This is a genomic window from Ruegeria sp. CDSC052, from assembly GCF_059610685.1.
In genome coordinates this window covers 1-56281 of sequence record NZ_JBXWOB010000012.1, presented here as the reverse complement: position 1 = coordinate 56281, position 56281 = coordinate 1, and the positions used below count along the sequence as shown (strand labels likewise).

The 56281-nt window shown below is 57.3% G+C and carries 56 protein-coding genes and 1 pseudogene (1 of these 57 cut by a window edge); 26 read left to right on the top strand and 31 right to left on the bottom strand.

Features of this window, described 5'->3' with window-relative positions; genetic code table 11:
* A protein-coding gene (locus AC2FIM_RS16485; protein WP_282022153.1) for a hypothetical protein crosses the window boundary here: on the bottom strand, positions 1-357 show its 5' end (the start). 405 nt of this gene lie to the left of the window's left edge; 357 of the gene's 762 nt are visible here — the first part of the coding sequence; it begins with the start codon at positions 355-357; its stop codon lies off the left edge, out of view.
* A gap of 141 nt (positions 358-498) precedes the next feature.
* On the opposite strand from AC2FIM_RS16485, the gene AC2FIM_RS16480 reads away from it, so the two are divergent.
* The 3 genes from AC2FIM_RS16480 (at position 499) to msrA (ending at position 2922) form a co-directional block, all read left to right on the top strand.
* Positions 499-1725 (top strand): argininosuccinate synthase, encoded by a 1227-nt coding sequence (locus AC2FIM_RS16480; protein WP_142637390.1) that lies wholly within the window; start codon positions 499-501, stop codon positions 1723-1725.
* A 147-nt stretch (positions 1726-1872) separates the two neighbouring features.
* Positions 1873-2154 (top strand): SCP2 sterol-binding domain-containing protein, encoded by a 282-nt coding sequence (locus tag AC2FIM_RS16475; RefSeq protein ID WP_271950602.1) that lies wholly within the window; start codon positions 1873-1875, stop codon positions 2152-2154.
* Between the two features lie 96 nt (positions 2155-2250).
* The gene (gene msrA / locus AC2FIM_RS16470) at positions 2251-2922 is read left to right on the top strand and encodes a peptide-methionine (S)-S-oxide reductase MsrA (RefSeq protein ID WP_496678658.1); all 672 of its coding nucleotides are present in this window, start codon (positions 2251-2253) and stop codon (positions 2920-2922) included.
* Here the strand turns inward: msrA and AC2FIM_RS16465 are convergent.
* Positions 2919-3788: a ribokinase gene (locus tag AC2FIM_RS16465; protein WP_496732174.1), complete on the bottom strand. Its 870-nt coding sequence runs from the start codon at positions 3786-3788 to the stop codon at positions 2919-2921. The genes msrA and AC2FIM_RS16465 overlap by 4 nt on opposite strands.
* Positions 3789-3791: 3 nt before the next feature.
* The gene (locus AC2FIM_RS16460) at positions 3792-6047 is read right to left on the bottom strand and encodes an NADP-dependent malic enzyme (RefSeq protein WP_142637398.1); all 2256 of its coding nucleotides are present in this window, start codon (positions 6045-6047) and stop codon (positions 3792-3794) included.
* A gap of 160 nt (positions 6048-6207) precedes the next feature.
* On the opposite strand from AC2FIM_RS16460, the gene mutS reads away from it, so the two are divergent.
* Complete coding sequence (gene mutS / locus AC2FIM_RS16455) at positions 6208-8820, top strand: DNA mismatch repair protein MutS (protein WP_496678697.1); 2613 nt, start codon at positions 6208-6210, stop codon at positions 8818-8820.
* Positions 8821-8852: 32 nt separating this feature from the next.
* Here the strand turns inward: mutS and AC2FIM_RS16450 are convergent, their stop codons facing one another.
* Both AC2FIM_RS16450 and hrcA read right to left on the bottom strand, forming a co-directional pair.
* The gene (locus AC2FIM_RS16450; RefSeq protein WP_142637400.1) at positions 8853-9416 is read right to left on the bottom strand and encodes a nucleotide exchange factor GrpE; all 564 of its coding nucleotides are present in this window, start codon (positions 9414-9416) and stop codon (positions 8853-8855) included.
* A gap of 10 nt (positions 9417-9426) precedes the next feature.
* Positions 9427-10491 carry a heat-inducible transcriptional repressor HrcA gene (gene hrcA / locus AC2FIM_RS16445; protein ID WP_271950608.1) on the bottom strand — a complete coding sequence of 355 codons (1065 nt, stop codon included), beginning with the start codon at positions 10489-10491 and terminating at the stop codon, positions 9427-9429.
* Between the two features lie 112 nt (positions 10492-10603).
* On the opposite strand from hrcA, the gene rph reads away from it, so the two are divergent.
* Genes rph through AC2FIM_RS16425 form a run of 4 tightly spaced genes read left to right on the top strand, consistent with a single transcriptional unit; the run spans position 10604 to position 13429 of the window.
* A complete protein-coding gene (rph, locus tag AC2FIM_RS16440; RefSeq protein ID WP_271950610.1) occupies positions 10604-11317 on the top strand; it encodes a ribonuclease PH in 714 nt (237 codons plus the stop codon).
* Positions 11314-11928: an RdgB/HAM1 family non-canonical purine NTP pyrophosphatase gene (rdgB, locus tag AC2FIM_RS16435; RefSeq protein WP_496678655.1), complete on the top strand. Its 615-nt coding sequence runs from the start codon at positions 11314-11316 to the stop codon at positions 11926-11928. Before rph ends, rdgB begins: the two co-directional genes overlap by 4 nt.
* The gene (gene hemW / locus AC2FIM_RS16430) at positions 11918-13072 is read left to right on the top strand and encodes a radical SAM family heme chaperone HemW (protein WP_496732172.1); all 1155 of its coding nucleotides are present in this window, start codon (positions 11918-11920) and stop codon (positions 13070-13072) included. The genes rdgB and hemW overlap by 11 nt, the downstream gene beginning before the upstream one ends.
* A gap of 3 nt (positions 13073-13075) precedes the next feature.
* Positions 13076-13429, top strand: a complete 354-nt coding sequence (locus AC2FIM_RS16425; RefSeq protein WP_142637410.1) for a YbaN family protein — start codon at positions 13076-13078, stop codon at positions 13427-13429.
* On the opposite strand, the gene AC2FIM_RS16420 is transcribed toward AC2FIM_RS16425, so the two are convergent.
* From AC2FIM_RS16420 to AC2FIM_RS16390, 7 genes are all read right to left on the bottom strand, one after another.
* Positions 13419-14315 carry a ParB/RepB/Spo0J family partition protein gene (locus AC2FIM_RS16420; RefSeq protein WP_142637412.1) on the bottom strand — a complete coding sequence of 299 codons (897 nt, stop codon included), beginning with the start codon at positions 14313-14315 and terminating at the stop codon, positions 13419-13421. The genes AC2FIM_RS16425 and AC2FIM_RS16420 overlap by 11 nt on opposite strands.
* A 19-nt stretch (positions 14316-14334) precedes the next feature.
* Positions 14335-15138 (bottom strand): ParA family protein, encoded by an 804-nt coding sequence (locus AC2FIM_RS16415; RefSeq protein ID WP_142637414.1) that lies wholly within the window; start codon positions 15136-15138, stop codon positions 14335-14337.
* A complete protein-coding gene (gene rsmG / locus AC2FIM_RS16410; RefSeq protein ID WP_496678651.1) occupies positions 15131-15745 on the bottom strand; it encodes a 16S rRNA (guanine(527)-N(7))-methyltransferase RsmG in 615 nt (204 codons plus the stop codon). The genes AC2FIM_RS16415 and rsmG overlap by 8 nt, the downstream gene beginning before the upstream one ends.
* Positions 15742-17610, bottom strand: coding sequence for a tRNA uridine-5-carboxymethylaminomethyl(34) synthesis enzyme MnmG (mnmG, locus tag AC2FIM_RS16405; RefSeq protein ID WP_281973387.1), 1869 nt, complete (start codon positions 17608-17610; stop codon positions 15742-15744). The genes rsmG and mnmG overlap by 4 nt, the downstream gene beginning before the upstream one ends.
* Before the next feature lie 12 nt (positions 17611-17622).
* The gene (gene mnmE / locus AC2FIM_RS16400; protein ID WP_281973386.1) at positions 17623-18909 is read right to left on the bottom strand and encodes a tRNA uridine-5-carboxymethylaminomethyl(34) synthesis GTPase MnmE; all 1287 of its coding nucleotides are present in this window, start codon (positions 18907-18909) and stop codon (positions 17623-17625) included.
* A 31-nt stretch (positions 18910-18940) separates the two neighbouring features.
* Positions 18941-20212, bottom strand: coding sequence for a transcription termination factor Rho (rho, locus tag AC2FIM_RS16395; RefSeq protein ID WP_142637421.1), 1272 nt, complete (start codon positions 20210-20212; stop codon positions 18941-18943).
* Positions 20213-20336: 124 nt separating this feature from the next.
* A complete protein-coding gene (locus AC2FIM_RS16390; RefSeq protein WP_271950620.1) occupies positions 20337-20786 on the bottom strand; it encodes a CopD family protein in 450 nt (149 codons plus the stop codon).
* A 404-nt stretch (positions 20787-21190) separates the two neighbouring features.
* On the opposite strand from AC2FIM_RS16390, the gene AC2FIM_RS16385 reads away from it, so the two are divergent.
* From AC2FIM_RS16385 to dnaQ, 4 genes are read left to right on the top strand one after another with little or no spacing between them, the layout of a single operon-like run.
* Positions 21191-21790 carry a Maf family protein gene (locus tag AC2FIM_RS16385; protein WP_142637605.1) on the top strand — a complete coding sequence of 200 codons (600 nt, stop codon included), beginning with the start codon at positions 21191-21193 and terminating at the stop codon, positions 21788-21790.
* Positions 21787-22620: a shikimate dehydrogenase gene (locus AC2FIM_RS16380; RefSeq protein WP_271950622.1), complete on the top strand. Its 834-nt coding sequence runs from the start codon at positions 21787-21789 to the stop codon at positions 22618-22620. The genes AC2FIM_RS16385 and AC2FIM_RS16380 overlap by 4 nt, the downstream gene beginning before the upstream one ends.
* Positions 22617-23210: a dephospho-CoA kinase gene (gene coaE, locus AC2FIM_RS16375; RefSeq protein ID WP_271950624.1), complete on the top strand. Its 594-nt coding sequence runs from the start codon at positions 22617-22619 to the stop codon at positions 23208-23210. Before AC2FIM_RS16380 ends, coaE begins: the two co-directional genes overlap by 4 nt.
* Positions 23203-23925 carry a DNA polymerase III subunit epsilon gene (dnaQ, locus tag AC2FIM_RS16370; RefSeq protein ID WP_496678647.1) on the top strand — a complete coding sequence of 241 codons (723 nt, stop codon included), beginning with the start codon at positions 23203-23205 and terminating at the stop codon, positions 23923-23925. The genes coaE and dnaQ overlap by 8 nt, the downstream gene beginning before the upstream one ends.
* Before the next feature lie 26 nt (positions 23926-23951).
* Here dnaQ and secB read toward each other — a convergent pair whose 3' ends face one another.
* Both secB and AC2FIM_RS16360 read right to left on the bottom strand, forming a co-directional pair.
* Complete coding sequence (gene secB / locus AC2FIM_RS16365) at positions 23952-24449, bottom strand: protein-export chaperone SecB (RefSeq protein ID WP_142637430.1); 498 nt, start codon at positions 24447-24449, stop codon at positions 23952-23954.
* Positions 24450-24503: 54 nt separating this feature from the next.
* Complete coding sequence (locus tag AC2FIM_RS16360; protein WP_142637432.1) at positions 24504-25004, bottom strand: FxsA family protein; 501 nt, start codon at positions 25002-25004, stop codon at positions 24504-24506.
* 108 nt (positions 25005-25112) lie between these two features.
* Here AC2FIM_RS16360 and AC2FIM_RS16355 point away from each other — a divergent pair, with 108 nt between their 5' ends.
* The 3 genes from AC2FIM_RS16355 to AC2FIM_RS16345 are packed head-to-tail and all read left to right on the top strand — an operon-like array spanning position 25113 to position 27390.
* Positions 25113-25772 (top strand): Tim44/TimA family putative adaptor protein, encoded by a 660-nt coding sequence (locus tag AC2FIM_RS16355; protein ID WP_496678644.1) that lies wholly within the window; start codon positions 25113-25115, stop codon positions 25770-25772.
* The gene (gene mltA, locus AC2FIM_RS16350; protein WP_271950628.1) at positions 25769-26803 is read left to right on the top strand and encodes a murein transglycosylase A; all 1035 of its coding nucleotides are present in this window, start codon (positions 25769-25771) and stop codon (positions 26801-26803) included. Before AC2FIM_RS16355 ends, mltA begins: the two co-directional genes overlap by 4 nt.
* Positions 26803-27390, top strand: coding sequence for a Smr/MutS family protein (locus AC2FIM_RS16345; RefSeq protein ID WP_271950630.1), 588 nt, complete (start codon positions 26803-26805; stop codon positions 27388-27390). Before mltA ends, AC2FIM_RS16345 begins: the two co-directional genes overlap by 1 nt.
* Here the strand turns inward: AC2FIM_RS16345 and AC2FIM_RS16340 are convergent.
* The 3 genes from AC2FIM_RS16340 to hslU all read right to left on the bottom strand — a co-directional run bounded on the left by AC2FIM_RS16340 (position 27387) and on the right by hslU (position 31103).
* Positions 27387-28604 carry an MFS transporter gene (locus AC2FIM_RS16340; RefSeq protein WP_271950632.1) on the bottom strand — a complete coding sequence of 406 codons (1218 nt, stop codon included), beginning with the start codon at positions 28602-28604 and terminating at the stop codon, positions 27387-27389. The two genes, AC2FIM_RS16345 and AC2FIM_RS16340, sit on opposite strands and share 4 nt — an antisense overlap.
* Positions 28604-29698: an alpha/beta hydrolase gene (locus tag AC2FIM_RS16335; RefSeq protein WP_142637442.1), complete on the bottom strand. Its 1095-nt coding sequence runs from the start codon at positions 29696-29698 to the stop codon at positions 28604-28606. Before AC2FIM_RS16335 ends, AC2FIM_RS16340 begins: the two co-directional genes overlap by 1 nt.
* Positions 29699-29795: 97 nt before the next feature.
* Positions 29796-31103 (bottom strand): ATP-dependent protease ATPase subunit HslU, encoded by a 1308-nt coding sequence (hslU, locus tag AC2FIM_RS16330; RefSeq protein WP_142637444.1) that lies wholly within the window; start codon positions 31101-31103, stop codon positions 29796-29798.
* A gap of 180 nt (positions 31104-31283) precedes the next feature.
* On the opposite strand from hslU, the gene AC2FIM_RS16325 reads away from it, so the two are divergent.
* Positions 31284-32525, top strand: coding sequence for an MFS transporter (locus AC2FIM_RS16325; RefSeq protein WP_496678640.1), 1242 nt, complete (start codon positions 31284-31286; stop codon positions 32523-32525).
* A 14-nt stretch (positions 32526-32539) separates the two neighbouring features.
* Here the strand turns inward: AC2FIM_RS16325 and hslV are convergent, their stop codons facing one another.
* Positions 32540-33091 carry an ATP-dependent protease subunit HslV gene (gene hslV / locus AC2FIM_RS16320; RefSeq protein ID WP_271950638.1) on the bottom strand — a complete coding sequence of 184 codons (552 nt, stop codon included), beginning with the start codon at positions 33089-33091 and terminating at the stop codon, positions 32540-32542.
* A 198-nt stretch (positions 33092-33289) separates the two neighbouring features.
* Between hslV and AC2FIM_RS16315 the strand changes: the two genes are divergently transcribed.
* A complete protein-coding gene (locus AC2FIM_RS16315) occupies positions 33290-33484 on the top strand; it encodes a DUF1127 domain-containing protein (protein ID WP_142637449.1) in 195 nt (64 codons plus the stop codon).
* 166 nt (positions 33485-33650) lie between these two features.
* Here AC2FIM_RS16315 and trxA read toward each other — a convergent pair whose 3' ends face one another.
* From trxA to regB, 8 genes are all read right to left on the bottom strand, one after another.
* Positions 33651-33971 (bottom strand): thioredoxin, encoded by a 321-nt coding sequence (trxA, locus tag AC2FIM_RS16310; protein ID WP_271950641.1) that lies wholly within the window; start codon positions 33969-33971, stop codon positions 33651-33653.
* A gap of 60 nt (positions 33972-34031) precedes the next feature.
* Positions 34032-37391: a double-strand break repair helicase AddA gene (gene addA, locus AC2FIM_RS16305; RefSeq protein ID WP_496678637.1), complete on the bottom strand. Its 3360-nt coding sequence runs from the start codon at positions 37389-37391 to the stop codon at positions 34032-34034.
* The gene (addB, locus tag AC2FIM_RS16300) at positions 37388-40315 is read right to left on the bottom strand and encodes a double-strand break repair protein AddB (protein ID WP_496678695.1); all 2928 of its coding nucleotides are present in this window, start codon (positions 40313-40315) and stop codon (positions 37388-37390) included. The genes addA and addB overlap by 4 nt, the downstream gene beginning before the upstream one ends.
* Positions 40308-40994 (bottom strand): nucleotidyltransferase family protein, encoded by a 687-nt coding sequence (locus tag AC2FIM_RS16295; RefSeq protein ID WP_271950645.1) that lies wholly within the window; start codon positions 40992-40994, stop codon positions 40308-40310. The genes addB and AC2FIM_RS16295 overlap by 8 nt, the downstream gene beginning before the upstream one ends.
* Positions 40991-41995: an aminoglycoside phosphotransferase family protein gene (locus AC2FIM_RS16290; RefSeq protein WP_496678635.1), complete on the bottom strand. Its 1005-nt coding sequence runs from the start codon at positions 41993-41995 to the stop codon at positions 40991-40993. The genes AC2FIM_RS16295 and AC2FIM_RS16290 overlap by 4 nt, the downstream gene beginning before the upstream one ends.
* Positions 41992-42465, bottom strand: coding sequence for a tRNA (adenosine(37)-N6)-threonylcarbamoyltransferase complex ATPase subunit type 1 TsaE (gene tsaE, locus AC2FIM_RS16285; protein WP_271950649.1), 474 nt, complete (start codon positions 42463-42465; stop codon positions 41992-41994). The genes AC2FIM_RS16290 and tsaE overlap by 4 nt, the downstream gene beginning before the upstream one ends.
* Positions 42466-42506: 41 nt before the next feature.
* Positions 42507-44012: a PAS-domain containing protein gene (locus AC2FIM_RS16280; protein WP_271950651.1), complete on the bottom strand. Its 1506-nt coding sequence runs from the start codon at positions 44010-44012 to the stop codon at positions 42507-42509.
* Positions 44013-44075: 63 nt separating this feature from the next.
* Positions 44076-45470, bottom strand: coding sequence for a sensor histidine kinase RegB (gene regB, locus AC2FIM_RS16275; protein WP_142637465.1), 1395 nt, complete (start codon positions 45468-45470; stop codon positions 44076-44078).
* Between the two features lie 92 nt (positions 45471-45562).
* Here regB and AC2FIM_RS16270 point away from each other — a divergent pair, with 92 nt between their 5' ends.
* The 3 genes from AC2FIM_RS16270 (at position 45563) to AC2FIM_RS16260 (ending at position 48258) form a co-directional block, all read left to right on the top strand.
* Positions 45563-46183 (top strand): SCO family protein, encoded by a 621-nt coding sequence (locus AC2FIM_RS16270; RefSeq protein WP_142637468.1) that lies wholly within the window; start codon positions 45563-45565, stop codon positions 46181-46183.
* An 86-nt stretch (positions 46184-46269) separates the two neighbouring features.
* Complete coding sequence (locus tag AC2FIM_RS16265) at positions 46270-46824, top strand: ActR/PrrA/RegA family redox response regulator transcription factor (RefSeq protein WP_142637470.1); 555 nt, start codon at positions 46270-46272, stop codon at positions 46822-46824.
* A 195-nt stretch (positions 46825-47019) separates the two neighbouring features.
* On the top strand, positions 47020-48258 hold the full coding sequence (locus AC2FIM_RS16260; RefSeq protein ID WP_271950657.1) for a CapA family protein: 1239 nt from the start codon (positions 47020-47022) through the stop codon (positions 48256-48258).
* 6 nt (positions 48259-48264) lie between these two features.
* Here AC2FIM_RS16260 and AC2FIM_RS16255 read toward each other — a convergent pair whose 3' ends face one another.
* Positions 48265-48864 carry an HD domain-containing protein gene (locus tag AC2FIM_RS16255; protein ID WP_271950659.1) on the bottom strand — a complete coding sequence of 200 codons (600 nt, stop codon included), beginning with the start codon at positions 48862-48864 and terminating at the stop codon, positions 48265-48267.
* Between the two features lie 204 nt (positions 48865-49068).
* Here AC2FIM_RS16255 and AC2FIM_RS16250 point away from each other — a divergent pair, with 204 nt between their 5' ends.
* The 4 genes from AC2FIM_RS16250 to AC2FIM_RS16235 all read left to right on the top strand — a co-directional run bounded on the left by AC2FIM_RS16250 (position 49069) and on the right by AC2FIM_RS16235 (position 52252).
* Positions 49069-49386: a hypothetical protein gene (locus tag AC2FIM_RS16250; RefSeq protein WP_142637476.1), complete on the top strand. Its 318-nt coding sequence runs from the start codon at positions 49069-49071 to the stop codon at positions 49384-49386.
* A gap of 101 nt (positions 49387-49487) precedes the next feature.
* Entirely contained in the window at positions 49488-50876 is a 1389-nt protein-coding gene (gene ahcY, locus AC2FIM_RS16245; RefSeq protein WP_271950718.1) for an adenosylhomocysteinase, read from the top strand.
* Positions 50877-50889: 13 nt separating this feature from the next.
* Complete coding sequence (locus AC2FIM_RS16240; RefSeq protein ID WP_496678629.1) at positions 50890-51639, top strand: extensin-like domain-containing protein; 750 nt, start codon at positions 50890-50892, stop codon at positions 51637-51639.
* Positions 51640-51910: 271 nt separating this feature from the next.
* Positions 51911-52252 carry a DUF2853 family protein gene (locus tag AC2FIM_RS16235; RefSeq protein ID WP_271950663.1) on the top strand — a complete coding sequence of 114 codons (342 nt, stop codon included), beginning with the start codon at positions 51911-51913 and terminating at the stop codon, positions 52250-52252.
* Positions 52253-52456: 204 nt separating this feature from the next.
* On the opposite strand, the gene AC2FIM_RS16230 is transcribed toward AC2FIM_RS16235, so the two are convergent.
* Genes AC2FIM_RS16230 through tsaD form a run of 4 tightly spaced genes read right to left on the bottom strand, consistent with a single transcriptional unit; the run spans position 52457 to position 55206 of the window.
* Complete coding sequence (locus AC2FIM_RS16230) at positions 52457-52879, bottom strand: EVE domain-containing protein (RefSeq protein ID WP_271950664.1); 423 nt, start codon at positions 52877-52879, stop codon at positions 52457-52459.
* Positions 52879-53148: a YciI family protein gene (locus AC2FIM_RS16225; protein WP_142637484.1), complete on the bottom strand. Its 270-nt coding sequence runs from the start codon at positions 53146-53148 to the stop codon at positions 52879-52881. The genes AC2FIM_RS16230 and AC2FIM_RS16225 overlap by 1 nt, the downstream gene beginning before the upstream one ends.
* Before the next feature lies 1 nt (position 53149).
* Entirely contained in the window at positions 53150-54112 is a 963-nt protein-coding gene (locus AC2FIM_RS16220) for an NAD(P)H-dependent glycerol-3-phosphate dehydrogenase (RefSeq protein ID WP_142637486.1), read from the bottom strand.
* Positions 54109-55206, bottom strand: a complete 1098-nt coding sequence (tsaD, locus tag AC2FIM_RS16215; protein WP_271950666.1) for a tRNA (adenosine(37)-N6)-threonylcarbamoyltransferase complex transferase subunit TsaD — start codon at positions 55204-55206, stop codon at positions 54109-54111. The genes AC2FIM_RS16220 and tsaD overlap by 4 nt, the downstream gene beginning before the upstream one ends.
* A 97-nt stretch (positions 55207-55303) precedes the next feature.
* Here tsaD and AC2FIM_RS16210 point away from each other — a divergent pair, with 97 nt between their 5' ends.
* Together AC2FIM_RS16210 and AC2FIM_RS16205 are read left to right on the top strand one after the other, a co-directional pair.
* The gene (locus AC2FIM_RS16210) at positions 55304-56017 is read left to right on the top strand and encodes a uroporphyrinogen-III synthase (protein WP_271950668.1); all 714 of its coding nucleotides are present in this window, start codon (positions 55304-55306) and stop codon (positions 56015-56017) included.
* A gap of 54 nt (positions 56018-56071) precedes the next feature.
* Positions 56072-56281, top strand: a pseudogene (locus AC2FIM_RS16205) (hypothetical protein); the annotation flags it as partial.

Below are 56281 nucleotides of genomic sequence, written 5' to 3'. Positions count from 1 at the left end.
CAGAAGAACCCGCCCGAAATAGGCCAGAATTCTATCGAACCGGAAGGTTGGGAATATACCTCTTGGATATTCCTCAAGCAGGACAAAGCGGTGCCACGACACCACAATCCAGAACATCGTCACAAATATCACGACCATAAAGCCCACCAGGAAGCCAATCGCCGATCCGCTCGAAACGCCTGCAGGCAACTCTCCGGTGGTTGTATTGAGTTGATCCAGCGGAACGTCCAATACAAAAAACAGGGCGACAATCACCGCTGTCGCAACCAAAGATGGCCCGAACGTAATCTGCAAAACCTGTTTGAGATTCCCAATAACCATCCGCACCGAATGTGCAAAAATCTGCCAACCCAACATCTGAAATCTATCCCTTCAACCAATCCTTGTTTTCTTTCCTTCTGTTTCACCCCAAATCCCGACCTGCGTCAACGCAGATAACTTGCCCCCGCGTTCAAAACCCGCTAGGGGCCAGTCGTTCTACGCATAAAGGGAAGTCAGATGTCCGCGCCCAAGAAAGTTGTTCTGGCCTATTCCGGTGGCCTTGATACCTCGATCATCCTGAAATGGTTGCAGACCGAGTATGGTTGTGAGGTCGTAACCTTCACCGCCGATCTGGGTCAGGGCGAGGAGTTGGAGCCCGCCCGCAAGAAGGCCGAGCTGCTGGGGATCAAGCCCGAAAACATCTATATTGAGGACATCCGCGAGGAATTCGTCCGCGATTTCGTCTTTCCGATGTTCCGCGCGAATGCGCAGTATGAGGGCCTGTACCTGCTGGGCACCTCGATTGCGCGCCCGTTGATCTCGAAACGTCTGGTCGAGATTGCCGAGGCGACCGGAGCGGATGCCGTATCGCATGGCGCGACCGGCAAGGGCAACGATCAGGTACGGTTCGAACTGGCGGCTTACGCGCTGAATCCCGATATCAAGGTCATCGCCCCCTGGCGCGAGTGGGACTTGTCCAGCCGCACCAAACTGCTGGAATTTGCCGAGGCGAACCAGATTCCGATCGCCAAGGACAAGCGGGGCGAGGCGCCGTTCTCGGTTGATGCCAACCTGCTGCACACCTCATCCGAGGGCAAGGTTCTGGAAGACCCCGCCGATATGGCGCCCGATTACGTCTATCAGCGCACGGTCCACCCCGAGGACGCGCCGAATAAACCAGAATTCATCGAGATCGGGTTCGAAAAAGGTGACGCGGTCAGCATCAATGGCGAGGCGATGAGCCCCGCGACCATCCTGACCAAGCTGAACGAATATGGCGGCAAGCACGGCATTGGCCGTCTGGACCTGGTTGAAGGCCGGTTCGTGGGCATGAAATCCCGCGGTATCTATGAAACACCGGGCGGCACAATCCTGTTGGAAGCGCACCGTGGCATCGAATCCATCACCATGGATCGGGGCGCGATGCATCTGAAGGACCAGCTGATGCCTCAATATGCAGAGCTGATCTATAACGGCTTCTGGTACTCGCCCGAGCGCGAGATGCTGCAGGCCGCGATCGACAAATCTCAGGATCATGTCACCGGCACCGTGCGCGTGAAGCTGTACAAAGGTCTGGCATCGACCGTGGGCCGCTGGTCGGAACACTCGCTGTATTCCGAGGCGCACGTGACCTTCGAAGAGGATGCTGGTGCCTACGATCAGAAAGACGCTGCGGGATTCATCCAACTGAACGCCCTGCGCTTGAAACTTCTGGCAGCACGCGACAAACGCCTGTCGAAGTAAGACAGCAGAGATATTGAACTGAAGACCCGGCAGCCCCTCAGGATGCCGGGTTTTTTATGCGCCCATTTTTGCCACCTCCCGTCAGGTCACTCTTGCTCCACCGCAGGATATGTCTTTACCCAAGTCACAACACTGAAAGGATGGGGCATGTTGCAGGATATCGCAGAAGGTATTCAGAGCGGTCTGAATGGCAAAAACTTCGATGGGTCGTTGAAATTCGATTGCGGTGATGCCGGTGTGATTGTTCTGGCCGACAATCAGGCGACGACGCAGGATCAGGACACGGATTGCACCATTCGTATCTCACAAGAGAACCTAAGCAAGCTGCTGACCGGCAAGCTGAACCCGATGACCGGTATTGCTATGGGCAAGCTCAAGATCTCGGGCAATATGGGTGTGGCGATGAAACTGGGGCAGTTGCTGGGCTAAGGCGATAAACTCGTCTCACCAGCGCGTGAGAACAGATGTCAGCGCGTTGCGCCCGGGGGTTTCCCAAGGCAGTCTGATCATGGAAGGAGACCCACCATGATCCGAACCACATACATTGACGCTGTCAAACCTTGGCTTCTGTTTGCGCTGATCCTCATCGTCGCAATGCTGCGCGCCGCGCCTGCACCGGCTGCCGGAACCGAGACGCTGACCGTGGCCGGGGGGTGTTTCTGGTGCGTTGAATCCGATTTCGAATCCGTGCCGGGCGTGGTTCAGGCGGTCTCGGGCTATACCGGGGGCGCAACGGCGGACCCGACCTATGGCGAGGTAACCAAAGGCGGCACCGGCCATTATGAGGCTGTTCAGATCACCTTTGATCCGGACCGTGTTTCCCGTGAAACCTTGCTGAGCCTGTTTTTCCGCTCGGTCGATCCCACGGATGCGGGCGGCCAGTTCTGCGACCGGGGCGAGAGTTACCGGACCGCGGTATTTGTCTCTAACACAGGCGAAAAGGCGTTAGCCGAGGCTGCAAAATCCAAAGCACAGAACGTCCTGCGTCAAACGATTGTCACCCCGATCCTGCAACAGGACCGGTTTTACCCGGCCGAAGCCTATCATCAGGATTACTATAAGGGCGAAAAACTGGTCTTTACGCGGTTCGGTCCCAAACGCCAGCGCAACGCCTATAAGGCCTATCGCAAAGCATGCGGTCGCGACGCCCGCGTCAAACAGCTGTGGGGCAGTGACGCGCCCTTTGCCGGGTCTTAATCAAAGCGCGCTTCGCGCACTTCTTTCAGATCAGGAATGACATCCGCCGTACCGTGCCGTGTCACCATCAACGCGGCAGCCCGGTTTGCCTGCAATATTGCCTGCTCCATCGGCATGCCACGATCCATTCCTGCCAGAACGTAACCTGTGAACGTATCGCCCGCACCAGTTGTGTCCACCGCCTGAACCTTGTGAGCCAAAAAATCCGAGGTCGTCTCCTTATGATGATATCGCGCGCCCTTTGATCCGAGGGTCACAATGACATGCTCTATCCCCAACTCGGACAGGCCCTGCCCGGTTGCCTGCCGCAGCTGCTCGGCCTCGACCTCATTTAGGATCAGGAAATCCAGATACGGAAGAACCGCCCGCACTGCATCGGCTTGAAAAGGGGCCGCCGCGTAACAGACAGTCAGCCCCATTTCGCGGCCCATTTTTGCGGCTTCGACCTGCAAGTTGGTTTCGTTTTGCGTCACAATCAGATCACCCTGATCCGCCGATGACAGCGCCTGGCCCAGTTGATCTGACGTAATTGCATGATTTGCGCCTTGAAACAGGATGATATTGTTTTCACCCTCGGCGTCTACGGCGATAATGGCGTGCCCGGTAGGATCTGAAACCTCGGCAATCCACCGGGTATCGACGCCATATTCGGTCAGCCTGTCACGCGCCCAGCACCCGTCGGGCCCTATGGCCCCAATATGCGCCACCCGCGCGCCGGCCCGCGCGCCGGCGACGGACATATTCGCGCCCTTGCCGCCCAGAAACCGATCCAAACGGTTGGCCGAAAGCGTCTCACCCGCGCACGGCAGGTGTGGCACATCATAAATCATGTCTGCGTTGATCGAGCCTAGATTCCAGATTGTCATGGCTTAACCAATATCGCAGGAGGCCAGAATGGCCATGTTCAGAATGTCATTGGCCGTCGATATGGTCGAACAGATCTGAATCGGCTTGTCGATGCCCGATAAGATCGGGCCGATCACCGTGGCCCCACCCATTTCCTGCATCAACTTGGTCGAGATCGAGGCCGAATGCCGTGCCGGGACAATCAGGATATTCGCCGGCCCGGTCAGGCGCTGGAACGGATAGTTTGCCTGCTGGTCGACATTCAGCGCCACGTCCACCGTCATTTCACCTTCGTATTCGAAATCTACGCCACGCTGATCCAGAACGGCAGGAGCGCGGTGCATCTTTTCGGCCCGCTCCGACACCGGGTAGCCAAACGTCGAAAAGCTGACAAAGGCAACGCGCGGCTCCAGCCCCATATGGCGGGCAACGGCTGCTGAGCGCTCGGCGATATTGGCCAGATCGTTTTCGTCCGGCCATTCATGGACTAAAGTGTCGCCGATCAGCACGATCCGCCCCTTGTGCAACAACGCCGTCACACCGGCCGCGCCACGGGCCGCATCTGCATCAAACACATGGTTGATCCGATCCAGCACATGCGCCGATTTACGCGTCGCGCCCGAGACCAAACCGTCGCCATGCCCATGCGCCAGCATCAGCGATGAAAACACATGCCGGTCGCGCGCGGCAAGTCGATGAATATCCTTTCGATCAAAGCCTTTACGCTGCAGGCGATCGTACAAAAAATCAGAATAGGTATCGAGATGCGCAGTGTTGGCGGCATTCACGACCTCCAGCTCACGCACAGCATCGCCCAGCCCGGCCTCTTCCAGCTTTTGCTTGACGTCATCCGGGCGGCCTACGACCAGCGCTTTACCAAAGCCCGAGCGTTGATACATCACCGCAGCCCGCAGCACACGCGGATCGTCGCCCTCGGCAAAGATCATTCGGCTTTGCGCCTGACGGGCCCGCGCGTTCAGGCCGCGCAGAATGCTGGCGGTCGGATCCATGCGGGATTTCAGGCTCAGCTCATACGCGTCCATGTCGATAATCGGGCGCCGCGCCGCGCCGGTATCCATCCCGGCCCGCGCAACGGCGGGCGGAATGCGGTGAATCAGGCGCGGATCGAAAGGTGTCGGGATAATATAATCGCGCCCAAAGGTCAGCGACTTACCATAGGCCATCGCGACCTCATCAGGGACATCTTCGCGCGCGAGGTTGGCCAGGGCGTGGGCACAGGCAATTTTCATCTCGTCATTGATGGCGCGGGCGTGGATATCCAGCGCACCGCGGAACAGGTAGGGAAAGCCCAACACGTTGTTGACCTGGTTCGGATAATCGCTGCGCCCTGTGGCGACGATGGCATCAACGCGCACTTCGTGGGCCTCTTCCGGCGTAATTTCCGGATCGGGGTTTGCCATCGCAAAAATCACCGGGTTATCGGCCATGCTGGCGACCATATCCTGCGTCACAGCCCCTTTGACCGACACGCCCAGAAAGACGTCTGCGCCTTTCATGGCGTCTTCCAGCGTACGCAGATCTGTGGTGATCGCATGGGCCGATTTCCACTGGTTCATGCCCTCGGTCCGGCCCTGATAGATCACGCCTTTGGTGTCACACACGATGCAGTTCTCATGCCGCGCGCCCATCGACTTGAGCAGTTCGATACACGCTATCCCAGCAGCCCCGGCACCGTTCAGAACAATCTTCACATCTTCGATCTTCTTGCCCGAGATACGCAGCGCATTCAGCAGGCCCGCCGCACAGATCACCGCCGTGCCATGCTGATCATCGTGGAAGACGGGGATATCCATTTCTTCCTTCAGGCGCTGTTCGATGATGAAACACTCGGGCGCCTTGATGTCTTCCAGATTGATGCCGCCAAAGGTTGGCCCCATCAGTCGCACGGCGCGGCAGAACTCATCCGGGTCTTCGGTGTCCAGCTCGATATCGATCGAGTTTACGTCAGCGAAACGCTTGAACAGGACTGACTTGCCCTCCATCACCGGTTTTGAGCCCAGCGCGCCCAGATTACCAAGACCCAAAACCGCCGTCCCATTCGAAATCACGGCGACCAGATTTCCCTTGTTGGTATAGTCATAGGCCGTTTCTGGATTTTCCGCGATTGCTTCACATGGAACAGCCACGCCGGGGCTGTAGGCCAGCGACAGGTCGCGCTGCGTCGTCATGGGAACGGTGGCTTGTACCTCCCACTTGCCAGGAGTTGGGTCCAGGTGAAAGGCCAGCGCCTCTTCGTTGGTGATCTTCGCTTTGGGCATTTGATACGTCGTTTCTCTGCAACTACGGGGCTTCTGCCTCATAGCGCAGGCACGCGCGCGCCTCAACGAGAATACTTTTGCCTTTCGCACCAGATGGCGGATTTGTAAGGTCGCGACCGAACGCCGTCAAAAGGGATCAACCTTGTCCACAGTCACGCCGATGATGGCGCAATATCTCGAAATCAAAGAGGCCCATGCCGACGCCCTTCTGTTTTACCGGATGGGCGATTTCTACGAGATGTTTTTCGAGGATGCCGTCAACGCCGCCGAGGCGCTGGACATCGCCCTGACCAAACGCGGCAAGCACAACGACGCCGACATTCCGATGTGCGGTGTGCCGGTCCATGCCGCCGAAGGGTACCTGCTGACGCTGATCCGAAAAGGCTTTCGCGTGGCCGTTTGCGAACAGATGGAAAGCCCGGTTGAGGCAAAGAAGAGAGGCTCTAAATCAGTTGTAAAGCGCGGTGTTGTCCGGCTGGTGACACCCGGAACACTGACCGAGGACGCGCTGCTAGAGGCGCGCCGCCACAACTTTCTGGCCTGTTATGCCGAGGTGAGGGATGAAGCGGCGCTTGCCTGGGCCGATATCTCAACCGGGGCGTTTCACGTGATGCCTTTGACCTCTGTGCGCCTAAGCCCTGAACTGGCCCGGCTGGCCCCGTCGGAGCTGATCGTGGCGGACGGGGCCGAACAGGTCCTGCACGAACCTGCCCGCGATCTGGGCATCTCGCTGACGCCCATTGGCCGCGCCAGTTTCGACAGCACGGCGGCTGAAAAGCGCATCTGCGCTTTGTTTCACGTGGGCGCGCTGGAAGCGTTTGGAAATTTTGGCCGGGCCGAAGTGTCCGCTATGGGCGCATTGATTGACTATTTGGAGATCACGCAAAAAGGCAAATTGCCCCTGCTGCAAACGCCGCTGAAAGAATCCGAGGACCGCGTGGTGCAGATCGACGCCGCAACGCGCCGCAATCTGGAGCTGACCCGGTCGCTGTCTGGCGGGCGCGCCGGATCGCTTTTGTCGGTGGTTGACCGTACAGTCACGCCGGGCGGCGCGCGGTTGTTGGAACAGCGCCTGTCCAGCCCCTCGCGCAATCTGGATGTGATCCACGGGCGGTTGGATGCGGTAAGTTTTGCAGCCGATGACAGCCTGATCGCCCAAGATCTGCGCGATGCCTTGCGCAAAACCCCCGATTTGGACCGCGCCTTGTCGCGCCTGTCGCTGGAACGCGGCGGTCCTCGCGATCTGGCCGCCATCCGCAACGGGCTGGCGCAGGCTGCAACCATAGCCGAACTGTGCAATGCCGGAGATCTGCCGGTATTGCTGGCCACTGCGGTGCAAAACCTGACAGGGTTTGATGATCTGCTGACCCTGCTGGATGAGGCGCTTGTGGCCGAGCCGCCTCTGATGGCGCGCGACGGCGGCTTCATTGCCCCCGGCTATGACGCGGAACTGGATGAGGCGCGCACCCTGCGGGACGAAGGCCGCTCGGTCATCGCCGGGTTTCAGAAGAAATACTCCGAGCACACGGGCATCACCTCACTGAAGATCAAGCATAACAACGTGCTGGGCTATTTCATTGAAACCACGGCAACCCATGCCGAAAAGATGTTGAACCCGCCGTACTCCGAAACCTATATCCACCGGCAAACCACGGCCAATCAGGTGCGGTTCACGACAGTAGAACTGTCCGAGATCGAAACCCGTATCCTGAACGCCGGAAATCATGCTTTGGAGATCGAAAAGCGGCTCTATCAAAGGCTTTCTGATGAGATTCTTACCCGTGCTGCGCAGCTGAACCAAGCCGCGCGCGGGCTGGCAGAACTGGACCTAACCACTGCGCTGGCCGATCTGGCACGGGGCGAGAACTGGTGTCGCCCGCAGGTCGATGCCTCTCGTGCCTTTGATATACAGGGCGGGCGGCATCCGGTTGTTGAACATGCGCTGCGCCAACAAAGCGGTGACGCGTTTATCGCCAATGATTGTGATCTCAGCGCCGAAGATGGTGCTGCAATCTGGTTGCTGACCGGCCCCAACATGGCGGGTAAATCAACCTTCCTGCGGCAGAATGCGCTGATCGCCCTGCTTGCACAGATGGGCAGCTATGTTCCAGCCGAACAAGCCTATATCGGTGTAGTCAGCCAGCTGTTCAGCCGTGTCGGGGCATCTGACGATCTGGCCAGGGGTCGGTCGACCTTTATGGTTGAAATGGTCGAAACCGCCGCCATCCTCAATCAAGCCGACGATCATGCGCTGGTCATTCTGGATGAAATCGGACGCGGGACGGCCACCTATGACGGGCTTTCCATCGCTTGGGCCACGCTCGAACATCTGCACGCCGCCAATAAATGTCGCGCGCTGTTTGCAACGCATTATCACGAGCTGACCGCGCTGGCCGGAAATCTGGAAGGTGTCGACAACGCCACCGTTGCGGTCAAGGAATGGGAGGGCGAAGTGATCTTTTTGCACGAGGTTCACAAAGGCGCCGCAGACCGGTCCTATGGTGTCCAGGTGGCGCAACTGGCTGGCCTGCCGGCATCCGTTGTCGAACGTGCCCGCGTTGTGCTGGACCAGCTGGAGAAAACCGAACGCGAAGGCGGCAAGCAAAAGGCTTTGATCGACGATCTGCCGCTGTTCTCGGCTGCCCCGCCGCCACCGCCTCCCCCAAAAGCTTCACCCGTTGCGGATATGTTGGGTGAGATCTTGCCGGATGAGCTAAGCCCGCGCGAGGCATTGGACCTGATCTATAAATTGAAAGGGGCGGCCAGATCCTGACCGCCTCAATAATTGAATGATATCTTAAGCGCTTAGCTTGCCGGCGTGGACGACACGCCCACCTGCGCGGGGCGCAAGAGCCGGTCGTACAGCATAAAGCCTTCTGCAGATACCTGGATGATGTCACCGGCGCGTGTTCCGGGCACGGGGGCCTCGAACATCGCCTCATGCACATTGGGGTCAAACCGATCGCCAACTTCTGGCGTGATCACCTGAATCCCGTGTTTCTGAAACACGTCCTTCAGCGCGCGCATGGTCAGTTCAACACCTTCCAGCAAAGCGCCTGCGACCTCTTTCTGCTCGTCGGTTGCGGCCTCAAGCGCGCGTTTCATATTGTCATAGACCGGCAGCATGTCACGGGCCAGTTTCGAGCCGCCATACTGTTCGGCATCGCGCCGTGCCTTGTCGCCGCGCTTGCGCGCGTTTTCCGCATCGGCCAATGCACGCATGAATTTGTCTTTGTAGTCGTCGCGCTCGGCGCGCAGCTCATCCAGCTCCAGCGCTTCTTCGCTGATCTCAGCAAATTCATCTGCCAGCTCTTCGGCCTCGGCCGTTGCGATATCGTCCAGAAAATCTTCGTTCTTGGGCTCTGCCATCTCTTACCCTCTAGCTCCGGTCGGATATCAGTTTGCCGACCAGTTGCGCCGTATAATCCACGATCGGCACGATCCGTCCATAATTCAGACGTGTGGGCCCGATGACCCCAACCGCACCGATTATCTTACGATCAGCGTTCATATATGGAGACACCACCAAAGAGGAACCCGAAAGTGAGAAAAGTTTGTTCTCAGACCCGATAAAAATGCGCACACCTTCGCCTTCTTCGGTCAATTCCAGAAATTCGGCGATGTCGCGCTTGCGTTCGAGGTCGTCAAACAGGGTGCGAATGCGCTCCAACTCATCTGCTTCGCCACGTTCACCCAGCAGATTCGCCCGCCCTCGGACGATCAAACGAGCCGAGTCGCCATCATCCCCGTCCCATGCGGCCATGCCGCTGTCGACCATTTCACGGGCCAGCACGTCAATTTCCTGTTTCCGCGCATCGATCTGGGTCAGCATCTGACGGCGAGCCTCGCTGATTGTGCGGCCCTCGATCAGGGCGTTCAGAAAATTCGCCGCTTCCCGCATCGAGCTGGGCGTTTGCCCGGGTGGCGGCTTGAACAGCCGGTTTTCCACCTGACCGTCGGAAAAGACCAAAACCACCAGGGCCCTGTCATGCCCAAGCGACACAAATTCGATATGTTTGATTTCCGCTTCGTGTTTCGGCGTCAAAACCAGTGAGGCCCCTTGTGTCACGTGTGACAAGGCCGCACCGACACGGTCAAGCATCCCGCCGACATCCCCCGAGTTAGCGCCCAGTGTGTCGTCCAGCTTCTGCCGGTCATCCGCGCCCAGATCACCGACCTCCAGCAATCCGTCCACGAACATCCGTAACCCGTGTTGCGTCGGAATCCGCCCCGCACTGACATGCGGGCTGTCGAGCAGGCCCAGAAACTCAAGATCCTGCATCACATTGCGAACCGTCGCCGCACTGACTTTTTCCGATAAAGTGCGCGTCAGGGTACGGCTGCCGACAGGCTCACCGCTATCCAGATAGCTTTCGACAATCAGCCGAAACACCTCGCGCGACCGGTCATTCATCTCGTTCAGAACTTTGCTTGCGTCACTCATCGGCAATCCTCTGCTGGATGGCCATTAAATAGCAGGTAGGCGAAAGGTCAATCAGGGTTGCATCCTGACGCTGCGGGGCGGTATCCCCAAACCAGCAAACAAAGGAATTCCCATGCGACCCTCAGGACGTGATCTAAACGAAATGCGCGCCGTTTCAATCGAAACGGGATTTACCAAACATGCCGAAGGTTCCTGCCTGATTAAGATGGGCGATACCCATGTGTTGTGCACTGCCACGATCGAAGATCGCGTGCCACCGTTCATCAAGGGTTCGGGCCTGGGCTGGGTTACCGCTGAATACGGCATGCTGCCCCGTGCGACCAATACACGGATGCGGCGCGAGGCTGCCAGCGGTAAGCAGGGTGGTCGTACCGTGGAAATCCAGCGTTTGATCGGCCGTGCCCTGCGTGCAGGTGTTGATCGGGTTGCCCTGGGTGAACGCCAGATCACCGTCGACTGCGATGTGATCCAGGCCGATGGTGGCACCCGATGTGCCTCGATCACCGGTGGCTGGGTTGCACTGCGGCTGGCGGTGAACAAGCTGATGAAGGCCGGGGACGTGATCTCGGACCCGCTGGTTGACCCGGTTGCGGCCGTGTCCTGCGGTATTTACGCCGGTCAATCGGTGCTGGATCTGGATTACCCCGAAGACAGCGAAGCCGGCGTGGACGGCAACTTTATCATGACCGGGTCCGGCAAATTGATCGAAGTTCAAATGAGCGCCGAGGGCTCGGTCTTTAGCCGCGTTCAGATGGATCAACTAATGGATCTGGCTGAACAGGGCGTTAGTGAACTGGCTGCTGCGCAAAAGGCCGCCACCGCATGACCCGCAAGTTCGACGGCGACAGGTTGCTGGTGGCCACGCATAACAAAGGCAAGCTTGAGGAGATGGCACATCTGCTTGAACCCTTTGGCGTCACTGTTATCGGCGCCGCGGACATGGACCTGCCTGAACCGGAAGAGACCGAGGATACATTCGTCGGCAATGCCCGGATCAAGGCCCATGCCGCGGCCAACGCGACCGGCCTGCCTGCGCTGTCGGACGATTCCGGAATCACCATCGACGCGCTGAATGGCGCGCCGGGCGTCTATACCGCCGATTGGGCAGAAACCGGCAATAGTCGCGATTTCCTGATGGCGATGACCCGCGCGCATGAAGAGCTGGAGGCCAAGAACGCCCCGCACCCCCGCACCGCGCAATTCCGATGCACTCTGGTGCTGGCCTGGCCCGACGGGCATGACGAGGTGTTCGAAGGCATCGCCCCCGGCCATCTGGTCTGGCCCATTCGCGGTGCGGACGGCTTTGGTTATGATCCAATGTTTGTGCCCGAGGGTCATGACATTACCTTTGCCGAGATGGATCGCTGGGAAAAGAACAAGATCAGCCATCGCGGTCGCGCGGTTGAGATGTTCGTGAAAGGCTGTTTTGGCGGATGATTGGCGCAATGAGGGCTTTGGCCTGTATGTGCATTGGCCCTTTTGCGAGGCCAAATGCCCCTATTGCGATTTCAACAGCCATGTTTCAAAAAATATTGATCAAAAACAATGGCTTGATGCATATCTGGTCGAGCTGCGCCGTAGTGCTTCCGAAACCCCCAACCGTGTCCTGAACACCATCTTCTTTGGCGGCGGCACCCCGTCTCTGATGGATCCCGAAACCGTCGCCGCAGTGATTGATACCGCCCGCGCCCTTTGGCACCCCGCCAATGACATGGAAATCACACTTGAAGCCAATCCCAGCTCGGTCGAGGCGGGACGGTTCGCAGCCTACCGGGAAGCAGGCGTCAACCGTATCTCAATGGGGGTTCAGGCGCTGAATGATGACGATCTGCGCCGGTTGGGCCGCATTCACAGCGTGGCCGAAGCGCGGGCTGCTTATGACATAGCCCGTCATTGTTTTGAACGGGTCAGCTTTGACCTGATCTATGCGCGGCAACATCAAACCCCTGATGCCTGGCGCGCAGAGTTGACCGAAGCCCTGTCGATGGCGGTCGATCACCTGTCGCTGTACCAACTGACCATAGAAGACGGAACCGCCTTTGGTGATCGCTATGCCGTGGGCAAGCTACGCGGCCTGCCCTTGGATGATAGCGCCGCCGATATGTATCTGGCCACGCAAAAGATCTGCGAGGCTCATGGTCTGCCCGCCTATGAGGTATCGAACCACGCCCGCCCCGGCGCGGAATCACAGCACAATCTGATCTATTGGCGCTATGGTGACTATGTCGGCATTGGCCCCGGCGCCCATGGACGGATCACCCAGAATGGCCAGAAATACGCGACTGAAACCTATCTGAATCCGCAGCGGTGGTTGGACGCGGCTTCCTGTGGTAGCGGAGAGAAAGAACGCGCCGCATTGTCGCGTGAAGAACAGGCAAGTGAATACCTTATGATGGGCCTTAGGGTTACCGGCGGGCTAGATATAGATAGATATATGGGAATATCAGGCCACCCCTTACCACAAGACCCATTGGGCCATCTTCAGGATATCGGCATGGTTCAAATGCTGGATGGTAGACTGATGGCCACAACCGAAGGGCGGGCCGTCTTGAACGCGGTGATCCGCGAACTTTTGGGGTAGACCATGCAATATCTGTGGGCAGGGCTTGGATTGTTATGTGTCGGGCTGGCCGCTGTTGGGGTGGTACTTCCCCTACTACCAACGGTTCCATTTCTGCTACTCGCCGCCTTCTTCTTTGCCCGCTCGTCTTCACGGCTGCATAGCTGGCTGATAACGCACCGACTGTTTGGCCCAATGATCGTCGATTGGCAGAGTTCAGGCGCGATTCGTCCGGCCGCAAAAAAGGCGGCCACCCTGTCGGTCACCGCTGTATTTGGATTATCGGTCATGATGTCTGCGCCGTCTCATGTCCTGATCATCCAGGCGATTGTACTAGGCGGCGTGATGTTCTTTATCTGGACCCGCCCTAGCGGCTGAGCTTGGAACAAAGATCATCCAGTTGATCCAGGTTCTCATAGGTCAGGACCACCTGCCCCGTTTCCGAGCCCGCTTTGTGATTGATCGCCACTTTCATCGCCAGTATCGCGGAAAGATCCTTTTCCAGCGCCCGGGTATCCGCATCTTTACCCGCATTCAGATCCCGAGACCTTGGTGCCGGTCGGGCCGCATCCCCCTGCTGTTGCTTCTTCACCAGCGCTTCCGTTGCCCGCACCGACAGCCCATCTTTGACAATTTGCTTTGCAAGGTCCGAGGCATTCTCGGCCGTGATCAGCGTTCGCGCATGGCCAGCCGATAATTTTCCTTCTATTACAAGGGTTTGTACATCCATTGGCAGGGACAACAGGCGCAGCAAATTGGCAATATGACTGCGGCTTTTGCCCAATGCTTCAGCCAGCTTTTCTTGCGTATGACCAAAGCGGTCCATCAGCTGCTTATAGCCGGCCGCCTCTTCCACCGCATTCAAATCCGCGCGCTGAATGTTTTCGATAATGGCGACTTCCAGAACCTCAGTGTCATCAAAATCGCGAACGATAACGGGGATATCATGCAACTGCGCCATTTGCGCCGCGCGCCAGCGGCGTTCACCCGCGACGATTTCATAATCGCCTTCGGCAATTTCTCGGACGATCAGAGGCTGAATGATCCCCTTCTCTTTGACCGAAGCGGCAAGCTCATCCAGATGTTCCCGGGCAAAGGTGCGGCGCGGCTGATTTGGGTTTGCGTGAAGCTTTTCGATTGGAATCGTCAGGTCCGGCCGCCGTGAATCAGTTGGCACGCGTCCCTGGGGCTCTTGTGTGACATCTGCCATCAACGCCGAAAGCCCGCGACCCAACCCTCTTGGTTTTGATTTTCTGGCTGTCACAGGGTCCTCCTAGTACCGCTCAGACTGCGGTTTTATTGTTCTTATGCATGACTTCCCGGGCCAAATGCCGATAGGCCATCGCGCCCAGAGACCCCGAGTCATATTGCAAAACCGGCAACGCGTATGACGGAGCCTCACTGACCCGCACATTTCTGGGTATTTTGGTTTTAAATACCATCTCACCCAGATTGTCACGTGCGTCTTTTTCGACCTGACGGGACAAGTTGTTGCGGTTGTCATACATAGTCAGCACAACACCTTCGATTCTGAGGTCTGGATTCGCAGTCTGTCGCACCTCGCGAATGGTCAGCATGAGCTGAGACAAACCCTCTAATGCGAAAAACTCGCTTTGCAATGGCACCAGTACGGAATGCGCTGCGACCATCGCGTTTACCGTCAGAAGATTCAGCGATGGCGGACAGTCAATCAGGACGAAATCCAGATCGTACTTATCAATAGCAGTCTGGCGTAACGCGTCATGCAGTAAATAGCTGCGTTTTTCGTTCGAAATCAGTTCGATATCGGCGGAACTGAGGTCTACCGTAGCGGGGACAACGAGAATACCTTCAATCTCCGAGTCCTGAACGACCGCATCCAAAGGCGCATCATCCAGAATCAGATCATAAGTTGTCCAATCTCGATCCTCGACGCCTAAACCGGTTGAAGCATTTCCCTGTGGATCCAGATCAACCACTAAAACCCTGCATCCGGCCTCGGCCAGGCCTGCTGCCAAGTTAATGGCTGTTGTCGTCTTCCCAACCCCGCCCTTCTGGTTGGCTACCGCTATGATCCGGGGGCCTGAGGGACGAGATAGATCAACCACGTGATACTCCTTTGACCTTGAGGATGACGGCTTGGGGTTCTGTTAAACTTGTAATCGGATCACAGGTGAAATTCCATTCTTCCTGCGCATCCTGTACCTCTTTTTTCCAGCTTACACCTTTCGGCAACAAAGCGACGCCAGAATCGCCTAAATGTCTGTCACAAAAAGATAATAATACCCCGAGATCTGCCAAGGCGCGGGCAGACAAAACATCTGCATTCAGGGGGTCCACCGCTTCAATGCGTTTCGCCACCACTTTACAGTTTGCGCCACATTCCCGGGATACATTGCGTAAAAACGCAGATTTTCGCTGATCGCTTTCAACAAAGGTAAATTTTGCGTCTGGCGCTTCTTCAATCGCCATGATTGCACAGACCATACCAGGAAACCCGCCACCACTTCCAATATCAACCCAATGCGAAAAGTTCTCGGCACATCGAAAAACCTGAACGGAATCCAAAATGTGCCGTGTCCAGATTTCGGACAAGCTTTTGCGCGATACGAGGTTGATTTTCGGGTTCCAGCGCTCGACAAGGTCAACATATGTTGCCAGTCGATCATATGTTTCACGTGAAACATTCAGACCGTCAAACAGCTCTTCCTTCATGCTTTGCGCACCCTCTGATCGCGGCGAAGCTTGGCCAACACCAGAGTCAGCGCAGCCGGCGTCACACCCTCTATCCGGCTTGCCTGCGCTACATTCTCGGGACGGGCGTTGGACAACTTCTGCTTCATCTCTGACGACAGCCCATCCAATGCGAAGAAGTCAAAATCACGCGGAATCTCATAGGCTTCATCGCGTTTCATCGCTTCGACATCACGTCTTTGCCGCTCGATATAATTCGCATACAGCGCATCGCGTTCCACTTGCTGCCGAATGCCTGATTCAACGTCCTGCAACTCAGGAATCAAGGGAACAAGGTCCTCAAAGCTCACATCAGGAAAGGCCAAAATCGCCATACCATCGCGGCGATTGCCATCCTGATTGACCTTGATACCAGCTTCTCGCACTTCTTTCGGAGTATAGGTATGATCTGTGAGCTTCTTTTTTGCAGCCTCCAACTTCTCCATTTTTTCAGAGAAGTGCTTGCGGCGCGTCTCGCTTACGCAACCTAGGCGTATGCCAATAGGTGTCAGTCGTTGGTCGGCATTATCGGCGCGCAAAGACAATCTAAACTCTGCCCGTGAGGTAAACATCCGATAAGGTTCTGCCACTCCGCGAGTAGTCAGGTCATCGACCATGACGCCAATATAACTGTCGGAACGCGTGAAATGGATTGGATCCCGACCCGAGACCTGAAGGGCAGCATTGAGGCCAGCCACCATTCCCTGAGCTGCAGCTTCCTCATATCCTGTGGTGCCGTTAATCTGACCCGCAAGATATAGTCCTGGCGCCTCAGGCAACGACAGTGATGATGTCAGAACGCGAGGATCTACGTAGTCATATTCGATGGCGTAGCCAGGTTGGAGGATCTCTGCCTTTTCCAGCCCCTTAATGGATCTGACATAATCGACCTGAACATCCTGTGGCAGTGAGGTAGAAATTCCATTCGGATAGATTGTGTGATCATTCACACCTTCTGGCTCGAGGAAAATCTGATGAGATTCCTTATCCGCAAACCGCACAATCTTATCTTCGATCGAAGGGCAATATCTGGGGCCTATACCGTCAATATGTCCCCCATACATCGCCGATCTGGAAAGATTCTTTTCAATGATCTCATGTGTTCTGGCATTGGTATGCGTAATCCCGCAAGAAATCTGCGGTGCCACCACCCCCATCGAAAGGAATGAGAACAGCGTAGGTTCATCATCGCCGTCCTGACGTTCGAGACCTGACCAATCAATCGTCCGACCATCCAGCCGGGGCGGTGTCCCCGTTTTCAAGCGTCCTAGCGGCAGGTTAAGGCGATCCAAACGCTCGGCCAGCTTTACCGAGGGACGGTCCCCCATACGCCCGCCAGGGCGCGATACGTCACCAATGTGAATAACGCCTCTCAAAAATGTCCCAGACGTCAGGATCACAGCGCCGGCCCGTATTTCAGACTCATCCGCCAATCGAATTCCGGTAACAGCAGGTCCATTCACCAGGAAATCTGTCACCTCGCCGACTACGACGCTGAGGTTCGGCTGTGCCGTGGTTTCTCGCTGCATCGCAGCTCGGTACAAAGCCCGGTCTGCCTGCGTTCTGGGCCCCTGAACTGCGGGGCCTTTACGGCGATTCAGCAAACGAAACTGAATTCCCGCCTGGTCTGCGACGCGCCCCATCACCCCGTCCAACGCGTCAATTTCGCGAACAAGATGCCCTTTGCCGAGGCCCCCGATAGCGGGGTTACAGGACATTACGCCGATATCAGTGGCCGACAGAGTCACAAGGGCGGTAGTCGCACCCATCCGGGCGGCCGCATGGGCCGCCTCTGTTCCGGCGTGGCCCGCTCCGATAACGACGACGTCAAAATCCGAATGTTTCACGTGAAACACTCCTTACTTTCCCAGGCAGAAGCTTGAGAATATTTCATCCAACAAGTCTTCTACACCAATTCTGCCAACCAGAGCTTCCAAAGCGCGGATCGCGGTCCTCAGTTCCTCGGCTGCGATATCATACAGGTCGGGACCTGATTCCAGAACAGCGATTGCAGCACTAAGTGCATCGCGCGCTGTGATCAGCGCTATACGATGCCTTTCACGCGTGGCGATACCATGGGTAGTAGTTCGATCACCTAAAACACGCGATATGTTGGAAATCAACCGATCCACACCCTGCCCGGTTTTCCCTGAGATTCCTTCATCAGAACTGTTTCTCAGATCGGATTTCGGAAGAACCTGAATATCTCCCTCCAACAGCTGAACGCCCAGCTCTTTTGGATCATCAGTCAGAAATACGCGCAGATCGGCGGCCTCGGCGCGCTTTTTGGCCCGCTCAATTCCCAGGCTTTCGACGTGATCGTCGGTTTCCCGCAAGCCCGCTGTATCCAACAAAGTAACGGGAAGTCCCTCAAGGTCCATTCGAACTTCAATCACATCGCGCGTTGTGCCGGCATATTCCGACGTGATCGCTGCATCGCGACCTGCCAGAGCATTCAGCAATGTCGACTTTCCGGCATTTGGCAAGCCAACAATCGCAACCTCGAACCCGGTTCGAATGCGTTCTGCAATACGAACCCCTTCAGCTTCACGTTGTAAATCTGCAATGACATCTGTGATCAACTGGCGTACTTCAGGGGTAACATCGGTTGGCACCTCTTCATCGGCAAAATCAATCACTGCCTCAAGCAGCGATGCGGCGCGGATCAAATCGCGCCGCCAGCGTTCAGCCAAATTCCCAAGCTCTCCGGCCAGAATGATCTGTGCTTGCTTGCGTTGAGCTTCTGTCTCAGCGTCGATCAGATCGGCAAGGCCCTCGACCTGTGTCAAATCCATTTTGCCGTTTTCCAAGGCACGGCGGGTGAATTCCCCGGGATCGGCCAGGCGCAAACCGTCCATGTCCGCAAGGCAGCGCATGACGGCGTTGACAGCCGCTGTACTGCCGTGAATCTGTAGCTCTGCCACGTCTTCGCCAGTAAAGCTGGCCGGGGCCTGGAAGGTCAGAACTACCCCATCATCCAGGCGCGATCCGTCTTTGCCATACAGGCTGCGCACCCGCATCCCGCGGGAGGGCAAAGCAGCACCGGAAAGAGCAGCCGCGGCAGGATGCGCCAAGGGGCCCGAGAGACGGATGACCGCCACCCCTGCCTTGCCTTGCGCGCTGGCCAAGGCGAATATCGTATCCATTCGACCGCCTCGCTTGCGTCCAGGACCTGTGTCAGGTGTTCATCGAATCGAAGAACTCGCCATTTGTCTTGGTCTGTTTCAACTTGGACAACAGGAACTCGATCGCATCGGTAGTGCCCATCGGGTTCAGGATACGGCGCAGAACAAAGGTCTTGGCCAGATCACCCTTATCGACCAGCAAATCCTCTTTCCGCGTACCGGATTTGAGGATGTCGATAGCCGGGAACACGCGCTTATCTGCGATCTTACGATCCAGAACAATTTCCGAGTTACCGGTGCCTTTGAATTCTTCGAAGATGACTTCGTCCATCCGGCTGCCGGTATCAATCAGCGCAGTGGCGATGATGGTCAGCGAGCCGCCTTCTTCGATATTCCGTGCCGCACCAAAGAATCGCTTAGGCCGTTGCAGAGCGTTTGCATCCACACCGCCGGTCAGAACCTTACCCGAGGATGGAACCACGGTGTTAAATGCCCTACCAAGTCTTGTGATCGAGTCGAGAAGAATAACAACATCTCGTTTATGCTCGACCAAACGCTTGGCTTTTTCGATAACCATCTCAGATACGGCAACGTGGCGGGTGGCGGGTTCGTCAAAGGTCGACGACACGACCTCGCCCTTCACCGAACGCTGCATGTCAGTCACCTCTTCCGGCCGCTCGTCGATCAGTAGGACGATCAGATAGCACTCAGGGTGGTTCTTTTCGATCGAGTTCGCAATATTCTGCAGGATCACCGTCTTACCGGTCCGTGGCGGTGCCACAATCAACGACCGCTGACCTTTACCGATCGGCGAAACCAGATCGATGACACGGGCGGACTTGTCCTTGATGGTTGGGTCTTCGACCTCCATCTTCAGGCGCTCATCCGGATAAAGCGGTGTCAGGTTGTCGAAAGCAACTTTATGCCTGGCTTTCTCGGGATCTTCGAAATTGATCTTGGTGACCTTGATCAGTGCGAAATACCGTTCGTTCTCGTCCGGCGCCTTGATATCACCTTCGACCGTATCACCGGTGCGCAACGAATGCTGGCGGATCATTTCTGGCGAGACATAGATATCATCAGGACCGGGCAAATAGTTCGCCTCGGGCGAACGCAGGAACCCGAACCCATCTTGCAGAACTTCAAGTACGCCATCGCCGCCCACGGTCCAGCCTTCATCTGCGCGTTCACGCAGAATCTGGAACATCATCTCGCCTTTTCGCATGGTCGAGGCGTTTTCGATCTCAAGCTCTTCGGCCATCGCCAAAAGGTCTTTGGGGCTTTTGGCTTTCAGATCGGCCAGATTGAGGGATTCATTAGACATGATGATAAGAACCTTGGCCGCATGGATGCGGCTCGGACTGGAATTTCAATACGGAAGATACGCCGCCCGGACGGGCGTGTTACGCGATAAATAAGCGCTTACCTACAAAGAGTCAAATAGCTGCTCAGAACTTCAGAACGACCGCCAGAACGATGATAACCATCAAAATGGTAGGCACCTCGTTCATCATGCGATACTGCCGCCCAGTGAGCGTATTTCGGCCCTCTAAGAAGTCCTTTCGACGTTCCATCAGCCAGTAGTGGAACCAAGTCATCGCAATCACTGCTGCGCCTTTGACCCAGGGCCAGGCAAAATCCCAGCCGACTATGCCTGGAGTGAGTACCATGATCAGGCCGCAGGCCCAGGCCACGTACATCGCCGGGCGCATGATCACCCGCAGCAGCTTTTCTTCCATTTCAAAGAAGATCTCCTGCGCCCCGTCAACGCCTTGGGCTTTTTCTACGTGATAGACGTACAATCTAGGCAGATAGAACAAACCGGCCATCCAAGAGATCACGGCCATGATGTGCAGGGACTTCGCCCAAGGATAGATGGCGAAAAGAAGATCAGTCATTCCAGCTCCGGGCGTGGTTTGGATCTCTCCCTATAAAAAAAATAGGAAAAGAGAAAGGATGATGGTTTTGTAGGGAGATCAAATTCCGTGGATTACTTATTTACCCATCTGTTTTCCCCAAGTGGATAGTTTCACCCGAGAACTGGGTAATTCTGTTGATTTCATAAAAAATAACAATAAAACAATATGTTATGATTATATAGGACGTAGAATTCAGGGGATAACTTGATGAATAAGCTGGGATATCCCGCTTGTCCCGATGTTCAAAGTTATCCTTGTCCAGACTGGACAGGGTTCGGGCGACTCATAGAAGTTTTTCGCGAAAACACCGGGCTTGCGTGTCAACAGGAAAACCATACAAACCATCCTTGAACGATCAACCATTTGCTCAGGGGGTTTTCCACATTTCTGTCCCCATCATATTGGCCTCGGGGTCATCCATTCGTGCGCAGTTGCTAGAGAATGCGGGAGTGCGGTTTACCGTTCAAACTGCACGCGTGGACGAAGAGACCGCCAAACGGGCTTTGCTGGCCGAAGAGGCATCTCCACGTGATATTGCCGATACTCTGGCAGAGATGAAAGCCCGCAAGGTCAGCGACAAGGTGCCGGGGCCGATGGTTCTGGGATGTGATCAGGTGCTGGATTTCGAAGGTCAGCTTTTGTCCAAACCGCAATCGCCCGAGGATGCGCTGGCGCAGCTCAAAGCGATGCGGGGCAAGCGGCATATGCTGTTATCCGCAGCCGTCATCTATCAGAATGGCGAGCCGATCTGGCGACATGTAGGTCAGGTGCGCCTGCGGATGAGGATGAGTTCGGACGCCTATCTACGCGACTATGTTGCGCGCAACTGGGACAGCATCCGTCACGCTGTCGGGGCCTATAAGCTTGAGGAAGAAGGCGTGCGGCTGTTCGCAACCATTGACGGTGACTATTTTAACGTTTTGGGTATGCCCCTATTGGAGCTGTTGAATTTTCTTGCGGTCAAAGGGGTGATTGATCAATGAGTGGTAAGCAGATCCCGCTGGCGGGTGTGATCGGGCATCCGATTTCCCATTCGAAATCCCCAATACTGCATGGCCATTGGCTGAAAACTTATGGCCTGGCCGGTCACTATATCCCCATGGATGTCGCACCGGATGATCTTGAGGCTGTTCTACGAACCTTGCCCAAAGCCGGATTTGTCGGGGCCAACATCACAGTGCCCCATAAAGAGGTGGCCTTGGATCTGGCGGATACGGCTTCGGACCGGGCCAGGCAGATCGGGGCTGCTAATACGCTTGTGTTTCAGCCCGACGGTTCGATCCATGCGGATAACACCGATGGGTACGGGTTCATGCAGAACCTGCGCAGCGGCGCCCCAGATTGGATTCCAGCGGATGGCCCCGCGGTTGTCTTTGGTGCCGGAGGCGCAGCGCGTGCGGTTCTTCAAGCGTTGGTCGATGCCGGTGTGCCCGAGATTTTGTTGACCAATCGGACGCGCTCACGTGCAGATCGCCTGAAGGAAGAGTTTGGCACGACCATAACGGTGGTGGATTGGTTGAAAGCGGGCAACGTGGTTGAAGATGCGGAACTTGTGGTCAACACAAGTTCGCTTGGGATGCACGGCCAGCCCGAGCTGCGGGTGCCTCTGGACGGGTTACAGCCGGGTGCCATAGTCACCGATCTGGTCTATGCGCCACTTAAGACACGTTTGCTGCAAACAGCAGAACAGGCGGGATGCACACCCGTAGATGGCCTTGGCATGTTGTTGCATCAGGCCGTACCTGGATTTGAAAGCTGGTTTGGGGTGCGCCCTGAAGTCACTTCTGATTTGCGTGCTGCGGTGCTGGGATGAGCTTTGCACTTGGCCTGACCGGTTCTATCGGCATGGGAAAAAGCACAACTGCCAGCATGTTCGTCGACGAAGGCTGTGCGTTGTGGGACGCAGATGCCGCCGTGCATCGGCTATACGCGCGTGGCGGGACAGCGATCAAGCCGATGCGTAGGGCGTTTCCTGAGGCCATTATCGACGGCGCGGTTAGCCGGGAAGTATTGAAACGGTTCATTTCGGCAGACCCAGCGGCGCTGAAAGCGATTGAGGCCATTGTTCACCCGCTGGTGGCGGCGGATCGAGCGGTGTTCCGGGAACAAGCCACCGCAGATATTCTTGTTTTCGATATTCCGCTGCTTTTTGAAACCGGTGGAGATGCGGCGATGGATGCGGTCGCCTGTGTCTCGGTCCCGGCTGACGAGCAGAAACGCCGCGTGATGGCGCGCGGTACCATGACCGAGGCGCAGTTCGAGCAGATCAAAGCCAAGCAGATGCCGAATGACGAAAAATGCGCGCGGTCTGATTTTGTGATCGTCACGGACAGTCTGGACCACGCCCGCGCGCAAGTGCAGGATGTGGTCAGACAGATACGAGCAGGGCTGACAGATGCGTGAGATCGTACTCGATACAGAAACCACAGGCTTTGATCCTGAAAGCGGCGACCGGATTGTGGAAATCGGTGCGGTTGAGCTTTGGAATCACGTCGCCACGGGCGAAACCTATCACGTCTATATCAACCCTCAACGGTTCATGCCCGAAGAGGCGTTTGGCGTGCACGGCATTGGCCCCGACCTGCTGGAACCACCCCGCCCGGTGGAAAAAGGTCAGGTCACGCTTAAGGACAAGCCGGTTTTTGCCAAGGTTGGTCAGGGGTTTCGGGATTTTGTCGCTGACTCGAAACTGGTGATCCACAATGCGTCATTCGACATGAAATTCCTGAATGCCGAGCTGGGCTGGATGGGTCTGGCGCCGATCCCGATGGATCAGGCGCTGGATACGCTGGCGATTGCGCGCAAACGGTTTCCGGGCTCGCCCGCCTCGCTGGATGCGTTGTGCCGGCGGTTCAACATAGACAACTCGAACAGGGTCTTGCACGGGGCGTTGCTCGACTCTGAAATTCTCGCTGAGGTCTATCTTGAGCTGATCGGCGGACGTCAGCCAGATTTCGGGCTGTCGACCTCTGCGTCTTCTTCGGTTGGCGGAGCAGAAGAGTGGCGGCCATCGCCGCGCAAAGATGCCTTGCCGTCCCGGATCACCCAAGACGAACGCGCGGCGCATGAGAAATTTATTGATAAACTGGGCGAAAACGCCCTTTGGTCCCGCGCCTGAGATCACTCCGGCGCGGGGAGGGCTGATTAGGCCTGAGTCTTTTGCGTCTCGGCTTGGCGACGCATCAATTCATTCCGGTACAGGCTGACAAAATCAATATTGTCCAGGTTAACCGGCGGGTATCCTCCATCGCGCGTGATGTCGCTGACGATGCGGCGCAGGAACGGGAACAGCATGCGCGGGCATTCGATCATCAGGAACGGATGCAGCTGGTCTTCGGCGACACCTTCCACATGGAACAGGCCGCAATAATCCAGCTCGCACAGGAACAGGATGTCTTCCATGCCCTTGGCTTTGGATTTGAGGTTCAGCTTGATCGACACCTCGTATTGATGCTCAGCCGGGCGCTTTTTGGCGTCCAGATTGACCTGAACCGCGATCTCGGGCTGGACATCGCCAGACACGCCTTTTTGCGCCATCACGTTTTCAAAGGACATATCGCGAATGAATTGTCCCAGAACGCGCATCTGGATCTGGGGTGCGGTCTGGGCCGCGGTGTTTTCTTGGGCGCCGTCTTCGGCCATGGGTCTACTCCGAAACTGAAATTCGCCACTGCTTAGCAAGTTGGGCGAGGCACCTCAATGCTGGTGCGGCCCTTCGACCCATTTCGATGGCTTTGACGGGTTCTGACGGGGACGAACCTCGGTGTATTCACCGTCGACCACATCGCCCTGGGTCGATGCTTGGGGCCCGGTCCTGAACTGCGTCCCGCCGCCCATCTGAAACTGCGTGATTGTGACCTTCGAGCGGAGATAACGGAATACAGAGACCCGGACGCCAGGGATTAACAGCGCAAATCCAACGGCATCGGTGAAAAACCCCGGTGTCAGCAGCAAGACACCAGACAGCAAGATCATCGCGCCATGGGCCAAAGGTTCGGTCGGGTCGTCAAGCTCTGCAAAGGATCGTTGCAGGTTTTCCAGCGCCATGCGACCTTGTGTCCGCACCAAAGCGGTACCCAGAACGGCCGTTAGAACCACGATCGCAAGGGTTGGCCACAGTCCGATTAGCCCACCAACCTGAATGAACAGGCCGATTTCGATGATCGGAACAAGTAAAAAAGCCAGGAACAGGTACATTTGCATTATCCTTTACTGCAGGTCGGGCGGTAGACTTGTCCCGAACTGTCACCTACATAGTGGCAAGAGGCCGTGTATACAAAGTCGCGGTCTGACCAAGAGGATGAAATGAACGAACCAATGATCCAGTTGCTGGTCCTGGCCGGAATTGCCGTTTTCCTGATCCTGCGCCTGAAAAGCGTACTGGGTACACGTGAGGGTTTTGAGAAACCCCCGCTTCAACAACAGTCCGAAGCCAATAAGTCGCGCCGTGATTTTGAGGTGATTGAGGGCGGGCCAGATCACGACATTACCGATCACGTGCCCGAGGACAGCGAACAGGCGCAGACCCTATCCGCTATGAAACGGATCGAGCCGGGCTTTTCGGTGGGTGAATTTGTTCAGGGCTCTCGCGGCGCTTATGAGATGATCGTCATGGGGTTCGAAAAGGGCAATCTGGATGAAATCCAGCCCTTCCTGTCGGAAGAGGTATTTGATACCTTTGTTTCGGTCGTTGCCGCGCGCGAGGATCAGGGGCTGACCATCGAGGCCGAATTTATCGGTGTGCGCGAAACCACACTGGCAGATGTGAGCTTTGACAAGGATACCAACCAGGCCGAAATCACCATGAAATTTGTTGGTGAGCTGACTTCGGCCGTGCGGGATCGTGGTGGCGATATCATCGAGGGCAACCCAAACACGGTTAAACGTCAAAAGGACAGCTGGACCTTTGCCCGCGTTATGGGCTCGGACGATCCGAACTGGCTGCTTGTTGCCACGGACGCATGATTGAAGCGTTTCGGTCGCTTTTCCTGGTGGCTGTCATGACCACCTCTGCCAGCGCCGAGGTGACACGATCCATACTGTCCTATGATGACCTGAATGGTTGGGCCGCCGATGATCACGGGGCGGCCCTTTCGGTTTTTCTGAACACGTGCGGTGATCTGGATGATCCGGACTGGCAGGCATTGTGCGGCGTGGCGCGCACCTATAAGCCCGATGCGGCCCGGTCATTTTTTGAGCTGTTCTTCCGTCCCGTTCTGGTCGAAGACGGGAAGGATGGCCTGTTCACAGGCTATTTTGAACCCGAACTGGACGGGTCCAAAACCAGATCGGAGCGGTATAAATACCCGATCTATAAAATGCCTCCTGAGGCGCGCGGAGCCGAAAAATGGTTATCCCGTCGCGATCTGCTGACCGGTGATGTCATGCAGGGCCGCGGTCTTGAAATCGCCTGGGTGGACGACCCAGTCGAGCTGTTCTTTCTGCAGATTCAGGGCTCAGGCCGTATCCGGTTGCCCGATGGGAGGGCGCTGCGGGTCGGTTATGGGGGCGCCAATGGGCATCCTTATCGTTCGATCGGGTCCGAACTGATCCGGCGCGGTGCCCTGGGTGCGCATCAGGTCAGTGCGCAGATGATCAAATCCTGGGTCCGCAAGAATCCCGAGGCGGGTACCGAATTGCTGTTTCACAACCCGTCTTATGTGTTCTTCCGCGAGGTGAATCGTGTTGCACCGGAATTTGGCCCTCTGGGTGCGATGAACCGTTCGGTCACTACCATGCGCAGCATTGCCGCCGATCCGGCATACACACCGCTGGGTGCTCCAGTCTGGGTCGAAAAGGACGGCAAGGATCCTTTGCGCAGGCTGATGATCGCTCAGGATACCGGGTCGGCCATCAAGGGCGCGCAACGGGCTGATATTTTCTTTGGAACCGGCGATGCCGCAGGGGCTGCAGCGGGGCGCCTGAAAGATCCGGGTCGCATGGTGGTACTGCTGCCGATTCAGCGCGCATATGCTCTTTTGCCGGACGAGTTCTGATGTCGCGCCGCAAATTGACCCCTGACGAAATGGATCTGTGGCGCAAGGTGACCAAACAGGCAGATCGCCTGCATCCCGAACTGCCGCAGTCGGTGCACCCCACCTCATTGCCCAAGCCGAAACCGACAAAGACCTTTAAGCCCCGGATCGAGGCGTTTGAAGTCGGGCAGAACGCGGCTGGCAGGGGTGTGCGGCATGTGTTGAAACCATCCGTTACCGAAGGGTTACGCGCCAACCCGGTGCAAATGGACAGCAAGGCTTTTGCCCGGATGAAACGTGGCAAGCTCCGGCCCGAGGGCAAGTTGGACTTGCATGGCTTGCGGATGGACACGGCCTATCCGGCGCTGGTGCGCTTTGTGCTAACCGCGCAGGCTTCGGGCAAGCGCCTGGTTCTGGTGGTGACCGGAAAGGGCAAAGATCGGGATGAGCCCGGCCCCATCCCCACTCCGCGCGGCGTCTTGCGCAATCAGGTGCCGCAATGGCTGTCCCTACCGCCCTTGGCACAGGCTGTGATGCAGGTGACGCCCGCGCATATCAGCCATGGTGGCGACGGGGCCTATTATGTCTATCTGCGTCGCAGTCGCTAAAGCGTGCGTGCGGCGCGGCTGATGCCAATCCAGGTCAGCAGACAAACCAGCAAAAAGAAGACGCCGATCCACAGGAACTGCGTGTCCAGCGGAACCCCCTGATCAATCAACACGCCGGTCAGTCCGGGGCCAATCGCCGACCCAAGGACCATGACCGCCGTGGCCATGGCCTTGATCGCGCCAATATGACGGGTTCCATAGAATTCCGCCCAGAACGCACTGGGCAAGGTGCTGTTTGCGCCGACGGTAAGCCCCAGAAAGACCAATGCAGCAACCGCACCCCCAATCGAGGTGCTTGCAGCCGCCAACATGAAGCCGATAGCTATTGGCACCTGATAAAAGGGCATCATTCGGGCGGTTCCCCATTTATCCAGTGCCCATCCCGCGACAAACATCGAGATCAGGGAAACACCTGTGTAGACGGGAAACAGCGCCACCAACTCGATATGTTGCCAGCCTTTGACCTCGGCCAGATGGACCTGATGAAAGAAGAAGGCGGTGATAAAGGCAGAAGGACCCAGCAAGGCGGGGGCCATGAACCAGAACAACGGGTTCAGCAAAGCGTCGGTGCGTGTCCAGTGCCGCCCCTGCATACCTGCTGCTGAGTACTCGCTGGCCAGACTTTGCGGTGTGCGCTCTTGCCGAAGCAAGCGCAGCAGAATCGGAATGCCGGCCACACAAATACCTGCCGAGATGATCCAGAGCAGGCGCCAATCCAAAAACACCATCGCAGCGACAAAGATTACCGGCAAAAGCGCTTCGCCAACCGCAAATCCGACCGAGGCGATCGACAAGGCCTTGCCGCGCGTTGTGGTAAACCAACGCGCCATCGCGACCAAGGCAAGATGGGTGCTCATCCCCTGCCCGAACAGGCGCAACAGGAAGATCACCAGCGGTAGCAGGATCAGCCAGCGGTTCAACGCCATCGCTAGCGCCGCCACGGCTAGCCCAGCCAGGACAGCGGGGCCGAGCACACGCACCCGGAAGATATCCGTAAGTCCGCCCGCCCAGATCATGATGATGGCGGATGCGGTCGTACCCAGCGAATAGATCCCACCCCAGGCCCCATGGCTCAGCCCGAACGTCGCACGAATTTCGCCGGAAAAGATCGAGATGAAGAACGTTTGCCCAAAACAGGACAGAAAAGTCAGCAGAACTCCGGCGCCAAGCCATGAGGCATTTGCTTTCAGATAATGCCCCAGGTGAAAGGACATTACGGAGAGCTGACCTTGGCCTGCCCGGTCTCGGTCAGCTCAATCTCGGTCGCCCCGGTCGGGTTGCGGACCTCGGCGGGGGCGATCACGTCAATCCCGCGTTGCCTGCCAAAGGTACTGCTGACCCGGCGGGCGGAATTGATAATCGCCAAAAGCGCCGGAGAGGTTGCAGCCACGAAATGAGACGACCCGGCATCGCTGTTGAAGGCGGTCGTATCCAGAATACTGATCTTATATTCGGACAGCGCATCGGCCGAGCTGATATTTCCCAGACGTTCGCTTTTGGCGGTACCGCGCAGGCGTGCGGATATACTCAGCAGCCTGTCTTTGCGTGAGATCATCACAATGAACGGGTCAGGCAGCGTTTTGATGCTGTCCATCTGCGACCGGAACAGATCGACATCCAGATCCGGTGCGATCAGAACAACCCCTTCGATATTCCGATGCGACCAGCCCGGTTCGCGCAGCTCGGCCTGCCGCATCATCTCCATCGTCAGGGCGGTGCCCATGGAATGCGCCACAAGGATAACCCGATCGACCCCCATTGATTTCAGCTGGCGAACAGTTTGTTCCAGACCATCACGGGCGAACAGCATGCTGTCGATGTCATAGGCATAGCCATAACCCGTTGCCTGGCTTGGCCAGGAATAGACCATGGTTTCACCCGGTATTTCCAGATCATGTTCCAACTGCGCGGCGCGGAACACTGTTTCCGACTGGGTCGTGTTATAGCCGTGGATAAAGATCGAAACCTCGTCCACACCTCTTAGTCGCGAGGCAAGGCCCTGGGGTCCGGCAAGCTCGTCTTCATCAGCCATCACGAACTGATTTTCCGGGTCCGGGTCGGCATAGGAAAAATCCAATGTCCCGGGTGTGTGATTGGGTGGAATCGAGACCGTCATCTCGAGAAACTGCAGCTGATCGCTGCGGCGGTACCCATAGGATCCGTCCGCTTCGCGCGCGCGGGTGGTTGCTGCGTAAATGGTTTTGGGCGTGCCAATGTCCAGTGCCGAGGGCACGGTTTGAGATACGGTCCGGTCGACACATGCGGCAAGCGTTGCCGCAGTCAGGACAAAAATAATATAGCGCAGCACCTGTCGCCCCCTAAGGAATTTGCGCACACGCTACTCTATTCTGATCCCAGGTCCAGCGGGGTCAATGACGCGGACCGGCAAAAACCGGCTGGAGATATTACAGAACGTAACGGCTGAGGTCCGTAGACTTTGTCAGCTCACCAAGATTGTCGTCAACGAACTGTGCATTCACGGTGATTTCCAAACCGGCCTGATCGGGGGCTGTGAAAGACAATTCCTCGAATACGCGCTCCATCACGGTGTAAAGCCGACGTGCGCCGATATTCTCGACGCTTTGGTTCACATCCGCTGCGATTTTCGCCAGGGCCGCGATGCCGTCCTCGGTAAAGCTGACCGTGACATCCTCGGTGCCCATCAAGGCAGTGTACTGGCGGGTCAGCGCGTTGTCTGTCTCGGTCAGGATGCGGACGAAATCCTCTTCGGTCAGTGCGCGCAGCTCGACACGGATCGGCAGGCGCCCCTGCAGTTCCGGCAACAGGTCGGACGGTTTGGCAATATGAAACGCGCCAGAGGCAATGAAAAGAATGTGGTCGGTTTTGACCGGCCCATGCTTGGTGGAGACGGTTGTGCCTTCGATCAGAGGCAACAGGTCACGCTGCACCCCCTCGCGGCTGACATCACCGCCGCGTGCGTCCGAACGGGCGCAAACCTTGTCGATCTCGTCAAGAAACACGATGCCGTTCTGTTCAACCGATTCCAGCGCCGCGCGGTTTACGGTTTCGTCATCCAGCAGTTTATCGGCCTCTTCCCCGATCAGCATGTCATAGCTTTCGGCGACGGTCAGGCGTTTCTTGACGGTGCGCCCGCCAAAGGCCTTGCCGAAAATATCGCCCAGATTCATCATCCCCATCTGACTGCCCGGTTGGCCAGGGATATCGAACATCGGCATCTGGCTTGAGGTATCCGTCAGTTCCAGCTCGATCACTGTGTCGTCCAGCTCTCCGGATTTGAGCTTTTTGCGGAACATCTCGCGGGTGCCCTCACGTGCGTCTTCCCCGGCAATGGCAGTAATCACCCGGTCTTCGGCGGCCTGATGGGCCTTGGCTTTGACGTCCTCACGCATGAATTCACGGGTCTGCAGGATCGCGGCATCGGCCAGATCACGCACGATCTGTTCCACATCGCGGCCAACATATCCAACCTCGGTGAATTTGGTGGCCTCGACCTTGATGAAGGGTGCGCGGGCCAACTTGGCCAAACGCCGGCTGATCTCAGTCTTGCCAACGCCGGTGGGGCCGATCATCAGGATATTCTTGGGATAAACCTCATCCCGGATGTCATCAGCCAGTTGCTTGCGCCGCCAGCGATTACGCAGCGCCACGGCGACCGCGCGCTTGGCATCCTTCTGCCCGATGATAAAGCGATCCAGTTCCGAGACAATCTCGCGCGGGGTCAGGTCGGTCACGGGGGCAGTCCTTTCGGTCGGCATAAGTTGGCTGCGGTCTAGGTAATCACCGCAACGGCGAAAACAACAGCGGCAGCGTTGGTTAGCAACGCCCCACCCGGTTTGCAAATGCTTTCCATAGGTAAAGCGCCCGGCCTCTGGTACAGTGATTTCAAAGCGTTGAGGGCCTGGAGCGCGGAAATGACCAAGATTGCCAAGATCACCCTGCTGTTTGTCGTGTTTGTCGACCTGATCGGGCAAGGGTTAGTCTTTCCGATCATCAACTCATTGATCATGGAGACGAAATCGGGGTTCCTGCCTGAAAACACCTCCATGGGCACCCGGCATTTCTACTACGGCTTGGTGATTGGCTGTTTCTTTCTGTCCTGGTTTCTGGGCGTGGTCTATGTCTCTAAGGTTTCAGATTCCATTGGTCGCAAGAACGCGCTGCTAGTGTGTCTGGGAGGGGCATTGATAGGTTATGCGCTGACCATCACTGCGCTGTATCTCAACAGCCTTCTGCTGTTGATTGTCGGCCGGTCGATCACCGGGTTTACGGCTGGCAACCAGCCTATCGCGCAGGCGGCAATGATTGACGGCAGCACCGATGCCGCTGACCGCGACCGCAACATGGGCTATATCGTGACAGGTGTCAGCTTTGGCCTGGTTGGCGGTCCCATTATTGGCGCGGTCCTGTCGGACTCGGCCCTGCTGGGCAGCGCGGCGACGCTGAAAACGCCATTCTACGGCGCCTTTGTTCTGGTGTTGATCGCCATTTTCCTTGTCGCCGCGTATTTCAAGGATACCCGGACCGAGCGTGAGCCCTTTGTCTTTCGCCCCCGCGATATCACCGACAGCCTGATAGCGGTGCGCGAACATCCGATGGTTCTGAAAATCATGCCGGTCTATGGCCTGTTCATGATCGCCAATGTGACCTTCTATGTGTTTGTCGACAACTTCCTGACCAGTGCATTTGGATACGGGGTCATCGGCGGCAGCATGGCCATGGTCGTCATTGGGGTTGCGCTGGCCTTTTCCAGCACCTTCCTGGTCAAACCTGCGCAAGAACGGTTCAGCAAACACCAGATCATCTATGTCTCACTGGTTGTGATGGTGATCAGCGGCCTAGGTTTCGCCTTCAGCCCCAGCGGTGTGCTGAGCTATGTCCCGGTCTTTTTCTTCTATTTCTTCTTTGGCGTCTCATACCCGACACTGCTGGGCCTGTTTTCCTCCAGTGTCAGCGACACCGATCAAGGCTGGGTCATGGGGGTGACCACGGCTGTCTTCTGTTTGGCCGGGGGCGTCATGTCCCTGATCGGCGGCGGGTTGATGAGTATCGACATCCGCCTGCCCTACTACATCGTGATCCTGACCGCCCTGTTGGGGCTGGTCGGGATGCATAAGCGGTGGAAAGGCAAAGAGATCCGAGAGCTGTTGGCCTGAGACAGTTCTGCGTCTTAGATCGTCTCAACCGTGAGATTGCCATTGGTATAGACGCAGATATCGGCGGCGATGGCCATGGCTTCGCGGGCGACTTGTTCCGCCGGTCTGTCGCCATCCATCATCGCGCGCGCCGCTGCCAGGGCAAAATTGCCACCCGATCCGATGGCAGCCACGTTGTGTTCCGGCTCCAGCACATCCCCTGCCCCGGTAATCACCAGCAGATCCTTGCCATCAGTGACGATCAGCATCGCCTCAAGCTTTTGCAGGTATTTGTCGGTGCGCCAGTCCTTGGCCAGCTCGACCGAGGCGCGGGCCAGTTGGCCGGGTGTGGCCTCAAGCTTGGTTTCCAGACGTTCCAGCAGGGTAAAGGCATCGGCGGTTGATCCGGCGAAGCCTGCGACAACCTCGAACCCGCCGGGTGACAGGCGGCGTACCTTGCGCGCGGTCCCTTTGATCACGGTCTGGCCCAAGCTGACTTGCCCGTCCCCGGCAATGACCACCTGCCCGCCTTTTTTGACGCCAATAATGGTTGTGCCGTGCCAACCGGGAAAGTCGCTGTCTGCCATGGGGGCCTCCGTTTTCGCCTGCTGTTCTATATGGGCCGGTCTCATCCGCAGCGCAACAGTTCACAACTTGCTTATAAGATATGCAAAAAACGCAAATCGGGGCTGTAAAACCAGCAATTGTGGGACTCAGTTGAAAATCCTACATGAGGCTCACAACCGACAACGGGTCGGCTGTTTCTGTTTATAAGGAATGCGCAAATGGCAACTACCGCAAATATCCATGCGCCGCTCGGAGCAGCTACCATCCTGCATGTAGTGGACGCGTTTTTTGGCGCTTTTGAAAAAGCCGCCGATTGGAATGAATCCCGCAAAACCCGCAATGCCCTGTCGGCTCTCAGTGATGAACAGCTGGACGATATCGGCCTGTGCCGCGCGGATATCACCACCCTCTGATCCACGAGAATTCGTGAATTCAAGATAAGCCGCCCGGGTCTGGGCGGCTTTTTCTTTTTCTGCGCAGCTTTTTCCAGTCAGACAATTCAGGCGGAAGCGCTTTGCCCCAGATACGAAAAAAGGCGCCCCGAATGAGGCGCCTTCAAACGTTGTTTCCCGAACCGGATCAGAGCGCTTCTTCGATCCAGCTTTGCAGCGCGGCTTTCGGTGCGGCGCCTGCGCGGTTCGAAACGACCTGACCATCCTTGAAGATGAACAGCGCCGGGATGCCACGTACGCCCATGGCGGCGGCAGAGTTCGGGTTGCTGTCTACATCGACTTTGGCGATCTTGACCTTGTCGCCATATTCAGCCGCCAACTCTTCCAGAGCGGGTCCGATCTGTTTACAGGGGCCACACCATTCGGCCCAGAAATCGACAACTACGGGGATGTCGGAATTCTTGACTTCGGCGTCAAAAGTATCGTCGGTAACAGCTACGGTCGACATATTCTGTCTCCTGAATGGGGAATGCTTGGTCACTGAAACTAGGTGTCGGGTATGCCAAGGTCAAGGCGTCAGCGCACGGGTCAGCGCAGCTTTCACCAGATCGTGTGGCAGCCACATCAGCTGGGCTGTTCGGGTCCACAGAATTGCGGTTCTGACTTCGTGGTCCGGATAGATCTGCGACAATGAATCAGCATAGGCACCCATCTGCCGCAGCAGTCCTTCGGGGCAGGATGCTGCATTGTCTGGAACTGTCATATTAGATTTAAAATCAATTACTTGGACGTCCGTTTCAGTGACGATCAGCCGGTCAATGACACCATGGATACGCCGCCCGCCCAGATCGGCCGTTACCGGGACTTCGGCCAAGGTATCGGGGGCGAACACTGCCTTCAGGTGATCCGCCGTCAACACATTTTGCGCCTCGGCCAGCAATCCTTGCCGCTCGGCCTCACGCATATCGGGAAGAACCCGTGCGCAAAGCTGCGGCCAGTTCTCAGGAAGGACCCGCGGCAAATGCTCCAGCAGCAGGTGCAGGCGGGTGCCGCGCAGCTTGGCGGCCTCTTCATCCTGGCCCATGTCCCCGGGCAAGGCCTTGGCCCCGCCCAGATCAGACGGGCTGAGGGTTTCCGGCGCCGCATCAATGGCGGGGGCGGAATTCAGGAAGGTCGGCGGCAATTCGCTGTGGGCACGAACGGCACCTGTGTGTTCGATAAATTCCGGACCATGCCAATCTCCGTGCGACAAGCGCAGGATCTCACTGTTGGGCAGAGCTGTTGCCCCTGCCCGCGCCATAGCCGCCTGCACCAGTTGATACCAACTGGTTCCGTCCTTGCCGACATCCCCTGCCGCACCGACGATTAGCCACTTCTCTGCACGGGTCAGCGCCACGTATAACAGGCGCAACCGTTCATTCTCTTCCCGTTCGCGCGCTTCGGCTCGCGCCTGCGCGATCAGCGCCGGGGACGCGTCTGCCGGTACTTTCCATAGTGGCTTAGCATCCGTCACCATGATCTCGGCATCGCGCGGGGCTTGCCGTCTGCCGGTATCCGGCAGGATCACGATGGGGGCTTCCAACCCTTTCGATCCGTGCACGGTCATCACGCGGATCATGTTGCCGACACCGCTCATCTGCCGTTTGATCTCCAGATCGTCCGTCTGCATCCAGACTAAAAAACCTGTCAGGCTTGGAATGTCGGTGCGTTCATAGGCCAGCGCCTGTGACAACAGCGCGTTGATGCCGTCTTCGGCCTCGGGGCCCAGCCGACCCAGCAGCAGGCGCCTCCCGTGATGACGGGTCAGAATCCGCTCGATCAGGTCATATGGGCGCAGAAAGTCGATTTGGCTGCGTAGGTCATTCAGAATGGCTAGCGTCTCGGGAAACTCCTCGGCCCGATTTCGCAGCGCTGCCCAAAGGAATTGCTCTTGTCGCCGATGCGCCAGATCAAAAAGCTGCTGTTCTGACCATCCAAACAGAGGAGATTTCAGTACCGTGGCCAGCGACAAGCTGTCCTCGGGCGTGGCCAAAAAGCTCAGCAGAGCCGCCAGGTCCTTGACCGCAAGCTCGGCTCCGACCTTCAACCGGTCAGCCCCTGCAATCGGCAGTTCGGCAGCCTTGCAGGCGCGGATGATCTCAGCAAACAGGTCCGAGCGGCGCTGGACGAGGATCAGAAAATCCCCCGGCTGTACCTTTCGCCGGACGAAACTGCCCGGTACCTCGCCATCTTCGGGGATGGTTTCCCCCTGTTCGATCATATCCCTGATCGACTGTGCAACCTGCTCGGCCAGAACAACGGTATGGTGGCGCGCTCCAGGGCGGTCCACCGGGTCGGTCCATTCGGTATCTTCCTCGTCTTTGACTTTTTCGACCACCGGCCATAGGTCGACGCGCCCTGGCAGATCGGACTTGAAGGCGCGGTGCTGGCTTTCTTTGTGAAACCCGGCCTCGGCATGGTTTTCGAACAGAATATCGACCAGAGACAGAATGGCGCTGGAGGAGCGGAACGAGTATTCCAGCGTAGAATCCCACAGTTTAGAGCCTGATTCTTCCAGTTTCCGCCCAAATTCGGCCTGCATCCTGTCAAAGGCCTGAGGGTCGGCCCCCTGGAAGGAATAGATCGATTGTTTCTTGTCACCCACCACGAAAATAGTGCGCTCAATCCCGGACCGGGCCCCCTCCCCACTGGTGAATTCCTGCGCCAACTTTTCGACGACGTCCCATTGGTCCGGGCTGGTATCCTGGGCCTCATCCACAAGAATGTGGTCAATCCCGCCATCCAGCCGGTACAATACCCAAGACGCTACCGCCGGGTCGTTCAGTACGTTTCGGGCGCGCAAGATCAGGTCGTCAAAGTCCAGCCAGCCGCGCAGTTGTTTGCGCCGCTCATATTCCGGCAGAAAGGCCATTGCGAACCGATGAAGCGCCAGCGTTTTACGGGCTGCAACCAGTGCAAGCCGCTGTTCACGCGCGGCTTCAATGCGCAACATCAACGCCTCTAGCTGTGGCATCTGACCCGCCAGAACACCTTCGCGCAGGGGTTTGGTCGGGAAAGCGTTAATCTTGGCGGTAAACGGGTCCTTGGCCGCCTTTCCGGTCAGAAATACATCTTCAAGCACCGGCAGCGCACTGATATCGGCGCGGGTGAAGGCCGCAAGCCTGGTGGCTGCCTTGGCATTATTCCCACCGCTTTCGGTCAGTGCGGGCAAGACGCTGCGGACAAGTTCGACCTCGCCCCCCAAAAACACCTGACCCAGCAAGAGCTGTTCGTCAAAATCGGCAGGCAGATTGAATTGCTGCAAAACCTGCGACCAATCGACGGCCTGCGCAAACAGATTGCGCTTTTGCGTGATGGCGGCGGTCAGTTTGTCGAACCCTGTGTCAGTCACAAAACGGGCGACATCGCCGATCAGATTGGCCATCGGCCCTTGGGCAAAATCCTCGACGATTTCTTCGCGCAGCAAGGCGGCGGCCCGATCCTCCATCTCGGTGAATTGAGGGCTCACTCCGGCCTCAAGCGGGAAACGGCGCAGCAGCGAGGCGCAGAAAGAGTGGATGGTCTGAATTTTCAGCCCGCCGGGCGTTTCGATCGCACGGGCAAACAATGTGCGGGCCTGTGCCAGACGGTCCGGGTCAATCGCACCCTGAACGCCCAGATCGGTCAACTGCGCCAATAGCGGAGCATCCCCCAGCATGGCCCACTCACCGAGGCGTTTGAACAACCGGTTTTGCATCTCGCTGGCTGCAGCCTTGGTGTAAGTCAGGCAGAGGATGTGTTGCGGCTGCACCCCGTCCAGCAACAGCCGCGCCACCCGATCGGTCAGAACCCGCGTTTTGCCAGATCCCGCATTTGCCGCCAGCCAGGTCGAGGCATCGGGTCGTGCGGCCTGCACCTGCCGTTCGGTGGCGTCGTTGCGGGCGCTCATTTCAGGTCCTCGGGGGCACTGTTGCTGGTTCGGTCCCACTCACCGAAACGTGCCAGATGATCATAGTCCCCGATATCGGTATCCTTGTGCAGCATGCGGCGCGAGGTGAAGCCTTGGTCAGGCTCTAAATAGGAGGAAATCAGCTGTTTCAGCTCAGCCAGGACCTTGTCGACCGGCTCTTTGGTCAGAGGCGCGGGTATCTCTTTATAGGTGCCGCCCATGCCGACAAAAATTGCTTCGGCCACAGGCAACGGGTCAAACCCTTCGATCCCGCCCTGCTCGGCCATTGCGGCTTCGATCAGCAACTGTTTGTCAAACTTGGCCTGCTGGCTTTCGGTCGGGGGCGCACCGGTTTTATAGTCGACCAGCCGCAGCGCCCCGCGGCTGTTCAGGTCAATGCGGTCGGCGCGCCCGACTATGGTGAAATCCAGCGGACTGAGCGCCAGTTTCATCGCGGCCTCAAAAGCCACAGGCCCACCATCGCTGCGCCTGGTGGTCTCGGCCCGCAGGAAATCATCCGCAATCCGTTCCAGCCGCGCGAGCCATAATTTGCGCGCTGTAGGCCATGGGACATGCTGGACCAGCAGGCTTTCGGCGCGTTTCAGGAAGCTTTCGCGTGTCAGCAAGGCCGTGTCCAGCACGCTGTCCTTCACGAATTGCTCCAAAATTTCATGGATCACGATCCCGCGCAGCAGCGCATCCGGGGCCTGAACCAAAGGGTCCAGAGGTTTCAACCGCAGCACATGTTTGGCGTAGATCGCATAAGGATCACGGATCAGGCGCTTGATCTCGGTGACGCTCAGGCGGCGCGGGCGCGACCCGACCGGAGGGCGCGGAGATGGGCGCGGTGCCGCCTTGATTTCTGGAGCGTATTCAAGTTGTTCGGACCATCCCAGATATTGCCGCCCTCGGCCGCGCATTTCTGCAAGGGCGGTTTGGCCACCCTGTTCTGCTAGGCCGCTCAACAGGTTAGTCAACCGATTCAACCAGCGGGAAGGAACAGTTTCGGCATCGTCGGACCGGGTCGACCGGGTCAGCCAGACCTCGGGCGCGCCGATAGCCTGCTGGAAGTCATGTGCCGACAGGCCAATGCGCCGCTCTGGCAGCAACAGCCCGGCCTTATCGCGCATCTGCCGGTTCAACCAGGGATCGGGCGCGGGCGCCTCGGGCCAGCTGCCCTCGTTCAAACCGCCAAGGATTAGCAAATCGGCGCCCTGCACCCGGGCCTCGAGCGTGCCCCAGATCATGATCCGGGGGTGTGGCGCGTCGCGGTCGCGGACCTCTTCTCCGGCCAGCAAAGCACCCAGCAGATCGGCAAAGTCATGGGCGGTCATGGTGCCGCCATGCTGAGCCTCATTTCGCAGCTCGGTCACAACCGCCAGCGCCTTTTGACCGGCGTTCTTGTCCCATAGGGTGCCGGAATCGTCAGTGTGACCGGCGGCAATGGCCTGAGCCAACCCGCAGAGGCGATCAACCCAATCCGCCAGTGGCAACTCATCAGCAATTTGCTGGTCGCAGAAATGCTGCACCAACCAATGGACCCAGCCTTCGGGCATCTCTTTGCGGATGGCAAATGCCGTCAGGCTGGCGGCATCCGGAAATGGCGGCCCGTGGCGGCGCAGGTCCAGTTCCAGATCGCGGGCGTGCAACAGATGAGAGCCACGCTCGCCCCCGTCATGACAGAGCGGATGTTTCAGCAGGGTCAACAGCGCTTCGCCGTCCAATCGACGCGCGAACAGGGCCGCGACATGGCGCAGGAACCGTCCGGGTGGGGACAGCTGCAGCGGCAGGCCAGCACTGTCATCGGGCAGGATGTTCCACCGGTCCAGCGCAGCGCTGACCTGACGAGTCAGCATGCGGTCGGGGGTGATCAGAGCGGCGGTCTGGCCGGTTTCAGCCGCCTCTCGCAAGCGGAGTGCTATGGCCAGGGCCTCGGCCCGAGGGGACTGCGCCTCGACCAGGGTCAGGTCCTTGGTTGCACCATGCAGATCGGTCAGTTGCGGGCCTTCGGACATCCACGCATCCGTGATCGGGGCAGGGCGTAACGCAAGCGATATCAGTTTGTTACGGGCGGGTGAGGGTGGATTGTCCTGGGCCCAGGCTGTGATTTGATCCGGACTCAGCCCAAGCTGGTTCATGAGTTTTCGGAACCGGTATTGCGGGTGATCCTCAGAGGTTAACGCCGCATCCAGCTGAGCCCAGACCTGATCGGGCTGGTCAAAGTCAAAACCCGGCAGGATCAAAGCGCCTTGCGGCAGGCAGGCAACGGCTTGCATCAGCATCAGTGTCGTTCCCCGTGACCCCGTCGAGCCGGCAAGAATGACCGGGTGCTGAGGTGGATCCACTCGCCAATGTTTGATTAGGTTCTCGACCACGCGGCGCTGCCGGGCCTGCGTGTCCAGGATGTCGTCTTCTGTGTCGATGAACTGATCCGCAATCCCGATAAACGCCTGCGCGCGGGCCCAATGCCCGGACATGTCGGTGACATCCAGCCGCCGGATCGCTTCGGGTGAAACGCCTTCGCCCTGCATCTCATCTATCAATGTGGCCAGACTGTCTGACAGGTCAAACAAAGACGAGCGCGCCGCCAGATCCGGTTGTTGATCCAGCAGCTTCGAGACCAGCTGCGTCAATTCCAGCCGCCGTCGCAGGGGTGGGATTGCGGGTGGTATCTGCGCCAGATTCACGCTTTCACCCAGATCAGTCACCAGTGAAAGGCGCGGCAACAAACAGGCAGGGCCCTGGTCGAACAGCTCACGCACCCTGCGAGCCATACGCCGCGTGTTAACAACCAGCTCCACTCGGGCCAAAGCCTCGGGCGGAAGAGCGGCACAGCGATTTCTCAACCCCCGGACCAGCGTCTTTGGAAAATCCACACCCGGAGGTACGGCAAAGACGCGGGGCAGGGGTGAGGGGTCAAACATCCGCCAACAGGCCTTCAGCAAGGGCGATCCCTTCCGGATGGCCAACATCGCACCAGCGGCCGGGATAGGTTAGGGCAAACAGCCGGTCTTTCTTTTGCATCCGATCCCAAAGCAGGTTCAGCGAAAACACCTTGTCTGGAATTTCGACCAGCCCTTCCGTCTTCATGATCTGCGCGCCTCCGTAGATCAATCCGGGGCCGCGGGTAATCCGGCCCGTTTCATCAGCAGTAAAGTCTCCGGCGCCGGCATGACCAATCGCCTGCGCGGTCGGGATGCACATTAGCAATGCGTCCATCAAATCGGGGTTCCAGGCGGCCCGCAGCATTGTCAGCGGGTTCAGGCCGGACCAAATGGCATCTGAATTCAACGTGAACACTGAATCAGACCCTAATAAGGGCAAAGCTGCCCGTAATCCGCCCCCAGTATCCAGAATGTCGGGCTGTTCGTGTGAAACAAGTACGCCTTTCGGTGCCAAATGCGCCTCAAGCTGATCCGGCAGATAGTGCAGGTTGGCCACTTTGCGAACCGGCCCAAGCGCGTCAACCAAATCAAGCGCGTGGTCGATCAACGGGCGCCCGGCTACCTCGATCAGCGGCTTGGGGCGGTTCAGGGTCAGGGTGCCCATGCGGGTGCCGAACCCGGCTGCGAACAGCATGACGGCATTGGGGGGCCGGGTCATCTCTGTCTGAGCCTGTTCAGGTTTTCGGGTGTCGGCGCGGGCAGAGCCACGCGCAGCAGGTCGGCAACATTCACCAGCGCCGGGTGATCCAGATCCCGCATCAGATGGCCCCACGCAGCGGGGATCAAATCGACATAATGGGGTTTGCCATACTCGGTCGCAAGCCGTGTAAACACACCAAGAATCCGCAGATTTCGCTGGGCACCCAGCACAGCATAGGCACTGCGGAAATCATGATCGTTGACACCCGTAGCCGAGATATAGTGGCTGACCATCCGCATTTCCGTACCCGGCGTCACTTTGCGGCGCACATCCTGGAGCAAAGACACCAGATCATAGGCAGGATGGCCCAGCATGGCGGTCTGAAAATCCAGCAATCCAACGCGCTCAACCCCTTGGCGGTCAGGGAGCCAGATCAGGTTTTCCGCGTGGTAATCCCTTTGGACAACAACTTTGCTGCCGGATGTTTCTTGATGCAGGATATCAGCAAATCGGTGTTCGAACCGATCCTGTGCATCCCGGTCATATTCGCCAAGAACCCCTTGGGCGTATTTGGTGAAGGATAAGGCCGCCAGTTCGGTCATCAGTGCCGGGCCGTAAGATTGCAGCGACAGGGTCGGGGCCTCTTGCAACGTGATCAGGACATCTGTTGCCGCCTCGTATAATTCCCGCTCCATCTCGGGGTGTTTGACCAGAACCCGCGCGAACAGGTCATCGCCAAGGTCTTCCAGAAGAAGAAACCCATATTGCGTGTCTTCGGCGTAGATCTGTGGGGCACTTAGTCCGATAGATTGTAAATGCCGGGCCATCCGTACGAAGGCTTCGACCGGTTCCGCCTGGCCCGGTGGTGAATCCATCAGAACAGCGGACTTGCCCGTGACCGGGTCGGTTAGGCGCTCGTACCGGCGGTTCGAGGCATCCCCCGCCAAAGGCTCTCGGCGGGCCTTGGACCACGGCGTGTGTGAAATCAGAGCTTCGGCAAGGACGGCGCGGTTTGTCATTCGCTGACCTCCAGTTTTTGAGCCCATTTTTCGTCGGTCCATGTGAGGGTGATGTGGCGCATATCCAGCATGTCCGGGTCTGTTTCAAATGTCAGGGTCAGGGCAGAACCGGGTGTCAGCGGGCCCAGTTTCTCGGGCCACTCAATCAGGCAGATCGCTTGCTCCATCGCTTCGGCCAGCCCAAGCTCTTCGACTTCCTCCACCGCGCTAAGCCGGTATAGATCGCAGTGCCAAATCTCACCTTTACGGGTGTCATAGACCTGAACCAGCGTGAATGTGGGCGAGGGCACATCCTCGGGCCGGGTCATCAGTGACTGGATCAGACTGCGCGCGAAATGGGTCTTACCGGTTCCGATCTTACCCTGCAGCAGCAGGATGTCGCCCGGATGCAGAATTGCGCCCAGCCGACTGGCAAATTTGGTCGTATCTTCGGGCGAATTCAGGGTGATCCTGAGGGGTGGTAACGTCATGGCGCCACAATGGCCCCACGCTGGATTGGCTGCAACCCGGTTCAGGCGCTGATTTGCTGTATCTCGTGCTGTGGCAACGCATTGTGCGTGGCAAAGCGAATGATGGTGGCCCCGTTTTGCAATGGGCAGATGGTGCAGTTCAGATCGGTTCCGTTACGCATCTGGATTCTGGCTGACCACTCAGCCCGGCTGTCCCGCATTTCCACGAAATCCCGGATTTCACCCAAAATCGGAGTGGCCGTGCAATGTTTCTGCCAGTTGCGGGTCACGTCCAGAACCGTGTCGGGTTCAAATCCGGCACCATCGGCTTCACCCCATAATTTCTGATAGGCATAATTGGTGAAGGCCAAGGTACCGTCATCACCGAAAACGGCAACCGCGTCGGCCAGCTTATCCAGGATGGATTGCATCAAATCCATTTCCGCCCGAAAGCGGCGGGTCAACGTGATCTCGGCCGTGATATCTTCGAACAGAAAGGCCACCGCACCATCCGGGTGCGGGCGGCCGCTGACGGAATAGACCGAGCCGGATGGCAGCGACCATGTTTCCTGGTAATTTCCGTCTTCTGCTGCCTCCAGCAGATCGTTCATCTGATTACGCCAGCTGCGATAGTTCTTGGGTTCCGGCATCATGTGCTGATCGCGCAGGCGGTCAAAGAAACTGGACAGGTTGGGGCGGCAGCTCAGGAAATCCGGGGGCAGGGTGGTCAGGTCAATCAAGGCGGGGTTGAACAGGGCAAGCTGGCGATTTCTGTCAAAAATGGCCAAGCCGATGGACAGCTGTGCAAAGGTTTTGGTCATCGTCTGTACGAATTTTCGCTGCGCTGTCTCGGCGGCGACGATGGCGTTGATGTCCACAGCGTAGCATAGGCTGCCTTCCGGGTGGTCCACCATCGTCAGGTCAAACCAAAGCTTGTTTGCACTGTCTTCGGACGAAATGAATACACGGGTCTTGGCGCTGATACGCGCGTCATTTTCGGGCCCGGGAAAAAGAGGTGCAGTCAGGTCGGTATCGCCACCGCGCACTTTGCGGACAAGCGAGACATAGGCGGCGTTGCACCAGCGGATCTTGTTTTGATAATCCAGATGCCAGACCGGGTAGGGCGCCAGTTCCATCGCTAGGCGGATCGGATCGCTATTCTCGCGCAATACGGTTCTGGGGTAATCAGAGCTTTCCCGCAGCTGTACGCGTACGACCCCGTCGATCCATTCGCACAAAACGTCCCGCTCGACCGAACAATCAATGGCGGGGATGATAAGATTCCCTTCGTGCCTGACGCGTTCAGGGGTTTCAGGAAAGCCCGGAAAATCTCGCTGCAGCAGCCGACGCAGATCTGACCAGTCGCGCACAGCCTCAAACCCTTCCAGAGCGATGTCTGTGTGGCTGATCAGGCGGTCACCGTCGAACAGAAACACGACATTGAACAACGAGGCCGGCTCGGACAGGCCGAAATTGTCACTTGTCTGCTGACGACGGGGCAAAAGCCATTGAACCGCCAGACTGGCAGACACCACACTGATGACGGCCAATATGATCCAGTCGACCATGTGCTCTCCCGCGGTGAATTCACGGGTATAGCTATGGGTGGAAATGGTTAACGGGGTCTTAACTCAGACTTGGATATGCTGATTTACACCTGAAGGAACGGGGGTGTCGCCGGTCTGTGCATCCACAAGTTTTCGCGGCCAGGATACCCGGACGATGGCCCCTATACGTTCGGGATTGTCCGACAAGGTCTGATATGGATCAGAGCCATTGGCGAAGTCCAAATGCGCCCCGCTGCGTTCCAGTAGGGTTTTTGCGATGAACAGGCCCAGGCCCATACCTTCATATTCCGGCCGGGCCCGCTTTTCCGATTCTGCCCGCCGTCGGCGCATGAACGGATCCCCGATCCGGCCAATCATTTGCGAAGGATACCCGCGGCCGTCATCCATGATGTTGATCGTAATCCTTTCGGCTGTCCATTCCGCTTCGACCCAGACGTTACTGCGCGCGAAATCCACAGCATTCTGGATGAGGTTGCGCATTCCGTGGATGATCTCAGGTTTACGCAGGATCGAAGGCTGTTGAACATCGCCATCCCCGACCGGACCTTCGGCAAAGTGAACCTGCTTGCCGCGGTTGATATGTGGCTCGGCGGCCTCATGGATGACAGTGGACAGGGGGGCCTGTCTCAGGTGGAGGTCGTCTTTGCCAGCCCGCCCCATGTCACGCAGAATGTCGCGGCAACGATTGGCCTGTTCGCGGATCAAGGCGGCGTCTTCTTTCAGATCCGGGCGGTCGTCCAGCTCTTCAATCAGTTCGGCACTGGTCAGTTTGATTGTTGCCAGAGGTGTTCCAAGTTCGTGCGCGGCGGCAGCGACAACTCCACCAAGATCGGTCAGTTTCTGTTCACGTGCGAGGGCCATATGCGTGGCCGACAGCGCCTGAGACATCGACTGCACCTCAGAGCTTACGCGGTGGGAATAGGCCCCCAGGAAAACGATCGCGATAACGATGGCGGCCCAGTTTCCGAACAGAAGGATATCGGGGATCTCAAGATCCACACCGCCATCCGTGTGCAGGGGAAGGTGAAATTCGGCTAGCAGCGTGGTCAGAATGATGGCCACCGTACCGATGATCAGCGTAGAACGGGTGCTCATGACATTGGCCGAGATCGTCACAGGACCCACCAACAGCAAGGCGAACGGATTATTGAGGCCTCCGGTAAGGTACAGCAGGATGGTCAGCTGCAACAAATCGAACAACACCATCAGAAAGTTTTCGAACTCGGACAGGCGTTTGTTGCGTGGAAAGACAAGAATAGCCGTCAAGTTGCCCATGACCGAAATGCCGATGGCCAGATAGCACAGCGTCACATCCAACTGCACATCATAGGTCTGTTGCGCCACGGTGATTGCGGTGATCTGGCCAAAGATGGCCACCCAGCGCAGCAGGATCAGCGTCCGCAGGCGAATCCAGCTGCGTTCCTGACCAGGCCAAAAAGTGATGTTGGAATCTGCCATTGGTCCATTATGTCCTGTTGCATCGGCTGTTCATCTTGATAGGTGTCCCGGCCGGAACGATCAACAACTCCTCTATCGTCAGGTAAGATGCCATGGTCCGTCTATACGCTATCCTTGCAACAGTTGTTTTGGCCGTAGGTCTGGGGGCCATGTGGCTGCTGACGCGCGGCGCAGGCTCGGACGACAAATTCGCGCAGTGTCGGTCCAGCCAGATCGCAGGGGGTACGGCCACCATTGGCGGGCCCTTCGAACTGATCAACGGCAAGGGCGAGACTGTGACCGACAAACAGGTGATAACCGAACCTACGCTGGTCTACTTCGGCTATACCTTCTGTCCGGATGTTTGCCCCTTTGACATGTCCCGCAATGCCGAAGCGGTGGATATTCTGGCCGAACGCGGACAATCGGTGACGCCGCTGTTTATCTCGATCGACCCGGATCGCGATACACCCGAAGTTATGGCCGATTACGCCTTTAACCTTGGTGGTAAGACCATCGCCCTGACCGGCACGCCCGAGCAGGTCAAGGCCGCCAGCAAGGCCTATAAGACCTATTATAAGGCCCATGACAAAAGTGATGAGTACTATCTGGTTGATCACTCGACCTTTACTTATCTGGTCACACCCCAGGACGGGTTTATCGAATTTTTCGATCGCAATGACACAGCCGAGCAGATGGCTGACAAGGTGGGCTGCTTTCTGGACAAGATCTAGAACGCAACGGTCTGTTTGACCTTTGCAATGGCGCTGCTATTACTCATGTTTAAGCCAACGGCGTGAATTAGCGGAAAGAATAGAATATGGCGGACAGCTCTGACCTCGACATCGGCCCGGATAAATCGCTGTTATTGGTGGATGATGACGAACCGTTTCTGAGACGTCTGGCCAAGGCCATGGAAAAACGCGGGTTCGAGGTTGAAACCGCGGGCTCTGTCGCCGCTGGCCGCGCCATTTCCACAGCCCGCCCGCCTGCATATGCGGTTGTTGACCTGCGGTTGGAGGATGGCAACGGCCTGGATGTGGTCGAAGTGCTGCGCGAAAAGCGCCCCGACAGCCGGGTTGTGGTTCTGACCGGGTACGGCGCTATTGCCACCGCTGTGGCCGCAGTCAAGATTGGTGCCACCGACTATCTGTCGAAGCCCGCCGACGCCACCGACATCACCAACGCATTGCTGGCCAAGGGCGACGAACTGCCCCCGCCGCCGGAAAACCCAATGAGCGCGGATCGCGTGCGCTGGGAGCATATCCAGCGGGTCTATGAGCTGTGTGATCGCAACGTCAGTGAAACCGCGCGACGCCTGAACATGCACCGCCGGACATTGCAACGGATCTTGGCGAAGCGCAGCCCGCGATGAGATCGTGAGTATAGCTTGCGCATACCAGGCCAGAACTCATGAAGCCGGAAAACCGAATTGAGTCTCGACAGGCGGCTATCAAACATATGCTTTGTCGCGGCTGATGGACCGCCACCCCTGAAGACTTTAATTTAGTGTCTGTTAACCAATTTGTGTTGTCGTTAAGTTCAATAATTATATTTTCCGAACAAATAGTTGAGATGTATCGAAGTGTCGCCGCTCCCTAATACGCCATACGAAAGCCTCCGTATTTCCAACCCTGCCCTTAAAGCCATTGTCTCTGTTGTCACCTGGGCAGCAGAGAGATTTGGGTTTTGGGCGCGACCACGAAAGGGCGCTGCGGGTGAGCTTTCCGAAATGAACATTTTGGACAACCTGTACTGGGTCTATAAAAGTAAGAACCCCATTCAGCAGCCTGAAGCGGAGCTGGATCAGTCAGGCTTTATGACTAAAACGGCCGTACAACTTTCAACCGCTGACATCAGTGACACATCAAATTCGGTCACTCTGAGCTTTGCCGGGGACATTCTAAGAACCCACAGGGCCAGTGTCGCAAAAGATCAAGTATATGCTGAGATTGAAGATCTTTTGTTTCAGGATGATATTTTGGTCGCCAACTACGAGTCACCTGTAACGACACAGCCCTTGATTGATGAAGTGATCGGGGACGCTGGCCCGCCGATCGAATGTGCGTCGGAAGAACAGTTCGATGCTTTGACCAGCCATAACGAAAGGTTCATTGATGTTTTGAACCTTGCAAACAACCATATTCTCGACATGGGTGTTGAGGGGCTTGAGACGACTTTGAACGTCTTAAGTGACAGAAATATCATGCAAATCGGCGTGAATGAGAGTTTGGCAGAAGCCACAGCCGTCAAAACGATCGAACGAAAAGGGATAAAGTTCGGATTTGCGTCCTGCGCTTTTGGTACCAACGGCCACGCGCTTCCTGAAGGTCAAAAGCAGAGCATCAATATCGCCAAGCTGACTTCAAAACATCAAGCGCCGGACACCACCCTTCTAAAGACACAGATCTCGAACGCAAAAGCGGCTGGCTGTGATCTGGTTATTGGGATTATTCATTGGGGTCATGAGTTCGAGCTGTTCCCGCGCCGAGCGCAGCAAGAGGCCGCACAGGATTTGGCCGAATTCGGAGCTGATCTTATCGTCTGCCACCACCCCCATGTCCCTCAGCCAATACAGCTGTATCGCACACAGACCGGAGATCGGACGGTGCCAATCGCCTATTCCCTAGGAAGTCTGCTGTGGGGTTTCGCCGATAGAGACATTGCCAGCAGTACGATTATGCAGATTGAAGTACAGAAGACTGAGGGCAAGGCCGAAATAACAAATCTGAAGGCGACGCCAGTGCGTTGGCATGCCCATGAGATGGACGGTAACGTCTTTCAGAAGGTGGCGCGATCAGAAGGCTGATAGTGGTCAGGGCCCAATCTCGGCCATCAATGCCGAATGTCTATGCGTATAGGCACATCTTACTTCAACGGGTGGCCGCAATTTGATCTGCAGCCCTTCCATAATAACCCTGTCCGGGCGGCCGAAGAATTTTGTCGCCTCGGCCTCGGAAAAGCCCGCGATCTGGGTGGCTTCCATCCAGGCGCTGATCTTGTCGGCCTTTTTGATTTGCCGTTTAACCGTTTTAGGCACCGCAGCGGGCAGGCCAAACCGGATGTGGATCGCCGCAGCCAGCCGGTCATCCAGTGCGCCATAGTCGGGACCGACAGCGGATTTGACCGGAGAGATCATATCTCCGATCACGTATTCCGGCGCATCGTGTAACAGGGCCGCCAGCCGCCATTTGACCGGTGCCTTGGGGGCAATACGACCAAAAAGCTCTTCGACCAGCAGCGAATGCTCGGCCACCGAATAGGCGAAATCGCCATGTGTCTGCCCGTTCCAGCGGGCCACAAAGGCCAGCCCATGCGCGATATCCTCAATTTCGATATCCACCGGTGTTGGGTCCAGCAGGTCCAGCCTGCGCCCGGACAGCATTCTTTGCCATGCGCGGGGTTGTGTTGCCATTCTGCCATGCCTTGTGAAGTGGGACACATTAAATTCGCATTTTTGTGGTAAGCTGTACCTGTCAAGATCACCAGCTGCCAACTTTTTCTTGAGCAATCGTGCTTTGAACAAGCGCGCGGTGATACCGACATTTGTACCGAGGGGGGCGCATGCTCCTCCCGGTGTGCCCCTCTCGGACGTAACTCGTATCGAAAGGAGCTTGCTATGTTCAAGCGTTTGTTAGGAATTGCTCTGGCCTTTGGTATGGCCGCCACTGCACCGCCTGCCTTTGCCCAGCAAAGCTGTGCGTTGCGTGATCAACTGATTTCAACGCTACAGGACAATTATTCCGAGGAATTGGCCTTTGGTGGATTGCAAAAATCCCGTGGCTCGCAATCGGTGATGGAGGTCTGGACCTCTCAGGAAACGGGTAGCTATACCGTTTTGGTGACACGTCCGAACGGCATCAGTTGCATTGTCGCCGTTGGGACCGACTTTTTCCAAGCGATCCCCAAAATCAAGGTAGAGGGCATACCAAGTTGATTTTGGCGGCTTAAAACCCCGTTTCCGGCCATCTGCGTTGCCACGTCCCAAAAGGGATGCTAGGGCAACCCGGATTGAATTATACCGGAATGGAGCACCTGATGGCCGGGGACTATATCGTCAAAGACATTTCGCTGGCCGGGTTTGGCCGCAAAGAACTGGATATTGCAGAGACCGAGATGCCGGGCCTGATGGCCCTGCGCGCGGAATACGGTAACGCAAAGCCCCTGAAGGGCGCGCGTATTGTTGGGTCGCTGCACATGACCATCCAGACAGCCGTTCTGATCGAAACACTTGTGGCGCTGGGCGCGGATGTGCGTTGGGCGTCGTGCAACATCTTCTCAACCCAGGACCACGCAGCGGCGGCGATTGCCGAAGCCGGAATTCCGGTGTTCGCCATCAAGGGCCAGACGCTGGTAGAGCATTGGGATTATCTGGACAAATCCTTCCTGTTCACCGACGGCCCCAACATGATCCTGGACGATGGCGGCGATGCGACGCTGTATATCCTGCTGGGCGCCCGCGCCGAAGCGGGCGAAGACATTATCCCCGTACCGGGCTCGGAAGAGGAAGAGGTGATCAAAAAGCAGATCGCCAAGCGGATGGCCGCGTCCCCGGGTTGGTTCACCAAGATGCGCGACCAGATCCAGGGCGTGTCCGAAGAAACCACGACCGGTGTGAACCGCCTGTATCAGCTGGTGAAAGACGGCCAACTGCCGTTCCCAGCGATCAACGTCAACGACAGTGTCACCAAGTCGAAGTTCGACAACAAATATGGCTGTAAGGAATCGCTGGTCGACGGTATCCGCCGCGCCACCGACACTATGATGGCTGGTAAAGTTGCCGTGGTCTGTGGCTATGGTGACGTGGGCAAAGGCTCGGCCGCGTCGCTGCGCGGTGCCGGTGCCCGTGTGAAAGTGACCGAAGTTGATCCGATCTGCGCCCTGCAGGCCGCGATGGACGGGTTCGAGGTTACGCTGCTGGAAGACGAAGTTGACAGCGCGGATATCTTCATCACCACGACCGGCAACAAGGACGTGATCCGCATCGAGCATATGCGCGCGATGAAGGACATGGCCATCGTCGGCAACATTGGTCACTTTGACAACGAAATTCAAGTGGCTAGCCTGAAGAACCACAAATGGACCAACATCAAGGAACAGGTGGACATGATCGAGATGCCCTCGGGCAATCGTCTGATCCTGCTGTCCGAAGGCCGCCTGCTGAACCTGGGCAACGCCACCGGTCATCCGTCTTTTGTGATGTCGGCTTCGTTCACCAATCAGGTGTTGGCCCAGATTGAGCTGTTCACCAAAGGCGATCAGTACGAAAACAAGGTCTACATCCTGCCTAAACATCTGGACGAGAAGGTTGCACGCCTGCATCTGGACCGTATCGGCGTGAAGCTGACGCAGATGGACAGCGAACAGGCATCGTATATCGGTGTGAATCCGGAAGGCCCCTATAAGCCTGAACATTACCGCTATTGATTGCGGGTCAGGCATGACCAAACCTTCTGGACGCCGTCGGATATTGCATCTGGCGGCGTCTTTCGTTTTCTCAGCACTCGCCTTGGTGGTTTTGATGGGTGGGGGTGGCTACTGGCTTTTGTCCCACCCGCAATCACCGGTTCCGGACCACTGGAACCCTTTGCGAGATCTGACCATTACGGCTCGGGTCACGCCGGTCACACCTGTGCAAATGCGACGAGCTTTGGCCGATGAAACGCAGTGCAGGGCCGCATTGGCCGGGGCGGGGGTAAGCTTTTCCCTGGTCGAGGATCTGATTGTCGACGAGAAATGCGGAATAGCCGGGCGCGGGGTTCTCTCGGGCTTAACCACGGCCAGCGTCAATGGCGTCGAGACCCGTTGTGCCACGGCTCTGCTATTGGCCATGTGGGAACACCATGTGGTCCAACCCGCCGCGCGCGAGATGTTGGGCAGCAGGGTGCGCAGCTTGCGCCACCTGGGCAGCTATAACTGCCGTCGCATGCGCACCGCGCAGGGAAAGGACAGCGGTTGGAGCAGTCATGCCACCGCTGATGCCATCGATATTGTCGGGGTCGAGTTGGCAGATGGGCGAAGCCTGAGCCTGCTGTCGGACTGGACAACACTCGGACCCGAAGCAGATTTTCTACACCGGATTGGCCGGGGTGCATGCGAATGGTTTCGGGTGGTACTTGGCCCAAACTACAACCGGCTGCATGCGGACCACTTTCATCTTCAGGGACCGGGTTGGGGATATTGCAGATAACCACCGGTTGGTTAGCAGGTGCCATGTCGGCACGCTGGACTGGTTTCAACATTCTCCCGCTGCGCCCTGAATCCAAACCACCTGACCCTTACAGAAGGCCAGAATCAGGCATTGTGGTACGCGGAGTCTATCTGTGCTGCCATAATTTCGCTTACGGGGAATGACCTGAAATTTTCCCTTTGTGTAAACAGAACAACTGAATAACCTTCCGACACCTGTTCATAGGCGCATTGAAAATCGCAGCCAAAGCTGCTCAACGGGAGAAATATTCATGGGAAAACGCGACGAACTGATCGCCAAATACGCAGATGATCTGAAAAACAAATGCGGGATGGACCCCGACATGGACCTCTTGACCAAGGTCACAATCGGATGTGGTCCGGCGATTTATGACGCCGACGCGTCGACCGTGGCAGCAACTCAGTCAGGTGAAATTGAGACCGTCAAGAATAACTTCCTGATCAAGAAGCTGGGGCTTTCCGACGGTCCCGAGCTGATAGAGGCGATTAACAAAGCGCTGGAAACCTATGGCATGTCCGAGCGCAACAAGTATCGTGCTGTCGTTTACTATATGCTGACCAAGCATTTCGGCAAAGAGTCGGTCTATAGCTAAATCCGGGTTTCGACCAATCAGCGCCCGCCCGATCTGTGGCGGGCGTTTCCAATTTTAGGTACTTGTTGTTTGTGCCAAACCTGCCAAATGGGCTAGTGTCAGTTTGTGACCAGGACGGTCAGAACCGAAATTCTATACGCGTGTGGTGAGTCGGGAGCACGCGGGGTAGGGAAGGTTCTGCATCTGTCAGGACCTTCCCTCTGATCAATCCGCTTTCGTCTGCCCCAGATCGCAAATCACTTGCCATTCGGCATCGCTGACCGGTTGCACGGACAGGCGGGAGTTTTTGACTAAAACCATCTCGCCCAGACGTTCGTCCATTTTGATCTGATCCAGCGTGACCGGGATGGTGAACGGGCGCACGGCTTTGATATCCACACATTCCCAACGCTCATCCTCGGTGGTGCTGTCTGGATGGGCTTCGGCGCAAACCTCAACAATGCCGACAATCGCCTTGTCTTTTTGCGAATGATAGAAAAAACCACGGTCGCTCACGGCCATCTGCCGCATGAAATTGCGTGCCTGATAGTTGCGCACCCCATCCCATTCTTCGCCCTCTGCGCCCTTGGCGACTTGCTGGTCCCAACTCCAGGTCGAGGGTTCGGATTTGAACAGCCAATAAGCCATCAGCCGACCACCTTTTTCCAGACGATCAGATCAACTGACTGGAACAGTCCTGCATTGGCATAGGGATCATTGTCGGCCCAGTTTTGCGCCGCCGTCATATCCTCGACCTCGAGGATGATCAGTGATCCGATCATCGCATCGCCTTCCAGAAGGGGTCCGGCCTGGGCAACAACACCGGTTTCTTCGATATAGGCCAGATGGGCGGAACGGTTATCCAGCCGGGTTTGCAGCGCGTCGGGTTTATCCTTGGCGATAAGGGCGATCAGCATGTTATTCCTCCTTCAGGGGTCGGTTCAGCAGCCAGCGCATGGCTTCACCAACGCTGCATTTTCCGGTGCTTATTTCTGAAACGATTGTGCTTATGGGCATGTCCAGGTCTTCGGCCTTGGCAATTTTGGCCAAAGCCTTGGCCGTGGCAACACCTTCGACGGTTGTGTTTGTGTCAAAAGCATCCTGGCGCCCAAGCGACAGGCCAAATCGATAGTTCCGGGACAGTTCGGAACAGCAGGTCAGTACCAGATCACCCATACCCGACAGGCCCATCAATGTTTCAGGGCGGGCCCCGCGCATCAGCGCAAAGCGCTGCATCTCGGCAAAGCCCCGCGTCATAAGGGCGGCACGGGCGCTTTCGCCCATGCCTTCGCCAATGCAGGCCCCGCACCCGATGGCCATGACGTTTTTCAAGGCCCCACCAAGTTCGGCGCCGATAGTATCCGCGGTGCGATAGAGGCGCAGATTTGTGGTGCTCAATTCATGCTGCAGGTCACGGCCAATCGCATCATCCGCACAAGCGAGGGTCAATGCGGTGGGAAGGCCGCGCGCGATGTCGTTCGCAAAGCTTGGCCCGGTCAACAGCGCAGCGCGCGCCTCTGGGACGGTTTCACGGATAACGGAAACCGGCCCAAGGCCCGAGGTCAGCTCTATCCCTTTGCAGCAGGCGACCAGCGTTTTATCTCTGAGGGTAGCGGAATGCGCACACAACGCGCTCCGCAATTTCTGCATCGGCACGGACAGGAGGATGATTTCGCTTTCTGCCGCCAGATCAGCGTCCGAAGTAACCGTAATCGCCTTGGGCAAAGGTGCATTCGGCAGGCGCGCGCTGTTTACGCGATGGTTCTGCATCATCTGGGCCTGTTCCGGATCCCGAGCCCATAGCGTGACGGGGCCTTTCCCGGCCAGCGAAATCGCCAGAGCTGTTCCAAACGCTCCGGACCCCAGAACCGACACGCTCATGCTTTGGCTCCTTTTTTGCCGCTGCCCAACATGGCCGGGCTGGTTTCATCCAGAGGCCAACGCGGACGCGCGGTCAGGGTCAGATCATCGCGGGCACCAGTGCGGAAACGTTCAATTCCGGCATAGGCGATCATGGCGGCATTGTCGGTGCACAGGGCTAACGGAGGGGCGGTAAATCGGGCACCTTTTTCGACGCAGATAGACTCTAACACGGTACGAATGGCCGTATTTGCCGCAACGCCGCCCGCAACAGACACAACCGCCTCCGCAGGGCCTTCCAATAGGTAAAGGTCGATTGCGCGGCGGGTTTTCTCGGCCAAAGTGTCCACGATGGCCTGTTGGAACCCGGCGCAAAGATCGGCGCGGTCCTGTCGCGTCAGGCCACCTTTTTCAGCCACGATCTGGTCGCGCATTCGCATCAGCGCGGTCTTGAGCCCGGAAAAGGACAAATCGCAGCCCGGACGGTCCAGCAGTGGCCGCGGAAACCGGAACCGCTTGGGATCGCCCGTGCGGGCTTCGACCTCGACCGAGGGGCCACCGGGTTGCGGTAGGCCTAGCAGGCGGGCTGTCTTGTCAAAGGCCTCTCCCGGGGCATCGTCGATGGTGCCGCCGAGACGGGTGAACTGCTCGGGCCCATGGGCAATCAGATATTGGCAGTGCCCGCCCGAGACCAGCAGCATCAGGTAGGGAAACGCGATCCCGTCCGTCAGGCGTGGCGTCAGCGCGTGACCGGCCAGATGGTTGACTCCGATCAATGGCAGGCCCGTGGCGGCACTGATCCCTTTGGCGCACATGACGCCCGACATAACCCCCCCAATCAGGCCGGGACCGGCGGTTACGGCAATAGCGTCCATGTCGGCAAGGCCCAGACCCGCGGCCTCTAACGCCTGAATCACACAGATATCCAGCTTTTCCGCATGCGCGCGGGCGGCAATTTCAGGGACCACGCCACCAAATGCGCTGTGCAATTCGGTCTGGCCATAGACAACCGAGGACAGCACCTCGGCGGCTGTATCATCGGATTGGCGCACGACTGCGGCGGCCGTGTCATCACAGCTGCTTTCCAACCCGAGGACAGTAAGTGTTTGCACCATTGGCCTGATCCGTTACACCTTGGTTGCCAAGCGGGGTATCACCCTGCGCGGATGCAAACAATCCCAAGGCCGAAGGCGCCAACTGTTGTATTTGTTGATGACCCGCCCGCGCGCTGCGTCTGAAAGGTTCGTCGCGCAGTTGCCAACCCGCATCAGAAGCCGGGTAGAGGTTATCCATTCGCCGATTCTGGAAATCAAACCTTTGGCGGTGCAAGTGCATGCGGATGAAGCAAAGGGGCTGATCTTTACTTCGGCCAACGCCGTTAATGCGGCGACGTCTTTAGATGTATCTCGAAAGATGCCGGCCTTTTGTGTGGGTCCTGTTACCACCGGAACGGCCAAAGGCGCTGGCTGGGATGCCCGGATGGTGGGTGCTACCGCCGAAGAGCTGATTGCAAACCTGCTAAAGCACCGGCCCCAAAGCCCGCTGCTTCATCTTCGGGGGGAGCACAGCCGGGGTAACATTGCTGAACGGTTGACCGAATCCGGTCTGGCTGTGCGTGAACAACCTGTCTATAAACAGCACTTGTTACCGCTCACAGATCGGGCAGGCGCCGTTGCTGAGGGCAATGAACCGGTGATTGCCCCCATATTTTCACCCAGAACAGCGCGACAATTTGCCGACATCTGGGTGGGTTCGGCACCACTTTGGCTGGCTGCAATCAGCGAGGCCACGGCTGAACCCCTTTATTCCTTGGATTATGTCCGCCTGAAGATTGCCAAAGAGCCGACACCGAAGAAAATGCGGAAAGCCGTTAAAAAGCTTGTGAAACATGCGATGCGGGTTGAGGGCGGCGAGGCCACAGATTAACTTAGTCTGGTTAGTTGTTCAGGTTGTTTTGGATTCGAAAAGGGGAACATTGCGGTGGCTGGTAAGAAGAAAACCGATCAAAAGCCGGAAGATGACCCTAAGGCTGACGCAGTCGAGGACATTGTCCAGACCCCGGATGAGGCACCTGTTGACGATGCTGACCCCGTAGAAGAAACGCGTTCCGAAGCCGAAGCCGAAGCCGAAGCCGAAGCCGAAGCCGAAGCCGAAGCCGAAGCCGAAGCCGAAGCCGAAGCCGAAGCCGAA

Excerpts from the sequence above, each read along its gene's own strand:
- AC2FIM_RS16480 (WP_142637390.1), top strand. The coding sequence starts at position 499 with ATGTCCGCGCCCAAGAAAGTTGTTCTGGCCTATTCCGGTGGCCTTGAT.
- AC2FIM_RS16475 (WP_271950602.1), top strand. The coding sequence starts at position 1,873 with ATGTTGCAGGATATCGCAGAAGGTATTCAGAGCGGTCTGAATGGCAAA.
- msrA (WP_496678658.1), top strand. The coding sequence starts at position 2,251 with ATGATCCGAACCACATACATTGACGCTGTCAAACCTTGGCTTCTGTTT.
- AC2FIM_RS16465 (WP_496732174.1), bottom strand. The coding sequence starts at position 3,788 with ATGACAATCTGGAATCTAGGCTCGATCAACGCAGACATGATTTATGAT.
- AC2FIM_RS16460 (WP_142637398.1), bottom strand. The coding sequence starts at position 6,047 with ATGCCCAAAGCGAAGATCACCAACGAAGAGGCGCTGGCCTTTCACCTG.
- mutS (WP_496678697.1), top strand. The coding sequence starts at position 6,208 with ATGATGGCGCAATATCTCGAAATCAAAGAGGCCCATGCCGACGCCCTT.
- AC2FIM_RS16450 (WP_142637400.1), bottom strand. The coding sequence starts at position 9,416 with ATGGCAGAGCCCAAGAACGAAGATTTTCTGGACGATATCGCAACGGCC.
- hrcA (WP_271950608.1), bottom strand. The coding sequence starts at position 10,491 with ATGAGTGACGCAAGCAAAGTTCTGAACGAGATGAATGACCGGTCGCGC.
- rph (WP_271950610.1), top strand. The coding sequence starts at position 10,604 with ATGCGACCCTCAGGACGTGATCTAAACGAAATGCGCGCCGTTTCAATC.
- rdgB (WP_496678655.1), top strand. The coding sequence starts at position 11,314 with ATGACCCGCAAGTTCGACGGCGACAGGTTGCTGGTGGCCACGCATAAC.
- AC2FIM_RS16425 (WP_142637410.1), top strand. The coding sequence starts at position 13,076 with ATGCAATATCTGTGGGCAGGGCTTGGATTGTTATGTGTCGGGCTGGCC.
- rsmG (WP_496678651.1), bottom strand. The coding sequence starts at position 15,745 with ATGAAGGAAGAGCTGTTTGACGGTCTGAATGTTTCACGTGAAACATAT.
- mnmE (WP_281973386.1), bottom strand. The coding sequence starts at position 18,909 with ATGGATACGATATTCGCCTTGGCCAGCGCGCAAGGCAAGGCAGGGGTG.
- rho (WP_142637421.1), bottom strand. The coding sequence starts at position 20,212 with ATGTCTAATGAATCCCTCAATCTGGCCGATCTGAAAGCCAAAAGCCCC.
- AC2FIM_RS16390 (WP_271950620.1), bottom strand. The coding sequence starts at position 20,786 with ATGACTGATCTTCTTTTCGCCATCTATCCTTGGGCGAAGTCCCTGCAC.
- AC2FIM_RS16380 (WP_271950622.1), top strand. The coding sequence starts at position 21,787 with ATGAGTGGTAAGCAGATCCCGCTGGCGGGTGTGATCGGGCATCCGATT.
- coaE (WP_271950624.1), top strand. The coding sequence starts at position 22,617 with ATGAGCTTTGCACTTGGCCTGACCGGTTCTATCGGCATGGGAAAAAGC.
- dnaQ (WP_496678647.1), top strand. The coding sequence starts at position 23,203 with ATGCGTGAGATCGTACTCGATACAGAAACCACAGGCTTTGATCCTGAA.
- secB (WP_142637430.1), bottom strand. The coding sequence starts at position 24,449 with ATGGCCGAAGACGGCGCCCAAGAAAACACCGCGGCCCAGACCGCACCC.
- AC2FIM_RS16360 (WP_142637432.1), bottom strand. The coding sequence starts at position 25,004 with ATGTACCTGTTCCTGGCTTTTTTACTTGTTCCGATCATCGAAATCGGC.
- AC2FIM_RS16355 (WP_496678644.1), top strand. The coding sequence starts at position 25,113 with ATGAACGAACCAATGATCCAGTTGCTGGTCCTGGCCGGAATTGCCGTT.
- mltA (WP_271950628.1), top strand. The coding sequence starts at position 25,769 with ATGATTGAAGCGTTTCGGTCGCTTTTCCTGGTGGCTGTCATGACCACC.
- AC2FIM_RS16345 (WP_271950630.1), top strand. The coding sequence starts at position 26,803 with ATGTCGCGCCGCAAATTGACCCCTGACGAAATGGATCTGTGGCGCAAG.
- AC2FIM_RS16340 (WP_271950632.1), bottom strand. The coding sequence starts at position 28,604 with ATGTCCTTTCACCTGGGGCATTATCTGAAAGCAAATGCCTCATGGCTT.
- AC2FIM_RS16325 (WP_496678640.1), top strand. The coding sequence starts at position 31,284 with ATGACCAAGATTGCCAAGATCACCCTGCTGTTTGTCGTGTTTGTCGAC.
- hslV (WP_271950638.1), bottom strand. The coding sequence starts at position 33,091 with ATGGCAGACAGCGACTTTCCCGGTTGGCACGGCACAACCATTATTGGC.
- AC2FIM_RS16315 (WP_142637449.1), top strand. The coding sequence starts at position 33,290 with ATGGCAACTACCGCAAATATCCATGCGCCGCTCGGAGCAGCTACCATC.
- trxA (WP_271950641.1), bottom strand. The coding sequence starts at position 33,971 with ATGTCGACCGTAGCTGTTACCGACGATACTTTTGACGCCGAAGTCAAG.
- addA (WP_496678637.1), bottom strand. The coding sequence starts at position 37,391 with ATGAGCGCCCGCAACGACGCCACCGAACGGCAGGTGCAGGCCGCACGA.
- addB (WP_496678695.1), bottom strand. The coding sequence starts at position 40,315 with ATGTTTGACCCCTCACCCCTGCCCCGCGTCTTTGCCGTACCTCCGGGT.
- AC2FIM_RS16295 (WP_271950645.1), bottom strand. The coding sequence starts at position 40,994 with ATGACCCGGCCCCCCAATGCCGTCATGCTGTTCGCAGCCGGGTTCGGC.
- AC2FIM_RS16290 (WP_496678635.1), bottom strand. The coding sequence starts at position 41,995 with ATGACAAACCGCGCCGTCCTTGCCGAAGCTCTGATTTCACACACGCCG.
- tsaE (WP_271950649.1), bottom strand. The coding sequence starts at position 42,465 with ATGACGTTACCACCCCTCAGGATCACCCTGAATTCGCCCGAAGATACG.
- AC2FIM_RS16280 (WP_271950651.1), bottom strand. The coding sequence starts at position 44,012 with ATGGTCGACTGGATCATATTGGCCGTCATCAGTGTGGTGTCTGCCAGT.
- regB (WP_142637465.1), bottom strand. The coding sequence starts at position 45,470 with ATGGCAGATTCCAACATCACTTTTTGGCCTGGTCAGGAACGCAGCTGG.
- AC2FIM_RS16270 (WP_142637468.1), top strand. The coding sequence starts at position 45,563 with ATGGTCCGTCTATACGCTATCCTTGCAACAGTTGTTTTGGCCGTAGGT.
- AC2FIM_RS16265 (WP_142637470.1), top strand. The coding sequence starts at position 46,270 with ATGGCGGACAGCTCTGACCTCGACATCGGCCCGGATAAATCGCTGTTA.
- AC2FIM_RS16255 (WP_271950659.1), bottom strand. The coding sequence starts at position 48,864 with ATGGCAACACAACCCCGCGCATGGCAAAGAATGCTGTCCGGGCGCAGG.
- AC2FIM_RS16250 (WP_142637476.1), top strand. The coding sequence starts at position 49,069 with ATGTTCAAGCGTTTGTTAGGAATTGCTCTGGCCTTTGGTATGGCCGCC.
- ahcY (WP_271950718.1), top strand. The coding sequence starts at position 49,488 with ATGGCCGGGGACTATATCGTCAAAGACATTTCGCTGGCCGGGTTTGGC.
- AC2FIM_RS16240 (WP_496678629.1), top strand. The coding sequence starts at position 50,890 with ATGACCAAACCTTCTGGACGCCGTCGGATATTGCATCTGGCGGCGTCT.
- AC2FIM_RS16235 (WP_271950663.1), top strand. The coding sequence starts at position 51,911 with ATGGGAAAACGCGACGAACTGATCGCCAAATACGCAGATGATCTGAAA.
- AC2FIM_RS16230 (WP_271950664.1), bottom strand. The coding sequence starts at position 52,879 with ATGGCTTATTGGCTGTTCAAATCCGAACCCTCGACCTGGAGTTGGGAC.
- AC2FIM_RS16225 (WP_142637484.1), bottom strand. The coding sequence starts at position 53,148 with ATGCTGATCGCCCTTATCGCCAAGGATAAACCCGACGCGCTGCAAACC.
- AC2FIM_RS16220 (WP_142637486.1), bottom strand. The coding sequence starts at position 54,112 with ATGAGCGTGTCGGTTCTGGGGTCCGGAGCGTTTGGAACAGCTCTGGCG.
- tsaD (WP_271950666.1), bottom strand. The coding sequence starts at position 55,206 with ATGGTGCAAACACTTACTGTCCTCGGGTTGGAAAGCAGCTGTGATGAC.
- AC2FIM_RS16210 (WP_271950668.1), top strand. The coding sequence starts at position 55,304 with ATGACCCGCCCGCGCGCTGCGTCTGAAAGGTTCGTCGCGCAGTTGCCA.